Source organism: Haloarcula argentinensis DSM 12282, assembly GCA_000336895.1.
Classification (GTDB): domain Archaea; phylum Halobacteriota; class Halobacteria; order Halobacteriales; family Haloarculaceae; genus Haloarcula; species Haloarcula argentinensis.
Window position 1 is genome coordinate 334,134 of sequence record AOLX01000017.1, and the last position, 53,310, is coordinate 387,443.

Sequence of the window (53,310 nt, forward strand, 5' to 3'; positions counted from 1 at the left end):
CCATTTGAGTGTAAACGAGCCGGGCGTGGTTTCTGGTTCGAAAACGTTTATTCGCTGTCCGGTCGGACGTCTCAGCATGAAAATCCTTGTCACGGTAAAGGAGGTGGCGGCCGTCGACGACGAGTTCGAGATCGACGGACTCGCTATCGACGACCGGTACGTCACAGCCGACCTCAACGAGTGGGACGAGTACGCTGTCGAAGCGGCCGTCCAAATAAAGGAGGCTCACGACGACGTCGAGGTCGTTACCGCCACTATCGGTCCGTCCGAGACGGACGAAACGATCCGGCAAGCGCTGGCGAAGGGGGCCGACCGCGCCATCCGTGTCTGGGACGACGCACTCGACGATGCTGGCCTGCTAGACCCCGAGACGAAGGCAGAGGTACTGGCCGCCGTCGCTGCCGAGGAAGACCCCGATCTGGTGCTGACCGGCGTCCAGTCCGCCGACGATGGGTTCGGGGCGACCGGCGTCACGCTGGCCGACAAGCTCGATATGGAGTGGGGCGCTGTCGTCAACAACCTCGACCTCGATCTGGAGGCAGGTGTCGCCAGCGTCCATCGGGAACTGGAAGGCGGCGTCGAGGAACTCACCGATATCGAGATCCCTGCCGTACTGACGATACAGACCGGGATCAACGACCCCCGCTACGCGAGTCTTCGAGGCATCCGGCAGGCCCAGAGCAAGGAGCTCGCGGAGTACAGCCTAGCGGATATCGGCCTCGACGCGGCCGGGATTGAAAGCCCACTGGAACAGACTTCGCTGTACGAGCCTGAAACCGAAGGTGAGGCAACGGTGTTCGAAGGGAGTCCCGAGGAGACGACGACCGAGTTGGCTGAACTGCTCGCGGAGAAGGGGGTGACCAGCTAATGTCGGTCCTCGCTATCGCCGAGCACCGGCGCGGGGAGCTCCGACCGGTGAGCATAGAACAGCTAGCAGCCGGTCGTGATCTCGCCGACAAACTCGGTGGCGAGCTACACACCGCCGTCATCGGCGGTGATGTCGAGGCGTTCGGGGCAGACCTGAACCGAGAGGGCGTTGATACCGTTCACACCGTCGATATCGGCGAGGAATTCAACCACGACGTGTACACGCAGGTCGTCACCCAGCTGGCCACGGAGCTGGGCCCGACCGTCCTCCTGATGCCAAACAGCGTCAACGGTCTCGATTACGCGCCGGCAGTCGCCAACCGGCTGGACCGACCGCTTGTGACCGACGTGGTCGACATCGACGCCGAGGACGGACTCACCGCCACCAGAGAGCTGTACGGCTCGAAGGTCGAAACGACAATCGATGTCCACGCCGACCAAGCGGCCGTGACCATCCGCCCGGCCGAGTGGCCGACAGTCGAAGCAGACGGTGACGCCGCAATCGAGGCATTCGACGCGACCATCGACGAGAGCGCCGTCAAGTCCACCGTGAAGGGCTTCGAAGAGGTCGGCGGTGGCGACATCGACATCACTGACGCCGACGTGCTGGTGTCCGTCGGCCGCGGGATCGAGGAGGAGGAGAACCTGGATATCATCCACGACCTCGCTGATGCGCTGGACGCGACGGTGTCGGGTTCCCGACCGCTTATCGACAACGGCTGGCTTGCGAAGGACCGCCAGGTCGGCCAGAGCGGCAAGGTCGTCACACCGGACGTGTACATCGCCATCGGCATCTCCGGGGCCGTCCAGCACGTCGCCGGGATGAAGGGCTCGGACACGATTGTTGCCATCAACACCGACCCGAACGCGCCGATCTTCGATATCGCCGACTACGGCATCCAGGACGACCTGTTCGAGGTCGTCCCGGCACTCACCGAGCAGTTCCAGTAGCCACCACACACTGAATCGCGGGTGACAAGGTACTTTTTATGGTAGTCCTAAGGAAGCGGTAATGGAGTATCTCGAGCGCCGGCGCGACCGGGTCGAGGAGCGTCTGGAGGCGGTTCTCGACAGCGTGGAGCCGGAGGAACTCGCAGACGAAGTGCGTCACGTGGCGCTTTCCGGGGGGAAGCGGGTGCGGCCGACGGTGACAGTGCTGGTGTGTGAGGCGCTGGGCGGGGAGCCAGCCGATGCCGTCGATTTCGCGGTCGGCATCGAACTCGTCCACAACGCCTCGCTGGTCATCGACGATATCATCGACGAGTCAGAACTCCGGCGAGGGTCGCCGGCCGCCTGGGAGGCCTTCGGCCACGGCCCGGCAATCATCGCTTCCGACGGCCTGCTCGGCGAAGCGTTCAATCTCTTTTCGACAGACGAGCGCGCCATGCAGACCGTCTCCGAGTCGATGGTCGAACTGGGCGAGGGCGAGGCGATGGAGCTGGTCGCGGAGCCATCCAACGAGGAGGAGTACATGAAACTGGCCCGCCGGAAGACCGGGGCGCTGTTCCGGGCTGCGGCAGAACTGGGTGCGATTGCCGCCGACTCGGACCCGTATACGGTCGAGGCGGTCGGCCAGTACGCCGAACGGGTCGGCGTGGCCTTCCAGATGCGCGACGACGTACTCGATGCGACGGCCGACGCCGAAACGCTGGGCAAGCCGGCCGGGACCGACGCGGAGATGGAACGACCGTCGCTGGTGGAAGTGACGGAGCTGACGACTGAGGAGGCAAACGAGCGAGCACGGGCCGAGTCCGACGCCGCCCTCGAGTCGCTATCGACCATCGACGCCCCGGAGTCTCAGTCGATGGAGTACCTGCGGGACCTCGCGGAGTTCGTCGTCGTCCGCGAACGGTGAGGCCGAACGGGAGGGCTTTTGCCCGCTGCTCGATTACGCCCAGCAATGACAGTTATCGGTATCGTCGGGCTGCCGGGCAGCGGGAAAAGCGAGGCAGCGAACGTCGCCGCCGAGATGGACGTGCCGGTCGTGACGATGGGCGACGTCATCCGCGAGGAGTGCCGTGACCGTGGGCTTGACCCCGCATCGGACCACGGGACGGTCGCGAAGGCGCTCCGGGAAGAGAACGGTCCCGCCGCCATCGCCGAGCGCTCGCTACCGATGATCGAGGCGGAACTCGAATCGAACGACACCGTCCTCGTCGACGGTATCCGGTCGGACGTGGAAGTCGAGGCGTTCGAAACGGCGTTCGGCGACGGGTTCCTGCTCGTCGAGATAGATGCCCCGTTCGAACTGCGGGCCGACCGACTTGACCTCCGTGGGCGAGATACCTCGGCGGACGACGGTGGCGAATCGCTTGAGGACCGCGACGCTCGCGAACTCGGCTTCGGGATGGGCGAGGCCATGGACATGGCCGACCTGACTATCGAGAACACGGAGACGCTGGCCGCGTTCCAGCGGACCGTCCGTACGTTGATTCGGGACGGCCCGGAGGTACTCGACTAATGAGCGCCGTCTACTCCGTCGACATCCGAATCGAAGCTCCCGTCAACGACACTGAAGTAACCGACCGGGTCGCCGACGCCATCCAGAACCTCTTCCCGGAGGCTGACCCGACCCACCAGCAGGGCGTACTCGTTGCGGAGGTACACACGATGGACGGATTCTCCGAGCTACTCCACCGGCGGGAGATTCTGGACACAGCCCGGTCGGTCTTCTTCGACAATCTGGAGGGCGACACCTTCGCGTTCGACGTGAAGAAGCAAGCGGCGTTCGAGGGGCGGATCAACTTCGCAGTCGGTGACCCTTCGGAACTGGGCGACATCCACGTGAACGTGACCGTCACCGAACCGTCGGCCGAGGAGTACATCGACTACGTCGCACCGCCGACCGAGGACGGCCAGCCGGTCTACGACGAGGACACATGACGACGACCATCTGCTTCGACCTCGACGACACGGTCGTCCACTATCCGGAGCCGTACAAGAACATCATCCGTCGGACGGTCGAGGCCCACGGTATCGAGTACACGGACGAGGTCCGGGCCGTTAGCAAGGAGGCGTTCTACACGGCCTTCGAGGCACTGGAGCCGGAGCCGTACCGTCAATCTATGGCCGCCGTCGTCGAGGCGACCGGGGCAGACGTGGACCTCGATGCGCTGGTCGAGACGCTCAGAGAGACCGAGTACGCATCGACGACCGTTCCCGAGGCGGCCCGGGATAGCCTGACCGCACTCGCTACCGACAACCAGCTCGCGATTGTCACCAACGGCGTTCGAGACTGGCAACGTAGTAAGCTCGACCACCACGGGCTGACTGACCTGTTCGACCGCTTCGTCGCCTCCTACGAGGTCGGTGCACACAAGCCTGACAGCGCGCCGTTCGACCGAGTTCGGGAGGAGCTACCGGCCGACGAGTACGTGATGGTCGGCAACGAGTACGAAACCGACGTGGAAGGGGCCCGCAACGCCGGTTTCGTGCCGATTCACTACGAATCGGGCGACGACGGCGGGCCAGATCTCTGGGATTCTATCGATGCGCTGGTGTAGCGTGCGTAACTGCTGGCACAGAACACCACGGGGACTGGAAGCGGCTGACCGCCGGACTCAGGCCAGTACAGCCGTGAGGATGATGCCGGTGTTCCACGCGGTCACCGCAACGCCCAGTAGCGCCAGCCCGAGCGGGACACCGATGGAGTACGGCCAAGAGACGTACTTCCAGATGGCGAAAAAGCCAACGAACACGACGGCTTTCAGCCCAGTCAGAACCAACAGCGCGTGCCGTTCCAGCAGTAGTTTGACGACCGGGCTGAGTTCTGTCACGCCAGTAATGCTGTAGCCGACGAGCGTCGTGACGAGGTCGCCGACGCCGAAGAAGGCGACGGCAACCGCCCACAAGGCGACTGCAGTGTTCGACGGACCGGCGATTCGGGCGGGCTGCCGCCAGTTCATACCCCCGCTACCGTTCCACATTACTTCGTTAGTGGTAGCTTCAATGACAACTACAGCGGTAAGCTACTCTTTCGACCGCTGGACCTGTAGTACTGCACTGAGCCCTGAGCCAACGTAGAGAGACAGTACTCGGTGTTTCCCCGTCCGAAGTTGGCATATACCGCAGGTAATCACCTCTTTCCATGCGGGACTGCCCCGGAAGAACAGCGACCGCGCTGCCCCCAAGTACGCAGGCCGGATCAAAGCCCGCTCACGAATATCGCAAGCCACTCCCCGAGTTCGCGGCGCTTGCTGACCCGCACTGACTCGACCCACTTCACCCACTGAAAGCCCCGGCGGCCGGGCGCAACGAGTCGGAGCGGGTAGCCGTGGCCGTGGGCCAGGCGCTCGCCGTCGACATGGGTGGCCAGCATAGCATCGCGGGCCTCCGACAGGGGGAGACTCCACCGGTACCCGGTCACTGACCGGAACTGGACCCACGCCGCCGCGTCGTCGGGGTCGGCGGCGTCAAGCAAGTCGGCGACGCGAACGCCCTGCCACTCGTGACCGGAGTACCAGCCGCTCGTGCAGTCGAGTACCACCGATTCGGTCGCGTCCGGCGAGAGGTCGCCGGCGGCGTAGCTGGTCTCGCGGGCGACCCGGCCGGCGACCGACAGCGACCAGTCGGCCGCGTCGACCGGGTCCGGGTCGTCGGCGACCCAGCTGGTGACGGGGAAGCGGTTGCCGTCGTCGGTTCCCTGCTCTCGCGAGCCGGTGTATCGGCGGTCCGCGCCGGCCGTGTCGAGGGCGTCGTTGGCTGGCCCCTGAACTCGCCAGAGGAGCGCCCCTGCGGTCACCAGCCCAGCGTATCGGAGGACGTCTCGGCGACCGCCGCGGGTAGCCTGCGCCGGCGAGTAGAACCGGGCACGGAGATGCACCAGCAACAGCGGGGGGACCAGCAGGCCGAGCGCGACGTGCAGGTGAAACAGCCCCCACGGACCGAGGTCGAGCGTGCCGCCGAATATCCACCAGACGCCGGTGCCGAGCGCCCCCAGTGTGATGACGGCCAGACCGACCGAGAGAACGCGGACCCCGGTGAGCCGCGACGGAGTGAGGCGGTGGGCGACACGGCGGAGCTTCACCGGCAGCAGGAGCGTCAGCACCACGCCGGAGAGGGCATGAACGTCGATAATCCACGCACTGCTGGGGATGCCTGCAAAGATGGTGGCGATACCAGTGGTAAGCAGCGTCGCCACCGCCGTGAACAGCCCCCAGTCGACCGCCCGTGGTGTCGGCGTCAGCCGGCGGGTGTCCATGACAGTGGTTAGCACCGGAACGGCTTATACTGTCGTGGCAGCGCAGCGGCGTCAGTACGACTGTCGCAGGACCGTCGCACCGCTGTCGTTCCGGACAATGACGGTGTCACCGTCGTTGTTCCAGACCGCCCCATCCTGTCCCCAGTACCGTTCCGTGTCAGTGTCAGTACCGCTACCAGTGTAGAGAGTGACCGACGCGTTCGGGTCGAGAGTCAGGTTCGCGAACGTGTACTGGTGGTCAACCTCGTCGCTGACCGCCCACCCGGAGAGGTTGACCGGCTCATCGCCGGTGTTCACGAGCGTAACGTACTCGTCGTTCAGGTTCTCGTTGTCGTTGCCCGTCGCATCGGCGTGGATATTCGCAATTTCGACGCCGCTGGCGCTCTCGGACCCGCCGTCGGCGATAGCCGTGCGGGTCACTGCGTCCGAATCCGTACAGCGCCAGAGTCCGCGCCGATCGGAGCGGGCAGCGTCCTCGGCCGCGTAGAATCGGTCGGCTCGCGTGAATTCGCTGTCGTAGACGCGCGCGTGGCCAGTTTCGACGAGCCGGTAATTGAACAGCGCTTCGTCGTGAACAACGTAGGCCAGTAGTCGGTCGTAGTAGCCGCGCCGGTTCAGATTCGGATCGAAGGCGAGCCCGACGGTCTCACCGAGGAGCCGTTGCTTGACGAGCGACGACGCATTCGTGCCGGCCCCGTGGAGACAAGATGCCCCAGCGTCGGTTTCGGGGACGCCCTCGAACTCCGCGGGCTTGTTCTCGGTGTGGACTTCGGGGGTGTCGACCCCGACGAGCCGGACCGTGTCGCCGGTCCCGTTCTCGTAGGCGACCTGTATCGTGTCGCCGTCGACGACGGCTGTGACGGTCACCGTGACAGCGGACACCGGAACGTCGACTGCCGACTGGCCGTCGACGGCGGTCCCTGCCGACTGAGACGGGGAGCCGGTGAAGCCACTGCAACCGGCAGCGGCTACGAGGACGACGACGAGAGCGAACACGAGCCGAGACATTGTCGAAATATCGATAGCCGGCGACACAAGGGTGCCGGTGTCACCGGGCGGACTGTTATACGTCTGCCATGTCTGGATTCCGGTACGATGCTCGTCCCGCTACCAGTTAGAGATATCATGCGGACGCCGGTCAAAACAATCAGTCCCGATGCTCCGGTCATCGAGGCGGCTCAGCGTCTCCGCGACGAAGACATCGGCTCGCTCGTCGTCGAGGACGACGGCAGCTGCGTCGGCATCATCACGGAAGGCGATATCGTCGCCGTCACTGCAGCCGAGGGGGATACCAGAGCGCTGTCGGTCGGCGATGTAATGGCCGAGACGCTGGTGACGGTCACGCCCGACGTGGACATCGAAACAGCCGTGGATCGGTTGCGGACGAACAACATCAAGAAACTGCCCGTCGTCGAGGACGGGTCTCTCGTCGGTATCGTCACGACGACCGACCTCTCGAACTACATCCCACACCTCTCACGGGCAAGGAGAGCGTTCGATGACCAGTCCCAGCGGAAGCGGTTCACCCGGCCCGACACGCTGTACGAGAACGAGGACTGGACCTTCGAGAGCTACGGGACCGCCGACGGGATCGATGTCGGAGACCACGTCCAGTTCAGCAAGACGATATCGCAGGCCGACGTGAAGGCTTTCGCCGAGGCCAGCGGCGACACCAACAGACTCCACCTCGACGCGGCGTTCGCAGACGGGACGCGGTTCGGTCGCCGAATCGTCCACGGGACACTCGTTTCGGGTATCATCAGTGCGGCCCTGGCGAGACTCCCCGGGCTGACGATTTACCTCTCGCAGGAGCTGAGCTATCAGGGGCCCGTCGATATCGGCGAGGAGGTCACGGCCCGCTGTGAGGTCGTCGAACGCATTCAGGACAACCGATTCCGGCTGGCCACGGCCGTCGACGACTCCGAGGGGAACTGCGTCATCGAGGGTGACGCCGTCGTCATCTCCGACCCGATTCCGGACACGGCCTGACCTGCCAGTCAAGCACATCTCGTCACGTTCGGCAGGGACTGCTCGCACAGAACTCCCACCGCGTTTCATGTTTTATGTTACCAAACAACAATTGTTAATAATCTGCTAGTATATATGTCCGATATGGACGCTGTCGAACGGCCGACATTCGAGACGACCGCGGCGATGGAGGTGTACCAGTACGTCGAACGACACGGGACGGCGGCACGGCATAGGGTCCGTGAGATGGTGGACCTTTCTCCCGAAGCGTTCGAGAAGGCCCTGACGCATCTTCTATCCAAGGGATACATCGAGGACGACGGCGGGACCCTGACGCTGGCGCTCGATGTCGGTTCAGTTGAGGAACACACCACGGACGGGCTGACGTACACGATTCGGCCGGCCCACAACGACGACTTCGAGGGGCTCGTCCAGACCATTCGGAACGTCTCAAGCGACGGTACATACGTCGTCGCCGAGAGCGTCGCCGAGCAGTTGCTGTACGAGGACGCCGTCACGCGGCACAATACGGTAGAATCGAGAGTGTTCTTCGTCGCCACGGTCGATGGGGAAGTCATCGGCTGGTGTCACCTCGACATCCCGCAACTGGACAAGCTCCGCGAGACGGCCCAGCTCACCGTCGGCGTCAGGGAGGAGCAGCGTGGACAGGGCATCGGCAGCCAGCTTATGAAACGCGGGCTGGACTGGGCAAAAGCCAACGGCTACCGGAAGCTGTACAACAGCGTGCCGGCGATCACGGAGAACGCGATGGTGTTCCTCGAAGACCACGGCTGGCACACCGAAGGAATCCGCCGGAACCACTACACCGTGGACGGCGAGCAGGTCGACGAAGTGATGATGGCCTACACGTTTGACTGACGCCGGGCCACCGGCATCTCACTACAGGAGCACGACCAGCGCCAGCGCGATCCAGACGATTTTCAGGCCCGTGTTGACGACGATGACTTTCGAGCCGAACTCCCGGCCCCAGATGCCGTACTGGAACGGGATCGAGCGCTTGAACGTCGAGACGGCAAACGAGATGATCCCACCGACTAGCATCGTCGCCACGGCGGTCCGCGCGGAGAAGGTCCCGTTCCGGATGAGCGGCGCGATGACCGTCGCCCCCGAGGTCGTATCGAGGGCGTAGGCGGCGATGACGGGGATTGCCGCCCCGGGCAAGCCGAGCAGCCCGGCGAACCCGTCGGCGGCAGTCGTCACAGACGCCCCGTCGCTACCGATGAGTGTCAGCAGTTCATCGCTGTAGGCAAGCAGTAGCGAGACGACGGCGTAGATAGCCGCTAGCCGCGGCAGGATGTCGCGGACCTTCTCCCTCGTCGCGTCGAACGCTGTCCTGACGGCCGCTCGGCGGCTCTCCGGACGGTCGTCGAACACGTCACCCGCGTCGTCAGCCGTTCCGCCGTCCGGAGTCGGGCCCGCACCGGCGGTCGGCCGGCCGACGTTAGACGCGTCCAGCAGCATCGCGCCGGCGGCGATGCCGGTCAGCGTAATCGCCAGCGCGATGAGTCCCCGCGTGGCGACGTACAACACCCCGACCCGAAAGCCCAGAATCGGGATGAGAATCGGGGCGTAGAACGTGATAATGTGCTGGGCGAAACCGAAGAACGTGTTGATGGTGACGGCGATTATCGTCGCGCGGTCGGACAGCACCCCGGACTCCCGGAAATCGGCGAGCATCCCGTAGCCGGCGGTCGTCGACGCCGTCGTCGTCAGGATCGCGGTCCCGACCTCGTCCGGGAGGTTCGCCGGCGACGTGAGATACCGCGAAACCACGGCGATTTTCTCGACCAACCCGAACGCGACCGCCAGTTCTGCGAGGAACACGCCAAACGAGAGGAAGAACGTGATACGGAGAACCCGGACAGCGACCTCTCCGAGGACAGCGACCGCCGGGTGGCCAAGCACTGCGGCAACGAACGACTGCACACTGAGACATACGACGCTGGTCCGCAAATGCCCATCGATAGCGTCGGTCGCTCTCGGGGAAACGGCTGCCGGACACGGTGGCCGCGCGGGACGACGGCTACCGCAGTTCCGACACCGACCTGTCACACGAGGACGCGAACAGCACCGAACAGCACTACCACGCCCAGCACGTCACAGACGTTCGTGACGACGGGGATGACCACGTCGTCGGGGTCCAGTTCGAGCCGGTAGGCGGCGTAGGTCGTCACCGTCGTCACGACGATAGCCAACAGTGCCAGCAGGCTGCCGCTGACGAGCGCGACCAGCACGACCGTCCGGAGCGGGAGCGCAGCGCCGCCGATGACGGTCTGGAGCAGCCACGCACCGGCCCCGACGAGCGGGAACAGTGTCACCGCAAGAGCAAGCGTTGCGATAGCGTTGCCGGCCAATCGGTCGTCGGTCGCCGCAAACGACAGGAGGCCGAGGTGAAACGCCGTCGAGAACCGCGCCGCGAGAATGCTGCCGAGGTTGCCCGCCATCCCAATAGTCACCGGAACGAGCACGAGCAGTGAGGGATACTGTAACAGTGTTCCCTCGAAGGTATCGAGAACGAGGCCGCTCCCGAGTTCGATAACGGTCAGCACGATCAGGATGGGGAACATCGTCCGGACGATGCCCGAAACCGACCACTGGGAGGCGAACTCCGCCACTCAGCCACCCCCCAGCGCGAGGACGAGGCGGGTCGCGCCCAGCAGCGTCGCGATGCCGACGACGTCGCCCGTCGTCGTCACGACCGGGCCGGCCAGCGTATCCGGATTGAGTCCGTGGCGGTAGCCGACGAACACGACCGAAACGACGGCGATAGTCAACAACAGCCCTGAGACGAAGCCCGCGATGAGCGCAATGGCGACGAGGGTCGTGAGCGGGGCCGACGGTCGTCCGACCAGCGCGAGCAGGGCGACAGCCATCACCGCGGCGACCCCGCTAATGAGTACGCCGTTTGCCAGTGCCGCCGCGACGGCGGCGTTGATGCGGTCGTCGTCGAAGGAGAACCGCGGGTCGATAAGCCCCTGATGGAGTGCCGACCCCAGACGTGCGCCGAGCGAACCGTAGACGTTCCCCCGAGTGGCGAGTAATGCCGGCACGAGCACGAGCAGTCCGGCGACATCCTGTAACTCCGCGTCCATGCCGCCGAGGACGACGCCCGCGAAGAGGCCACCGACTGCACTGAGTGCCAGTACCGGGAGCGCTTCCCGGTAGGCTTCAAGTGCCACCTCGCGGACAGTCATTGCAGGGCGAAGGACGGCGAGCGAAAAAAAGCCCCCTGATGCGCTGGCCCCCACTCAGCCGGCGGTCGACCGAGCCCTGTCGTACCACGGTGGCCGTCCCACTGTCGTGTTCCCGACCGCTGTAAACCGGACCGTTCTAGTTACTGTGACTGGGTCGCCATCGTCCGTGACTCTCGTGTACTCGGTCCGGTAGTGTCGGACGAGTCCTGCTCGAGTGACGTGGGCGACGAGCGTCGCGTTCTCCCGGGACGCCCACGCTGTCGACGAGGTGTTTTCCCGCAGTCGGTCGCCCCTGATGACGTAGACGGTTCCGTCTGACTGCTGGGACTGCAGGGTCCGGGTGTGGAACGGGGCAACAGTCCGAGTGACGTCGGCAGCGGGACGACCGTTCAGCGCGGCGGCGTGGACCCAGTATCGCCACGTACCCGCATAGCTGTCCGGCGGGTCGTACTCGTTGTGGACCGTTTGATTGTCGCGCACGAGTCGGCGAAGATACGTGTCGCCGTCGGACCAGAACGACGCGGTCGCCGGCGGCCGGCCGAGGAGCACCGGGGCCGCGTGCCCGCGGACGGAAATGTTCGTGAGGTACGTCCGGTTCGCGTCCAGCACGACATGGACCCGGAGGTGGGACCGCAACGACCCGTTTGCATATCTGACGGTACGGTTCATCGTCAACGTGTAGCCGGTTCCGTTGAGACGGTCCCCGTGAGCGGACCCGAGGAGGGATGGGCTGGTGACGCCCGTCGGCCCAACACCAGCAGGATACGTGGTCTTAGAGTCGGTCGGTACCTGCGCAGGCGTCACCGGCGTCGGCGAGCCGTCACCGCCGCTGAACCCGAACCCGCCACAGCCAGCGGTAACGACGATGGTGAGGACGAGTAGCTGCCGACGCAGATTCCTCGTCATGTTCTAACAAACCAATCAGGTCGGAATAAGTCTACGGATCGCCATTTATCCGGGATATGTCGTTCTATAGATGTGAAATCGTTGATTAACCTACCGAAACTATTATGATATATACAGACACCGTATGGAACATGCCAACTAATGGCAGATCGGTCAACCGACGACAGTTGCTGAAGAGTACGGGCGTCGCAGGTGTGGCAGGGCTGACGGGACTGGCCGGTTGTTCCGGTGGCGATGGTGGCGATGGCGGCGATGGCGGCGATGGTGGTGATGGCGGTGGCGACGGCGGCGACGACTACCCGTCGCTCGGGAACTTCCCGGTCGAGGGCGACACAGTCACGTTCGGATTCAACGTTCCGCAGTCCGGTCCCTACTCGTCAGAGGGGCAGGACGAACTCCGGGCATACGAACTCGCCCAGAAACACCTCAATAACGGGGGTGGCTGGGTGAACAGCTTCGAGGCCCTCAGTGGCGACGGCGTCCTCGGGTACACGGTCGACTCGGTGAACGGTGACACCGCGACCGACGCCGACACCGCCCGACAAGCCGCTTCGCGGATGATAAACCGGGACGACGTGGTGATGATCTCGGGCGGCTCTTCCAGTGCAGTGGCTATCGCCGTCCAGGGCCTCTGTCAGTCGCAGAACGTCATGTTCATGGCCTGTCTGACTCACTCGAACGACACGACCGGGAAAGACTGCGCCCGGTACGGGTTCCGGGAGATGTTCAACGCGTACATGACCGGCCAGGCGCTCGCACCGGTGCTTGAAAGCGAGTACGGCTCGGACAACTCCTTCTACCAGCTATACGCCGACTACTCCTGGGGCCAGACCCAGCAGGACTCGATGAACCAGTTCCTCTCGGAAATCGGGTGGGAAGAAGTCGACAGCGTCCCGACGCCGCTCGGGACCAGCGACTTCTCCTCGTATCTCTCCGAGGCCGCAAACAGCGGCGCGGACGTGCTCGTCCTGAACCACTACGGGCTGGACGGCGCGAACTCCGTCTCGCAGGCCGTCGATGCCGGTATCGACGAGGACATGGAACTCGTCGTCCCGCTGTACAACCGCCCGATGGCACAGGCCGCCGGTGGCTCTATCGAAGGTATCTACGGAACGATCGCCTGGGATTCCCAGATCGACAACGAGGCGTCGAATGCGTTCACGCAGGCGTTCCAAGACGAGTACGACCGCGTCCCGTCCGGACCGGCTCAGCTCGCATACGCACAGACGCTCCAGTACGCAGCCGCCGCCGAACGAGCGGGCACGTTCTACCCGCCGGAGGTCATCCGCCAACTGGAGGACTACGAATACAGCAACATCGGCATGGGCCAAGAGACGATGCGTGCCTGTGACCACCAGGCCCAGCGGGACATTCCGGTTGCCCAAGGGCTGCCTGAGAGCGAACAGGGCGACGGGAACTTCATCGACATTGTCGAGATCACGTCCCGGGACGACGTCGGCTACGGCTGTGACTCCGGACCGGCCGCGGAGTGCGAACTCGGCGAATACGGCGACGAATAGGGCAGAATCCGGACAGGGGAGCGTACCCCTCATGATTTATAGTGCATGAGGTTGCCTTACTTGATACACAAAAACTAGCATGATTAGGAATACGCAGATAGTACGAGCAGAGTGCAGTGGGGTGACTCCGACGTGACGCTACTCGCAGATATCCTCACGATCTTACTGAATGGGTTGCAACAGGGCGCAATCTACGTCCTACTCGCGGTCGGGCTATCGATTATCCTTGGGACACTGAAGTTCGTCAACTTCGCCCACGGAGCACTGTACCTCGTCGGCGCGTATCTCGGGCTGTTTATCACGGCGCAGGTCCCGCTGAACGACGGCCAACTGGTGGAATGGGGTATCCAGTCGTACGGCATCGGACTGGGGTTCATCGCCGCACTGGTCATCGTGCCGATTGTCGTATTCATTATCGGACTGCTGATGGAGCGGTTCATCGCACAGGCGTTTTACGACCGCCCCGATACCGACCAGATTCTCGTGACGTTCGGGCTCGCAATCATCGTTCAGGAACTGCTCCGGGCGATGCTCGGCGGGAACAGCCAGCCGTTCCCACAACCCTCGTGGGCATCCGGTCCAATCGCGCTACCCGTGGTCGGAAACTTCCCGCGCTGGCGACTTGGCGTCATCGCGATTACCGCAGTCCTCGTCCTAGGCGTGTACGCACTCGTCGAGTACACTGACTTCGGCCTCATCGTCCAGGCCGGTACCCTTGACGGCGAGATGGTTCGACTGCTCGGGATCAAACTGAGCCGCCCGTACCTCGTCGTGTTCGGCATCGGTGCCGCACTCGCCGGCGTGGCCGGCGTCGTCGGTGGCCCGCTTGCGAACGTCAACCCCAACATCGGGACTGAACAGTTAGTGCCAGCGTTTCTGACCGTCGTCATCGGCGGCGTCGGGAAGATAGAAGGGGCCGTGGTAGCCGGGCTAATGCTCGGCACGCTGCAGGTATTTCTCATCCAGACCGGCTACGCCGCTTGGAGCCAGGTCGGCATCTACGCGCTCGCAGCGCTAGTCCTGCTGGTGCGTCCACAGGGGCTGCTGGGCTCGGAGGTGGATGTCTCGTGAGCGACGAACCGCGTAACGCAACTGCTACGGCAGCGACCGACGCGGATGCAGAGGTCACCGGTGGCTTCGCCGATCGCTGGGCTAGCTTCCGCGACCGGGAGATATCGACAGTCCTGCTCACCGTCGTTGGTGTGGCTGTCTTCCCATTCCTGTTCAACAATTTCCTCGATGGCTACACGCAGCTGGCGACGCTCATGCTCATCTACGGCATCTTCGCCGTCGGCTTCGACATCCTGCTTGGCTACACCGGCCTGCTGTCGTTCGGTCACGCCGTCTTCTTCGGTGGCGCAGCGTACGCCGCCGGCATCTTCAGCGCGAGTGTCAGTAGCTCGCCGCTGCTCGTGTTGTTCGCCGGCACGGCGTTTGCAGTACTGATGGCGTGGATCGTCGGCTTCCTGTCGCTACGCCGTGGCGGGATTTACTTCGCGATCCTGACGTTGACGTTCGGCCAGATGTCGTTCTACCTGGCGGCCTCGCCGCTGGCCTTCCTCACCAACGGTGAGAACGGCTTCACCTCTGTTGACATTGGCCACCTGCTGGGCGTTATCGACATCCATGGCGGGGTCCCGTTCCCGCTAACGATGCTGGTCGACAACATGCTGTACGTGTTCGTCGCCGTCGTGACGGTGCTGTCAGTCGCGATGGCGAACCGTATCCTGCACTCGCCGTACGGAACCGTGTTCCGCGCTATTCGGGAGAACGAGCGGCGTGCGGAGTTCGTCGGGCTGGACGTCTGGCGGTACAAGCTGATGGCGTTCATCATCTCGGCGGCCTTCGCTGGCATCGCCGGGAGCCTGTTCACTATCGAGGGGAACTACGTGCCTCTGCAGTCGCTGTACTGGACCGAGTCCGGTCGTATCGTCATCATGACTGTGCTCGGCGGTGTTGGCTCGCTATTCGGGCCGCTGTTCGGTGCTGGGCTGTACCTGTACATCGAGAACATCGTCAGCGGGTTCGAGACTCTCGGCCCGTTCTGGCACCTCATTCTCGGCATCGTGTTCGTCGTCGCTGTCATCCTCTTCCCCAATGGGATCTGGGGCGGCGTCGAGTACGGTCAAGACCGGACTATGGCGGCGATACGGTTTACCCGGGAAAACGGTATCAAGGCCGCACTGCGGTATGCGCTTGATCTGACCGTTCAGAAGGTCAAAGCTGTCATTCAAAAGATCAGATCCGTACCAGCCCGGCTTTTCGGAGGTGAGGGCAAATGAAGGTCCTCAAAACAGAACAGCTCACTAAGCAGTTCGGCGGTCTCACGGCCGTTGATGAGGTCGATCTGGAGATAGAACAGGGCGAAGGCGTGAGCCTCATCGGCCCCAACGGCGCGGGGAAATCGACGTTCATCAACCTCGTCACCAGGCGGCTCGAACCGAGCTACGGCGAGATCGCGTTCCAAGGGAATTCCATCATCGGGATGGACCCGCACGAGGTCGTCCAGCGAGGGATGAGCAAATCCTTCCAGACGGCCTCTATCTTCCCAGAACTAACCGTCAAGGAGAACGCGACCATCGCGGCGCTGGCAGCCGAGCACGGTTCGTTTCGGTTCAATTTCTTCCGGAATCAGAACAGCTACCCGGCGGTCGATGAACTGGCGAACGAGGTCCTCGAGTCGGTCGGTCTGTACGACGAGCGGGAGAACCAGGCCGATAGTCTCGACTACGGGAACAAGCGCCGGCTCGAACTCGGCATCGCGCTGGCCGCCGAACCGGACATGCTACTGATGGACGAGCCGACGGCGGGAATGTCACCCGACGAGACGAAATCGACCGTCGACCTCATCAAGCGGGTCAAAGAGGAACTCGACCTGACATTCCTGCTTGTCGAACACGACATGGAGATCGTCTTCGACATCTCCGACCGCATCGTCGTCCTCAACCGTGGGTCAGTTATCGCAGAGGGGACGCCGACAGAGGTACAGAACGACCCCGCTGTGCAGGAAGCGTATCTCGGAGGTGTCGAGGAATGACGCTGCTCGACGTAGACAACATCAACGGCTACTACGGCGAGAGCCACATCATTCAGGACGTGTCGATGAGCGTCGACGACGGCGAAATCACGGCCCTGCTGGGCCGTAACGGCGCGGGGAAAACATCGACACTCCGGTGTATTTCCGGGGCGACGCCGCCCGATGTCCGGAGCGGCACGATCCAGTTCGACGAGACGGACATCACCAACGACCCGCCGGAGGACATCGCTGTCCGCGGCATCTCACTGGTCCCGGAGGAACGGCGCGTGTTCACTGACCTGACCGTCGCCGAGAACCTCCACCTCGCGGACACCGTCCGCAACAAATCGAACACCTGGCGGCGGAAGCTCGATTTCCGCGACGAAGGGATGTCGACGGAAGAGATCTACGAGTACTTCCCGAGACTCGACGAACGGCGGTCACAGAAGGCCGGCACGCTCTCCGGCGGCGAACAGCAGATGCTCGCCATCGCCCGCGCACTCCACCAGAGCACCGACCTGTTGATGCTCGATGAACCGTACGAGGGGCTGGCACCACAGATCATCGAGTCCGTCGAGAACGCCATCGAACGCATCAGCGAGGACGGGACGACGATACTGCTGGTCGAGCAAAACGCCGTGGCGGCGATGAAGATCGCCGACCGGTGTTACGTGCTGGATCGCGGGCAAGTGGTCTTCGAGGGGCCCGCCGAGGAACTACAGAACGATCAAGAGACCCGCGACAAGTACCTAGGTGTCTGAATGTCGGAAACACAATCTCCTGAAGCACTGCTGGACGCACTGGAGTCAGAAGGTGTCGTCGTCATCGACGCGGAAACGGACGAGGTCAGCACGACGGAAGCTTTCGAGGCTGACCGCGAGGTGTACTACGACACCTACGTGACGATGGGCGACGCGGAGTTCCACGAGTCCGTCGCCGAGGTGTTCGGCCTCGATTCGGCCGCCGAAGCGGCCGAACGGGTCGACGAACTCGACGTATCGCGCGAGGAATTCGCCACGTTCCTGACCCTGCGGTCGAACGTCGACGGCTCCTACACAACCGTGGAGCTGACGACGATGGCACAGATGGCGACCGAACTGGGGCCGGAGACGCCAGTCCCCGACGGAGTCGAACATCTCGACGACGACAGCTACGAGGCTTTCGTCAACGCCCACGACCGGTGTGTCGTCACCGTGTGGAAACTGTTCTGTGAACCCTGCGAAGCGATGAAAGCGGAGTTAGACGACGTTCTGGCCGCGTTCCCGGACGGTGTCCCGGTCGGTGGCCTCGCCGGCGAGCGGTCCCCGGAGTTCTGTCAGTCGGTCGGGGTCAACGCGGCCCCCGCCATCGTGCTGTTCGAGGATGGCGAGCCCGTCGAGCGGATCACCGGGCGGACAGACCCGTCGCCGCTCGCGGAACGGGTCGAAGAAGTGTACGGCGTCTGACTGCGGCGTTACTCTTCTTCGCCGCTGCAGACTAGCACGGAGCGGTCGGTACCGAGAATCACACTCTGTGTAACGCTTCCGAACAGGACCTTGCCCGTCGGCGTCCGCTTGCGTCCGGCGACAACAATCATGTCGGCATCCTGCTCGTCAGCCAGCCGGAGGATTGCGTCGGCCGGTTCGCCGCTTGACTCTTCCAGCGCCACCTCGACGCCAGCGTCCTCGAGGACTTCTCGTGCCCGGCGCACGGAGGCCACCTGATCGACGGACGCGCCTTCGGGGTTTTCCTCGAAGTCGTGTAGCAGCGTGACACGGACCTGGCTGGCGTCCATCGGAACTTCGGTTATCGCTTCCGCGATGGCGGTCCCACGAGCCTCACTTTTGTCTATCCCAGCGACAATTTCGTACATGCTCGCTTCATCCGTAGGACGGGCCAACCCTTAGTTCTGGCCCGGATTTCGAATATAAATCATCAAAATCACACCGGGTATCACAGCTCGCGGATCGACACAGCGGCGTCAGTCGCCGAACGGCCCCATACCGCCGCCACCCATACCGCCCATGCCGCCACCGCCGCCACCGCCCTGCTGCATCTGTTTCATCATCCGCTCCATGTCGCCGTCGCCCATGCCCTGGAACTGCTTGAGCATCTGCTCCATCTGCTTGTGCTGCTGGAGGAGTTCACGCACCCGCTCCTCGGGCTTGCCGGACCCGCGGCAGATGCGCTTGGTGCGGGACTGGCCGACGACGCGGGGGTTCTCCAGTTCCTCCTCGGTCATCGAGTCCATGATGACATCGAAGTCCCGCATCCGCTCCTGAGTCACGTCCATCGCGTCGTCGGGGAGCTGATCCATCAGCCCGCCGCCTAGGCCGGGGATCATGTCCATCACCTGATCCAGCGGCCCCATGTTGTTCATCGTCTGCATCTGCTTGCGCATGTCCTTGAGGGTGAACTTCCCCTCCATCATGTCCTCGGGGTCCCAGTCCTCTTCGTCGCCTTCCTGCGTTTCCTCCATTGCGCGCTCGACGCGCTCGGTGAGCTGTTTGAGGTCGCCCATCCCGAGCAGGCGCGAGATGAACCCGGAGGGCTCGAACCGCTCGATGTCTTTGACCGTCTCCCCGGAGCCGAGGAAGGCGATGGTAGAGTCGGTCTCGTTGACCGCAGCGAGCGCGCCCCCACCTTTCGCCGTCCCGTCTAGCTTCGTGATGACGACACCGTCGATACCGATGGCTTCCTCGAAGTCGGCGGCCTGGCTCTTGGCGCTCTGGCCCATCGCCGCGTCCAGCACGAGCAGGTCCCGGTCGGGCTGGACCTCCTGCTCGATGCGTTCGATCTGCTCGATAAGCTCCTCGTTCAGGCCGTCACGGCCTGCCGTGTCGACGATGCGAACGTCCGCGCTCTCCGTCGCTTCCAGCCCATCGCGGGCGATCTTCACGGGGTCGTCCTCGTCGGGGTCGCCGTAGAAGTCCACCTCGGCGCGCTCGGCCATCTCCTTGGACTGGTCGTACGCACCGGGCCGGTCCGTGTCAGTCTGGATGATGGCCGGTCGGAGCCCTTTCGTCGAGAACCACCACGCCATCTTCGCGGCCGTCGTCGTCTTCCCTGATCCGTACAGGCCGGCGAGCATGATGGTCTGCTCTTCCAGCGGAAGTTCAGTCGACTCGCCGACGAGGTCGACCAGTTCCTCGTAGACGATCCGCAGGACCCAGTCCCGCGGAGTTGTCCCTGCCGGCGGCTCCTCATCCAGCGCGCGTGTTTCGATACTGTCGGAGAGGTCCTGTACGAGCCCGACATCCACGTCGGCCTGCAACAGCGACCGCTGAATCTCCTTGACGATGTCCTCGATGTCTTCCTCAGAGAGCCGGGACTTCCCCCGGAGGTCGTCGAGTGTCCCCCGGAGTGAACTCCCAAGATCGTCGAGTACCATTGTTAGCGCGAGATACGCGACGGTGCGGGTAAAGGCTTGTTGTCATGCGCCCGGCCCCCTGAACAGTCTGGAGCCGCGGGCTGACAGCAGTCAGAGAAAGTGGTTGTAGGAAGCCGCTATGCGCGACCGTTCAGCGGGCAGACGAAGAAGTCGGGTGGGCCGAAGCCGGGACGACCGAGAGTGACATTGATGTAGTCTTTGTCTAAGATATCGCTATCGCTTGTCAGCGGTGCATCGTCATTGAACGCCCCGATGTCAGTCACCGCTGCTGAGAAATGCGTCCACTGCCCACCGTTCCAGTCTCGGTCACCAGGTGCTGACTCGGAGACGAACGGTGAGAGTTGGTCGGCGCTCACCTTCTCGTTAGCCACGATCGGCCCGTTTCCGTCATGGAGGAAGTAGATTTTGTCCTCCGGGTCGGGACGCTCGTCGAGAACGTTCACAACGTTTGTCCGCCAGAGTACGTCGTTCGCATAGACACGACCGAACTCTTTCCCCGCACCGCGTTCATCGCCGTTTCCAGGGTTCGCTGCAGTTGCTCCAGTCACAGACAGCCCAGTACCTGCGACGCCGAGGGCTGCTGTTGTCCGGAGAACCTGTCGCCGTGTCGGTTGTTCGCTTCTAGTCATTGTACTTCGGAGGCCTTCGCCGCCTCCAACAGTCACCAGGGAGAGGGCTATTGAGAAGATTTTTCAGATATCCTTCAAAATCAGTCCCAATTCTCTGTGAACTCTCTCCAGATTCTCCACTGATACTGTTTCTGCCCGTGGCGAAAGGGTCAAAAAGACGAACCGATTGGGGACCAACATGGCCGTTCTCGGGCAGCTCGGATTCATGGTCGCCTTTCTCTCGGCCGGCGTCGCCGCCGGCCACTTCGGGTTGTTGACCGAGCGACGGACAGAGGTCCTCACCACACTTGTCTTTACTGTCGCGCTGCCGGCGCTCATATTCCGGTCCACGTACGACCGCCCGTTACAAGAGATCGTCTCACCGGCGCTACTCGGGGGGTTCTGGGCTGTCATCGCGCTGACGATAGCGCTGGGCTGGCTCGTCCATCGACGGCTGGATTCCGCCGACCGCCGCAGCGTCTCCGTCGTCCAGTCGTATCACAGCAACATGGGGTTTCTCGGGCTGCCGCTCGTGGCGGCGACGATGGGCAGCGAAGCGACAGCCGTCGCCAGCGTCATCCTCGGTATCGGCGCGGTGACCCACGTCCCGGTGACGGTGTTCCTGCTGGTCCGCATCAACGGGAGCGACGCCTCGCTGCTGGGTGAGTGCAAGAAGCTCGTGACAAATCCGGTACTCATCGCACTGGTGGCCGGCATCACAGCCTCAGTCCTGTCGCTGTCCGTTCCGGAGCCACTCGTCGGTGCGCTCGGCCCGCCGGCTGAACTGGCGCTGCCGGTCGCCCTGCTGTGTATCGGTGCGACGCTCGACACGGACCTCCCGGTGTCGGATCTCCAAAAGACCGTCAGCGTCGTCGGGCTGAAGGTACTGTGGATGCCGGCGCTGGCGTGGCTGGTGTACTCCTCGTTGTCGATGGACGCGACAGCGCTGGGTGCGGCAGTCGTGATGCTCGGCACACCGACAGCGGTGTCGACGTACGTCTACACGACGGAACTCGGCGGCGACGCCGCCTTTGCCTCGCTGAACGTCTTTACGTCGACAGTGGTCTCCATCGGAACGCTGTCGCTCCTCGTCTGGCTGTTCACCTGACGCCCCGCCGTGGTCACGCTTTTGCCCGCCGACGCCCCCACCGACGATATGGGCTATCACCAGATCGATCCGCAGGACCTGTCTGAAACCCAGGACTACCCCTGTGACCGGCACGGCATCTCCGACGCCGCCGAACTCCACGCGCTCCACGCGGCCACCTACGAGATGGCACCCGGCGAGGACCTCTCGCGGGCCTATCACTACCACGAGACGCGAGAGGAACTGTTCTACGTACTCGACGGCACGCTTCACGTCGAAACGCCCGACGCGGAGTACGTCGTCTCGGCCAGCGAGGCGTTCATCGCCGAACCGGAAAGCCCACACCGCGCGCACAACCCGGCTGACGCCGACGAATCAGTTACTGTGCTGGGCGTCGGCGCACCACCGACTGACATCGCGCGCCCGTACGACCCGGACGCGTAGCGTGGTCCGGCGGTTCAGACACGCTTTTCAGCCACCCCGTCACAGTTGCGCCCATGACGAGCAAACAGGCGGTACAACAGGAACTGGTCGACAGCGGAGTCACGGCAGTCCTGCGCGGAATTCCCGAGGACAAGATGGTCGACGTGGCGACAGCCGTCCACGAGGGCGGCGTCACGGCGCTGGAACTGACGGCCGACGCGAAGCGCTGCTCGGATATGATTGCCGCCGTCGACAAGGCGCTCGACGACACCGGTGCCATCATCGGGGCCGGCACGGTCATGGATGCCGCTGCCGCCCGAAACGTCATCGAGGCTGGCGCGGAGTTCGTTCTCGCACCGAACCTCAACGAAGAGGTCATTGACGTGTGCAACCGCGAGGGGGTCCTCGCAATCCCTGGCGTCATGACGCCAACGGAGGCCGCCGACGCGATGGAAGCGGGCGCGGACATCCTAAAGATGTTCCCGGCGAAAACGGTCGGCCCGGCCCACATCGGCGCGCTGCAGGGTCCGCTCGGCGACGTCCCGATTATGCCGACCGGTGGCGTCTCGACCGACAACGTCGACGAGTTCTTCGACGCCGGTGCGGTCGCCGTCGGCGCGGGCTCGGCGCTAGTCAACTACGAGGCCATCGAGAACGACGACATGGACGGCGTCCGCGAACAGGCCGCGGCGTTCGTCGACGCCGTCGAGGCCGCCCGAGAGTAACAACAAACTCACCCGGCCGGTGCGAAAAAGATCTGGTACGGCGCCAGCGACTTATGATTCGGTTTCGTTCGCGGTCGTTTCGTTGCCTGTCTCGGTCCCGGCCGTACCGGTCTCATTGCCGGGTAGTTCAGTTTCGTTGCTAGGGACTTCGGTTTCGTTACCGGACATGTCCGTTTCGTTGCCCGGAATATCTGTCTCGTTGCCAGGCGTTTCAGTTTCGTTGCCCGGTACTTCAGTCTCATTGCCTGGTAGATCTGTTTCAGTATCCGGCATCTCGGTCTTGTTCCCGGGAACATCGGTTTCGTTCTCGCCGAGTTCCGTCTCGGTATCCATTCCGGTTTCGGCCTCAGTTTCGGAGGCAGTCTCAGTCTCCATCGCCGGTTCTGTATCGTCGGCCGTCATCGCGTCAGTCTCTTCGGCCGTGGGCGTGCCCGGGGCTTCCGCACCGCCGTCGCCGTCGGTCTCCATAGTGCCGTTCCCGCCGCTACCGCCAGTGTCACTACAGCCAGCGAGCGCCACGAGTGCGCCGCCTGCGATCTTGATAACGTTTCGTCGAGATGTCAGTCGTCCCATAGCGTTTGCCCGAAGACTACCAAGGCAATTTATGAATGACCTGCTAAGTGTCTGACAGAGCGGATTAGCCACACCCGAAGGTGTGCTGATTCGCAAAACAATCGGTTTCAGACCCTGATTAGTTCGAATCCAGTATTTCGACCGGTTCACAAGTGGTTCTGCGCTTCGATCGCCCGAACTTCGACGTGCCGCGGTGTGGTTCGATACGCGGGTTATAATTATGCACACTGTTCCCGAGCGGTTATCGAGTACATAGGTATGTGCGTCCCAGGTTGCACTAGCCTGCTCTGGGCCGTGAGTCACACACCCGCACCGGTGTCAAAACCCGCTCAATCTCAGTTTAGCAACGTAATAACCCGTGAACGGTCAGTGCCTGCATCAGTCCCCATACGTTCAGGAACTCCCGCAGCCGCAACTGTCGTCACCGTCGCCTAAAACACGGGGACTCGGCTCAGCCCCGTTAGTTACGAGCCGTGGCTTGTCAACAGGGAGATGACGGTCACTCGGAAACGGCTCAATGAGTTCGGGTGCGACATCAGCCGGCGCGACTTGCCGACAGTTGCGTCCGTCAGACATCGCTGTTTCCCCCGTTTACGACATCCCCAGAAACGTCGCGTCGTTCGATTGTATACATTGGTATCACGCTACAATATTGCGTAAATCAGTGATGAGCAGCGATCGACTTCAACGCGCTCCTCTCGGCGAAAACGACCACACCTCCGCCGATGTGGTGATATTTGCTGCATCGTACGCAGTGCAGTCCCTCGAGAGCGCGCGACTACGCCGGGTTTTCCACAATAAGGGTCAGCAATAGCTGCTCATAGCCCAGGAATTGCGGCAATAATAACCTCGAAGTCCGGACCTTATTCGCCGATGAGGCTGTCGACGATTTCCTCGGGGTCGAATGGTTCGAGGTCGTCGTAGTCCTGGCCGGTCCCCAGGAAGAGAATTGGCTTCCCCGTGACGTGAGCGACGGAGATCGCCGCGCCACCCTGCGGATCGGCGTCGGCCTTCGTCAGGATCGCACCGTCTATCTCGGCGGCGTCGTTGAACTCGCGCGCCCGGTTGACGGCGTCCTGACCCGCGACCGCCTCGTCCACGAACAGCGTCATGTCCGGATCGATGTTACGGTCGATCTTCTCCAGTTGGGCCATCAAGTCATCCGAGGTGTGGAGTCGGCCGGCCGTATCGCCCAGTACCACGTCGATGTCGTTGGCCTTGGCGTACTCGACGGCGTCGTAGACGACTGCCGTCGGGTCCGATCCTTGCTCGTGGGTGATGATCTTCTTGTCGAGGTTCTCGGCGTGTTTCTCCAATTGCTCGTTCGCGCCGGCGCGGTAGGTGTCGCCGTTGGCGAGCACCGTCGAGAGTCCGCGCTCCTCGAAATACTGCGCGAGTTTCGCAATCGAGGTCGTCTTCCCGACGCCGTTGACGCCGGTGAATACGATGGTGACCGGCTTATCGGCCTGCTGGACACGCTCGTCGAAGTCGAACTGGCCGACGTTGATGACGTCGTACAGCGACTCCCGGAGCGCGTCCCGAACGAGGTTGCCGGTGCTGGAGAGCCGTCGGCGGGTCTGTCCCGTGAGGTTCTCCTTGACGCCGTCGAGAATCTCGTTGGCGACGCTCATCTCCACGTCGCTCGACAGCAGCGCCAGTTCGAGGTCGTCGAGGTGGCTCTGCAGGTCCTCCTCCTCGATGACCGTCTTCCCGGTCGCCATGAGCTTCGCCTTCGCGGCGAGGCCGCGGCCACCGTCGTCTTCGTCAGACTCCGGCTCGGCTTCGGACGCCGAGTCCGCCACGGTCTCCGCAGCATCGTCCGACTGTGAATCTGCGTCGGGGACTGCCTCCCCGTCTTCGACTGCCGCAGACGACGCTGTGGCTGACTCATCTATCGCCCCGGAGTCGGCGGCTGACGGTTCAGAGCCAGTCCCGGACTGATCGTCCGTGGCTGCTGGCGTCGCCGCCTGCGTATCGCCTTCGGACGGCTGCGCGTCCGTCGCGGGCTCGGCATCAGTCGCCTGATCGGCCGGCACTTCCCCATCTGCCTCGTCGGCGTCCGGTTCTTCCTCCGCTTCGAGTGCCTCCTCGTCGACGTCCTCCTCGACGTCGCTCGTGAACCCGCTGAGTTTGTCCTTCAGTCCGTCGAACATGCGGCCTTACTCGTCTTCCTGCTCTTGCTGTTGCATCATCTGCTGCATCTGCTGCTGTTGCATCTGCTGGGCCTGCTGTTCGAGCTCTTCCATCTCGGTCTCGACTTCGGCCTTCTCTTCCTGCAGGTCGCTGATGTGGTCGTCCAGCGTCTCCTTCTTGGTTTCCAGCGTGCTGACAGCGCCGTCCTGCTCGCGCTCTGCGGAGTAGCCGCCACCGAGGGAGACGACGACCTCGTCGATGTCCTCGATAGTCGCGCGGATGTAGGCGTCGCCGCCGAGCGGGACCTGCACCGTGGAACCGGAGTCGAGCGTCTCGATGGCCTCGATGGCCTCGTCGATATCAGTCTGCTTCTCGCGGAGGCGTTCGATCTCCTCGTCGATGGCCTCGACTTCCTGCTCCATCTGCTCGATCTCCTGTGCGACCTGCTGCATCTGACCGCCGCCGCCACCGCCGCCACCGCCCATCATGCTGCCACCTCCTCGATCGTGATCTGCGTGCGCTTGAGGTTGTGCTGGGAGCCGAAGTCGCTGTAAACGCGCTCCTCAGCGACGTTCTCGTTTGGCGCGTCGACCTCCTTCTCGAACTGTTGTGGGCCGTCTCGGGCCGGGAAACTACCGCGAACAGTGTACGTGCTCATACACGCAGGTGCGGGCAGGGCAGGGAAGTATCTTCCCCTTCCGCCTTTTTCCAGAGACACAGCGATCCACGACAGAGCCGAGCAATACTCACCGCTATTCGGACCGGTCCAGTGGCATCCGAGCCAGCCAGAAACAGATGATTCAGCACCTATTCGCCGGGTTCTGGTGCGTACACCATATCGCCGCCACACTCCGGACAGGATGGGCGGAGTACACCTGTCGAGTAGTCACACTTCCGGCAGACGAGACTGTTCTGGTCTTCCGCGGGTGGTGTTCGCTGGACCATGTATAATATTTGGGAACACACCATATTATTCTTTGACACGAGTTGTCATGGTCACTCACCCCGGCGGATTTGCCGGGGCGCCACGTACGTCGAGACATGAGCGAAACGACCTACCGGTGTGAGTGCGGTGCGACGCTGCGGTTCAGGCAGGATTTGACGCTGGAGCGCGGTGGGACCAGCCGGTCCTGGACGTGTGGAGACTGCGGACTACCCGTTCCGGGCGTGGTGGCGGAGAAGCTCAGCCACCAGCATCCGTCCTGAGCGGTGACAGAGAAATCGCGTCAGTCGATGTAGCCGAGCGCCTGATCGATACGGCCCAGTTCCGGTCCGGAGGTGTCCGAACCGCAGACGTAGCCGTGGTCGTTGGCGAGCAGCCCGGAACCGACGAGCGGACCACCGTAGTTGATGGTCCCGATGTCGGCCGGCACGTCGAGGATATCCTCAAGTGCGTCAAGCTCGCCGTCCGTGGCCTTCGGATGGCAGAGCACGCCCTTGTTGGTGGCCACGGCAGCGGTCCCGACGGTCGTGACACCGGCGATGACGCCGCGTTCGACGGGCACGTCCAGCCCGTCCCTGATTGCCTGCACGGCGTCTCTGGGGAGGTCAGGGTGGACGTATGCGCCGTAGTCGTTACAGCAGACGACGTTGCCGGCGGCGTTGATTCGGCCGGGGAGCCGCGTCACGGGCACGTCGACGACGTCCTGAATCCGTTCGATTTCGGTTTCGCGGACGCGTTCGGAGACGACCAGCCCGTTCTCGTTGCCGGTCGCGAGCGCGCCGACAGTTCCGGAACGGCCAACAGTGGTCGGCACAGCCGGAACATCGAGTTCGTCGCTCAGGTCGTCGAGCAGCGATTCGTCTAAGTCTGGGCGAACCAGCACGCAGTCGTCGGTCGCACGGGCGAACACACCCACGTACGACGACCCGGAGAAAGCCGCGCGGAGCAACGTTACTCTGCGGTCTCTGCTTCGACGATGGCTTCGCCCTCTTCCTCGAAGCGGGCGGCGCGAACACGGATCTTGCTCGGCGTGTTGGCGCGACCGCGGGCCCAGGCCGCCTCGTTGATCGAGGGGTCGAGGCGGACGGCGTCCTCGTCGACAGAGAAGTGTTTGGCGAGGTGCTCGCGGATGAGGATCATCGCCTTGTCTGCGCGCTTGTGGTTCGGTTCAGCTCGCGCGTCTCGGAGCGGGACGGTGACGACACGCTCCTCGAAGTCACTGGCGCTCATTATTCGTCAGTGTCGTTGCGCCGCCAGTGGCGTCGTTTGTGGTTGCGCTGGACTTCGCGGTCCGTCTTGAGCATGACCCAGGCCGGGACTCGACTGTTCTGGTTGTCGAGTTTGGCCAGTCGCTTCTTCGTAGCCTTCGATTTCTTACCCATGGTATGGTGATTGTTCCGCGCCGTGGTTTAAATTCCTTCCTTTTCGAGCCGGTCACGGCCCGTTATCAGCGGCTATAACTGCGGACGTAGAACTAAGTAGTCCGTGGCCCTGACTATCAATGGATGAAGCGCCGGAGATTCCTCCAGACACTGGGTGTCGGTGCAACAGCTGTCGGCTCCGGTTGCATGGGTGGGGGCGGTGAGGTCGTCGTCAGCGTGCAACAGGACGTCAGAGTCAACCCGCACGAAGCGTGGATCAAGGAGGAAATTCCAGACGTATCCGACCCCGGCGGTGAGCTACAGTATATCGTCAAAGCAGACATCCCGTTCAGCGTGTACTTTTTCACTGACCGCAAGCGGTTCGAGCAGTACGACACGTTCATCAAGGGTCGGAAGCCCGACGAGACACCGCCGGGGAACCCCGAGTTCAGCCAGACAGCGGTCCAACCAAAGGGGTCGGATATTTATCGGGCATCGACGGACGACAGCGGCGCGCGGGAGTCACTGGACGAGTCGGGGCCGTACTTCTTCGCCGTCGACCACTCGAACTACCGGATGGAGACCCGTGTTGATGACTACGGCGACCCGCTGAAGGCCTTTGTCGACCTCACCGTCATCCGGAACAAGCTCCCCTTCTAAACGAACGCCAGCGGCACCATCGCCAATACGCCGACAGCGACCCCTGCGAGTAGTTCACGTTTGCCCCCACCCGGCAAGCCGTCCCCGTACTCCAGCGCCTCGGGGACGAACTCTGTGAGTACGAGGTACACCATCGCCCCGGCGGCGAAGCCGAAGCCGAACGGGAGGAACGCCTTCGCCAGCGTGACGAAGTAATACGCGATAACGGCCCCGACCGGCTGGGGCAGCGAGGAGAACACCGCCCACCAGACCATCTTCCACTCGCTGACACCCAGCGAACGGAGTGGGATAGCGATAGCAGTGCCTTCCGGAATATTGTGGATGGAAATAGCGACCGTCATGAACACCGCAAGCAGCGGGACAGACACGCCGATGATGCCGACAGCGGAGTCGGGCGTGGCCGACTCCAACCCGAGTTCAGCGAAGGAGACGCCGACGGCGACGCCCTCCGGGAAGCTATGGACAGTCAGAATGCCCAGAATCAGCAGCAGCTTGGTGAAATCCGCCTGTTCGAACTGCTTGGGCGACTGGTCGAAATCGTCTAACAGTTCGTGTGCTACAGCGACGAGCGCGACCCCAGCCAGAATACCGGGGACCATCAGCACTGGCGATCCGTAGGCCAGCCCCTCCCGGACGAGTCCGAACAACGAGGCGGCGACCATGATCCCCGAGGCGAGTCCCCACAGCAGGACGTTCCATCGGTCGGAGAACTCGTCGATCAAAAAGAACGGAATCGCACCGAGGCCGGTGGCGAGTGCCGTGAGCAACCCCGCGACAAACACGAAAGCAACGTTCTCAACGGCGACCATATCGGTCCTACGCTGCTCGGACCGATAAAAATTGTCACTAACCTGATTTGTTTTGGTCGGCCTAAACGGACTGCCAGTACGCCGTACGGAGTTATACAGGTGCCTAATTCATGCCCTCAGTGCGAATCCCAGCCAAGACTACGACACTCCCGACACCCCCAAACAGTTTCTAACAATATTCTATCATTAAATGGCCGTCAGCACCGACGCATAGAACTCGCACCGACAGCAATCGCCTGGCTGTAACGGTACACACTCACAGCGACACCGAGTCGACGGTCCGGTATGTCGGTCCGTCGGGACCCAGTTCGCTCTCTTTCAGCCTGATTTCCGCGACCCGTAGGCGCCCCACGGCAGGATCGTCGTTCTCGACGACGTGCTGTACAGTCTCCTTGCCGCCGGCGTGGTCCATTCTGGCGATGGTCGCGTGCGGCGTGAACCTGTGGTCCTCCGGGTCGAACCCCATCGCGACGGTCCGGTCTTCGATGGCTTCGTGCAGCGCGGTCAGTTCCGCATCACCCTGGCCGTCGTGGACGCCAATCCAGACGACGCTGATGTAGGACAGCGACGGAAAGACGCCGAGCCCGCCGAACTCAGCTTCGAACGGATCGACGCCGCTGTCTTCAACCGCGGTTTCGAGGGCGGCGACGACGTCGTCGATGCGATCCGAGTCGGTGTCACCGAGGAACTTCAGCGTGACGTGGGCCTGTCCGGAGTCAGTCAGCCGAAGCCCCGAGATACCATCGAAGCGCGCCTGTACGCTGGCAACCGCGTCTTCGAGTCCGTCCAGGTCGACGCTGACGAACAGGCGTTTGGCCATAGCTAGCGGTTCCGGTCGTGTCCGCAAGAAAGCTACGACTGGGTCAGTGGCTGCTGTGGTCCGGGACTGTATACCACCGCCAGAGGCTATGTCCGAGTCCCAGAGCGACCATTGCGACCGCGACGCCGAAGAGAGCGGGGATGGCGGTGTCGGGAAGTAGGCCGAGAGAGAGCCGGGCGAGGATGGCCCCCACAATCAGGAGCCTACCCGCGCACGTTCCCGAGGCGTCTCTGCCGGACTGGACACCCGCCGCCAGAACGCCGATAGCTGCGCGTCGTAGCGTCCGACGAGAGCCGCCAGAACGAGCGTCCCAGCAACGCCCGCTCCAACGGCAAGCAGTGACAGCGGGACCTCGTTCGAGGTGATAACAGCCCAGCCAGCGACCGCAAACACACCCCCGAAAAAGACAAGCAATGCGTCTACTGCCAGTGGGTCCCGCATACCCGAGAATTCGGTCGCAGGACACCTAAATCTTCACGAGCCGGGGACGTAGCCCTTAACCGGATTGGCCGTCAATCAAGAGGCATGACAGACCACGACGACGACCATTCCTTCTCCGAAGGGCAGGGGTTCGACGACCCATACGAGGGGTTCGATCTCGAACCGCCGGAGTTCGAGGTCGACCCGGACAAGGTCGACCCCGTCGACTCCCGTGTCGTCACTGACCTACTGGACCAGCGGAACATCTCCTCTGACGCCGTCGACCCCGGGCAACTGCTCGATGTCGGGCTGGAGTATATGCACATCAACCGCCACGAACAGGCCGCCGAGACGTTCGAGCGCGTCGCCCAGTACACGGACGACGACCGACTCAAGCAGGAGGCCTGGACGAACAAGGGTGCGGCCCACGCGGAACTCGAAGAGTGGGACGCCGCTATCGGCGCGTACAAGGAAGCCCTCAATTTCGACGAGGAATCCGACCACGCCGCCACAGCGGAGACGAACCTCGCATACGCGCTGTGGAAATCCGGCCGCTCCGAACAGGCGCTCGAACACGCCGAGCGCGCCGTCGAAATCGACCCCCGCTTCGGCGAGGGCTGGTACAACCGCGGCTTCTTCCTGCTCGAACGCGGGCTAGCTGACGAAGCTATCGACGCGTTCGACAACGCCGTCCGCCTCGGCTTCCGCAACGCCGACGTGCTCGAAGAGAAGGCCCGCGCCCTCGAAGAGGTCGGCGAGTTCGACCGCGCCGAGGAGCTGGCCGAGGAAGTCGACGAGATGCGCGAGGAGGCCGAACAGCAGTTGCTTGAATGATACTCAACGAACGCGACACCGACGAGGGGTTGCTCGTCTCCGTCTGTGACCCCGACATCATGGGCGAAACGTTCGAGAACGGCCCCGTATCGCTCACCGTCAACGAGGAGTTCTACGGAGGCGAAACGGCTACCGAAGACGAAATCGTCGATAGTCTCGCCCGCTGTTCGGTCGCCAACATTGTCGGTGACGACGCTGTCAACGTTGCCGTCGAGCACGGCTTCGTCGACGAGGAGAACGTCCTCGATCTGGGTGAGACGCGCCACGCGCAACTGCTCTGGATGTAACTGCGGTCGCTACTGCAAGCCCGACCCTGACAGTCTTTGCACACGCCCGTCGAGAGTGACACATATGTATTCTCGAGACCACGCCATCGTCTCTGCAGCCGTCGGGGCCGCCGGCGTCGCCGTTCTGCCGGTCCCGCTTCCCTGGTGGGCCGCCGTCGGCTACGCGGTCGTCGTCGGCGTTGCCATCGATTTCGACCACTTCGCCGTGGCTCGACTGGAGACCGGCGACTGGGCCGCGCTCCGGCGCTGCCTCCGCAATCCGAAGATCGCGGTGCTCGACCAAGACGAAATCTTCGGCCCGCAGGACCTCTGGCCACTCCAGCGGCTCCTCAGCCATCACCTCATCGGCGGTGTGGTTGTGTTCGGCCTCTGGCACGTCTCCGAGCCGCTGGCACTGTTTACTGCCGTCGTGCTGTACGCCCACGTTCTCGGCGATCTCGTCTGGGACAACTACCTACTGGAGACCTATCGGGAGCAACACGTGATGGCTGCCAAATCCGAATCCGACTCTGGCTCCGGATAGGTTGGGTCAGCGGTCGCTACCGGACGGAAGGAGTTCTAGGTGAACCGAAGGAATGTTGCCTGTTGAGCCCCTGAACAGAACTAATGGGACACGCTGAATCTGAACTACTGGACGTGGAACGTATCCGCGAGGATTTCCCCATCCTCCAGCGCGAGTTCGGCGGCGAGCAAGTGGTGTATCTCGACAACGCGGCCACCACGCAGACGCCCGAGCCGGTCGTCGAGACCATCGCCGACTACTACCGGACGACCAACGCCAACGTCCACCGCGGCCTCCACCAACTCAGTCAGGAGGCCAGCGTCGCCTACGAGGACGCCCACGACCGCGTCGCCGAGTTCATCGGCGCATCGGGCGAACGTGAGGAGATCATCTTCACCAAGAACACCACCGAAAGCGAGAACCTCGTCGCCTACGCCTGGGGCCTGAACGAACTTGGGCCGGAGGACGAGGTCGTGCTCACGGAGATGGAACACCACGCCTCACTCGTGACGTGGCAGCAAATCGCCAAGAAGACCGGTGCGACCTGTCGCTACATCAGCGTCGACGAGGACGGCACGCTCGATATGGACCACGCCCGGGAAATCATCACCGACGACACCGCGATGGTCAGCGTCGTCCACGTCTCGAACACGCTGGGGACGGTCAACCCCGTCTCGGAACTGGCGGATATCGCCCACGACCACGATTCGTATATCTTCGTCGACGGGGCGCAGTCGGTCCCAAACCGCCCGGTCGACGTGGAAGCTATCGACGCTGACTTCCTAGCCTTCTCAGGACACAAGATGGCCGGTCCGACCGGTATCGGCGTCCTCTACGGAAAGAAACACATTCTCGAGGAGATGGAGCCGTACCTCTACGGTGGCGAGATGATCAAGAAGGTCACCTTCGAGGACGCGTCCTGGAACGACCTCCCGTGGAAGTTCGAGGCTGGCACCCCGGTCATCTGTCAGGGCATCGCGCTCGCGGAGGCCTGTGACTACCTCGACGACATCGGCATGGAACGGATCCAGCGCCACGAGGAACAACTCGCCCAGTACACACTGGAACAGCTCCGTGAAGAGGGTGACGTGGAAACGTACGGTCCGTCCGTGGGAACAGAGCGCGGTGGCCTCGTCTCGTTCAACCTCGATTCGGTCCACGCCCACGACCTCTCCTCGATCCTCAACGACTCCGCCGTCGCCATCCGCGCTGGCGACCACTGCACGCAGCCGCTCCACGACAAAATGGGCGTCCCCGCCTCTGCGCGAGCCTCGTTCTACATCTACAACACGCGTGAGGAAGTGGACAAGCTCGTGTCGGCTATCGACGACGCCCGACAGCTGTTCGCGTAATCGGGCGCTCAGTCCCTATATCGGATGTAACTGGTGGTATTTTCAGTTGTAATATAGCGCCGATGTGCACGGCAGCTATATGACACTCCGCCGATAATTTTTGACAGGACGATGACTGATACCGATGAGACGGAGTCATCACTGACGCCGGAATCACTCGATTACACGCACCTCCCCGAGCAGACGATGTACAAGGTGTCGCTCGACGACGCCAGCCACTTCGAACAGGGCAGTGGCGACATCCGGACGTATCCGGTGTGTACCACGAACGAATTCAAGCTGCTGTACTTCGAGATGGACCCTGACGCGGTCATCGACTGGCACACGCACGCGCCCAGTTTCGACGAGGTGTGTCTGTGTCTCGATGGTGCCGCCAGATACACGCTGAAACGCGAAGACGGAAGCGAGCAGGTGCTCCGGGCTGAACCACGCGAGTTCGTCTATCTACCCGGTGGGGCCCGACACAAGATCGAGGCAGTGGGTGAAACCGGTCACGAGGGACTGGTCACAATGCCGCCGGACTCTGTCGGACGCCTCGAATTGCTTGACGGCGCTGAACCGTACCAGACAGACGACTGGCCGATTGCACTGTGGGTCGACCGGATCCGTGACGAGGTCGTCAAGAAGGACGAGAACGCCGTCACAGAGTAGATCCACTGGGCATCGATCAGTGGGACGCATCTGCAGCGAGATAAATGACGGCTAACTTATACAGCGCCGGGTTCGGAGTCGCAATCGGTCGGGCTGCCCGGACAGCCGCAAGTGCGTCAGAAAGCGGCCGGGTCTCTTCGGCAGCGATAGCTGTCGCGATCAGCGTCGCACTCCGGGAGACGCCGGCTTTGCAGTGAATCAGCGCCGGGCCGTCCGCTCGGACGAAGCGCCGGGCAGTATCGACGGCCGCTTCGAACGCCGCCCATTCGTTGCCCGAGCCATCGATAAGTGGGTGGTGGGCGGTCGTGAGCGGATAAGACTCACTCGTCGCCGAAAGCACGTGTTCGAAGGACTGGTCGTGCACCCCGCGTGCCGCGTGTTTGTTGCCGAGATACAGCGTCCGGTCGCCGATCTGGCGAATCACCGGCTCATCGCTGACGAACCCCACGGGGCGAACGGCATGGTCAGTCGGAGACGGAGCAGTGTTCTCTCCCACGGCTGACAGAACGGACCTCGATTAGTAAATACTACCTACTGGCAGAAGGGAGCCTGTCGGTTCTCACAGGCCGTCAACGCGGCTCCTATCACAGGACATCGGACATGCGAATCGATACCTCGGAACGTTTTTCCGACTGACAGCCGTATCATAGTTCAATTATGGGTATCGGTGGCTCGGATATGTACCGGCAGCAGATCCTCGATCACTACAAGAACCCCCGGAACTACGGGGAGATCGAGGACCCAACGTTTACCCACATCGGTGAGAACCCGATGTGCGGCGATGAAATACGGATGGATGTCGTCCTCGACGAAGACGAGGAAACCATCGAGCAGGTCGCCTTCCAGGGCGACGGCTGTGCCATCTCACAGGCCTCTGCGTCGATGCTCTCACAGGAGCTAGCTGGGATGGCGGTCGAAGACCTGAAAGCGATGGACCGCGACGATATCACAGAGATGCTCGGCGTCGACATCTCGCCGATGCGCGTCAAGTGTGCCGTTCTTGCCGAGAAGGTGGCCCAAGACGGGGCAGACATTTTCTTCGGTGAGAAAGACATCGACCGAACGGTGACCGAAGACGACGACTAACGCGGGCGGAACCACCGTCGGTATTCTTTTGACTCTATCTCGGGATAGCACAGGCCATGCCAGGCAACGACTGGGACCCTGACGACTACGACGACCGCCACGGGTTCGTCCACGAACACGGTCAGTCGGTCGTCGACCTGCTGGACCCCCACCCCGGCGAGCGGGTACTGGATGTCGGCTGTGGCACCGGCCACCTGGCGGCGGAAATCGCAGACAGCGGTGCCGAGGTGGTCGGTATCGACGCGTCGGCGGAGATGGTCGCACAGGCCAGAGACGCTTATCCGACCCTCACGTTCGAGCAGGCGGACGTGCGGTCCTACACCGCCGACAGGCCATTCGACGCGGTATTTTCGAACGCAGCGCTACACTGGATTCCCGGTGAAGACCACGACGCGGTCCTGTCGACGGTTGCCGATACACTGACTGAGAACGGGCGGTTCGTCGCGGAGTTCGGTGGACGCGGCAACGTGGCGGCCATAACCGACGCACTCATCGCCGAACTGGATGTGCGGGGCTACGACGCCAGTCATCCGTGATACTTCCCGAGTATCGGCGAGTACGCACCGCGAGTCGAAGCGCACGGGCTCGAACTGCAGTTCTCACGGCTATTCGACCGACCGACGCCGCTCGACGGCGGTGAAGAGGGGCTCCGGAACTGGATTGAGATGTTCGGCGACGAATTCTTCGCCGGTGTCGACGACAGTGAGCAAGCGGCGGTACTGTCGGCTGTCGAGGACCGGCTCCGCCCGACGCTTTTCGACGGTGACACCTGGGTCGCAGACTACCGACGGCTACGGCTCGTCGCTGGTCGATAGCGGAGAAGTAGGCTGGCTGGTGGCCGTTCGTCAGGCCAGGAACACGTGCCGCGGTCGGTCGGCTAGCACGTCCCGGCCCCAGTCGACCGTCTCCGAGAAGTCATCGGAGCGGAAGAAGGCCATCGCGTCCTCCTGTGAGTCCCACTGACTCGCGATGAACATGTCGTTCTCGTCGTCGTGGTTGAACAGGAGCGAGGTCTCGCGGTGGCCGTCCATCTCTTCGAGCAGGCCGCCGACGGTGTCGAACTTCTCGACGAAGTCGTCGTGGTACTCGGGCTTGACCGTATAGAACATCCCCATCGTCCCGAACCCGTCGCCCTCGCCGTGGCGGCCGACAACGCCGGGGAGGTCGGTGAGGTAGTCGCTGGCGGTCTGGGCGGCGTCCTCGGTGTCCCACAGCGATGCGACGGCCGCGACATCGCCGTCGGCGTCGCCGTACACCGTGGTCTGGACGTGCGTGTCGTAGCGGTCGAACGCACTCCGGAGGTCCGCGACTTCCTCGTCAAGTGTCTCCGCGTCAGCCTCGGAGTACACCACGAGGGCGTACACGTCCTCGCCGTGCGGTTGCCCGGCATAGACGCCCGCTGATTCGAGCGTCTCGCGGATGGACTGAGACGACTCGGCGGTCTGAGCGTCGCTGTCGTCCGCAGTCTCGCCGCTCTCGGCAGCCTCACCGAGGGAGCCGCCGAGCTGTTCGTCGACACCGTCAATATCCTTCAGGAACCCGGCTGCCGTCTCAGCGGCGTCTTTCGCCGTCCAGATGCTGACGACGTAGGTCTGACCACTGTCGGCACGCACGGCCGTCCGGACGTGGCGGTCGTAGTGGTCGAAGTTGCTCTCGAGGTCGGACACGTCGTCGACGATGTCCTCCGCATCGGCCGAGGAGTGGAAAACCAGCACGTAGTCACCAGCGTCGTACGCGTCGCCTTCGTGCAGTCCAAGCCGACCGAGTCGCTGTGCGGCGTCGTCTATCTCTTCGAAGTCCGCCGAAACGTCGGGCCGGCCGCCCGAGCTACTGGCGGAATCCGAGTCGTCCTCGTCGGACGACTCCTCAGAGTGTGGATGGTCGCCTTCGCCGGCGCTCCCGGGATGGGTCCCACCGTGGCTGTCGGTGTCCCCGCCGGCGTGTGCTTCCGTCTGTGCGTCGCTCGCTGTGGGCTCTTTGGCCTGACTGTGACTCGCGCCGGCACCAGCCGGCGCGTGCTCGTGTTCCGCACCGTCCGCCGGCGTCTCCGGAACCGACTCGCCATCGGTCGGTACGCGCTGGCCAGCCAGCACGGCCGGCAACTCGGCTGGGTCGAACTTCCGGCCGACGTAGAAGGGGCCGAACTCGGCGAACTGCGAGGTCGAGGGGTCGAAACGCATCTCGGTCAGCAGTTCCTTGATGTGGCGCATGTCGTCGCTCCAGAGCGTGATACCCCACTCCCAGTCGTCGAAGCCAATGGAGCCGGCGATCATCTGGCTCACCTCGCCGCCGTACCCGCGACCGATGTCGCCGTGGCGTTTGATGTGGGCCGCCCGCTCCTCGAAGGACGTGTCGTACCAGTTCTGGTCGGGCTGGCGGCGCTTGCTCATCGGGTAGAAGCAAACGAACTCCTCGTCCGGCACGTCCGGGTGGAGACGGGCCTGAATGTACTGGGCCAGCCCGGAGTCGTCGTCGACCTCGCCCTCAAAGTACTCGCGGGACTTCTCGGTGTAGCCCGACGCCTCCGTTACGGAGACGTAGGAGAACTCTTGCTCGGTGAAGGCGGCGAACTCCGTCTGCTCGAAATGGCGTTCGGCCGCGTCGAGGTCGCCCATCGTCGGCCGCAGGTGGAGGATCATGATGTCGGCTTTGTGGCCCATAACGGTGTACACCGCCGTCTGCCCCTCCTCGGCGTCTTCGACGGCTTCGTAGGCGTCGAGGAAGCCGATCCCCTCCGAGAGCGCACGATCGCGGACTCGCTGGGGAGCGTCGCGCCAAGCGTCCCAGTCGATACTCCGACAGTCGTGCAGCGCGTACCAGCCCTCTTCCGTGGCTGGCGGCTTGCGTTGGTCCATAGATATCGATTGCAGGTCGATAGTAAGGAAACTTCTCATGTCGTTCCGGGACGGCGACTTCTGGGCCAGCAGTTCAGGGTATGCTTTTATTAGTCCAACGTGACAGCGAATCTATGTTGTCGCATGAATAACCCAATCGATAGACGGGTCGCAGTTGCCCTCCAGTCGTACACGGTACTTGCGGTTATTGCCATTCTCATTGGTGCCGCCGTCGTACCGTATGCGGCGTCGGTTGCCGAGGATGACGAACAGTACGTCGCTGTAGTGAACATCGACGAAACGATTTCCAGTTCTACCTCACAGGACACGGTACAAGAGCTCCGCGAACTCCGCAGCAACGAGTCAGTCGAAGCGGTCGTCCTCCGGATATCGAGTCCCGGGGGGAGCGCCGCCTCCAGTGAGTCGATGTATCTGGCCGTCAAGCGGCTCTCGGCGGAGAAGCCAGTGTACACGAGCGTCGACCAGTACGCCGCCTCCGGTGCGTACTACACCGCGGTCCCGAGCGACCGCATCTACGTGACGCCGGCCAGCCTCGTTGGCCACGTCGGCGTCATCGGCACCGCGCCGAGCGACGGCCTGAGTGCATCCGCAACCACTGGGCCCGACAAGGCCCATCGAGGGATGACGCGTGACCAGTACTACGCGAACCTCGAATCGATGAAGCGAGCCTTCGTCGGTGCGGTCATGACTGAACGCGGTGACAGGCTCAACGTCTCCCGTGAGACTGTCGCTGAAGCGTCGGCCTATCAGGGTGGTCGCGCGGTCCAGACCGGCTATGCGGATGAAGTCGGTGGACTCGAAGCTGCGATAGCCGGCGCGGCCGAAGAGGCCGGTCTCTCGGAGTATCAGGTCGTATACCACAACCCCGCGGACCCACAGGGGATATTCCTCCTCAGTGGCGGAAGTGGAGCCAGTGGGAACGCGACTATCGCTGCCGAAGGCGCACCGTACACGTACCAGGGCGTCGATACAGTCCACTTCCTCATGATATACGGCACGCCGGAGAACCAACAGGTCATCTACAACAGCACCGCACAGGGAGGTGCCTGAAATGTCAGCCGATAGCTCACGTTCGAGTCCAGTCATCCGAGCAGGATTTTTCGTCGGGATACTCGTCCTGTCGGTGATTGTCGGCACCGTCGCGATCGGTGGCGGCGCACAATCGGCTCCCGATGTAAATCAGGTGGACGCCCCGTCGTTCAACAGCAACGAGGGCGTCGCGACTCCAGCGGACGAGAGCGGTGACCTCTCGATGTCGGCCGACGCGTCCGGGAAGGTCGTCGTTATCGACGTCGCTCACGCTGGCGATATCGACCGCGAAGCGCTCACGCCGCTCGTCTCGACCCTGACTGAGAACGGAGCGACGGTGCGCTACCACGTCGGTGAGCGACAGAGTGGGAGCCCGCTCAACGAGTCACTGCGTTCGGCTGACGCCTTTGTCGTCCTTGGCGCGGAACAGCGCTACACCGAGAGTGAAATGAACGGTTTGACCGCGTTCAGCGACGCGGGCGGTCGCGTGCTCTTGCTAAACGAGCCGTCACAGGCGAGTCCCGCCGGACTGGGGCTTTTCGGCCCGATTCGGTCGGATAGCGTGACCATGCCGATGGCCCCACTGGCGAGCCAGTACGGCCTCTCGTACGGGAACGGCTACCTGTACAACATGCACGAGTACGACACCAACTACCAGAACGTCTACGCCACGCCAACAGGAGATACGGAACTCACAGAGGGCGTCGACCGAACAGTCTTCTACGCCGCGATCCCCGTCCAGGGCGGCGACACCGCCCTCACGACGACGGAACAGACCACGCTCTCGAAGACCCGGCGACAGGACACGTACGGCGTCGTTGCCCGCTCGGGGAACGTCGTCACTGTCGGTGACACGAACGTGTTCACGCAGGAGTTCCTCTACCGGGCCGACAACGAGCAACTGGTCGGGAACCTGCTTGACTTCCTCGTCACGGGCAAAAAATCACCCGAAGACGCACCACAAACCCAAGAATCCGGCCAGTCCGGACCTGGCGGGTCGCTCCCCGGTACCGGAGTGGGCGGTGGCGGCGCATTGCCGTCGGAACCGGATTCGACTCCGACTCCCGAACCGAATGAGACGATGATGCCCGACGAATAGGGCACCACCACGCGTTTTTGTCGGGGATACTGTCAGAACAGGAATAACGCAGCAATTGCCGAACCGCGGCGAGTACAGTCAGTCGTCGAGATCGAACACGCGGCGCAGTTCACGCTCGATCTCGTCGATGTATTCGGAGAGTACGGCGTCGAGTTTCTTGTCGTCGACGATGATCGCCGAGAGCCGATCGGTCGGGTTCTCCGGCAGTTCGACGCTGAACTCGCCGTCCTCGTAGAACGGCTCCGACTCGTTGAGGATCTGCTGGTCGATCGCGTGGACCAGTTCAGAGTCGTACGTGTCGTTCATCCGCTCGAAAGCGTTCTTGTAGGCCTTCTGCAGTTCCGGGAAGTAGTTCGCGTATTTGTCCTCGAATTTCTCGGGATCGAACTCTGTCATTGCCAGAACGGTACGGGGCTGGGGATAAAGATGACCCGATATTCAGCGTTGGATCGTGCGTACGTCCTTTTGCGGGAGATACATCGTGAGGTACGCGATGAAGCAGATACCGAAGATGCCACCCAAGACAAGAAAGACGCGGATGTCCAGCCCAGCGATAGCTGCGATAATCTCTTGTAGCGTCGTCCGTGGGTTCGCGAAGCCGAACGTCTCAGTGTAGGCTAGCAGGCCGGCGACGACGACGAGTGCAATATCGAACAGGCCCCGAGAGTCCATCGTGGGGTGTTCGGAGAAGCGGACGTATAGCTTTTATTGCTGATACTGGCGGTGGAAGTCGTACGTTGCGCCGTCGCGCGTTCCGGGTTGTCCTCGCTACGACAGTTGGTCGCTGATAATCTCGTCGGCTGCCTCGATGAACGCCGACTCCTCGCCGGCCGGGATGGTCGCACCCGCCGCGATGTCGTGCCCGCCGCCGTCGCCGCCGACGGACTGCGCGGCGTCGCGCATCACGACCGACAGGTCGACGCCCCGGCCGACTAGCGGGCCGGTCGCCCGAGAGGACACTTTCGTCTCGTCTTCGTCGGTGCTGGCAAAGGCGATGATTGGTTTGTCCGAATCGACGCCGTCGGTCCCCAGCGCCATCCCGGCGACGATGCCGACGATGGTCTCGCGGATAGCGTCGCCGGCGTCGAACCACTGGACGGTCCCAGCCTGTGTGACGCCGCGCTCCTTGACGAGCGTGAGTCCTTCCGAGAGGTTCCGGCGGTGGTTCGACAGCAGCGTCCGCGCCCGTTCAAGCGGTGCGTCGCGCTCACCGAGACAGACGGCCAATCCCACGTCCANAGCCCGCTCAGAGATGTGTATAAGAGACAGCGCTCGCGTCCCGGAGTTCCGTCCCGCGCGGTTCCGCGGTCAGCGTGTAGGTCGTGCCGATGAGCGTCTCTATCTTGTCCGCCGGGACGCCCCGCTCGACGGCGCGCTGGACCAGTCCACTAGCGACGGTCTGGCGCTCGTCGTCGGAGAGGTCCGCCCACGTGCGCCAGTCATCATCGGATTTGAGATCCAGCCCCAGACCTTCGAGGAACCGCGTCGCACCAGCCTGGTCATTCGAGATGCCCGGGATCGGCACTTCGGTCGCGTACTCAAGCAGTTTCGGCAACGGTCGGGTCTGTTTGCCGTACAGCGAGAGATCGGTCCCTTCCTCAAGCACATCTGCGGCGATTCCTTCCTCGACAAGGCCGGCATTGGCTCCGACGAGTTCGCCACCGACGGCCTGCATATCCCCGACTGCGCCGACGACTGCCAGCGCGGCGAGGTCGCGGTTATCGGTCCCTTCGGTCGAGAGCGCACGGGCGAGGACATACGCTGCGCCCGCACCCGAAAGCTCCGACGCGCCATTGATGCCTTCCAGCAGCGGATTGAGATGCGTCTCGAAGTCGGCGTAGCCGTCGGTGTCGACGACTGCGTCGGGGTGGCAGTCGTCCGGGTCCGACGGCTGGTGGTGGTCAGCGATAATTGCCTCGAAATCGCCCGCGGCGACGTGCTCGGAGATAACGTCTAGCTGGCCGGACCCGAAATCCGTGAACAGCACGGTGTCGTACTCGCGGGCCGCGATGCTCTCGATTTCGGCGGCGTCGAGTTGCTTCTTGAAGACAGTCTCGACAGGGATGCCGGCCCGCGACAGCGCCGCGGTGGCGATGGCAGCGCTGGTCAGCCCGTCGGCGTCGATGTGGGAGGCCAGCAACACGCGGTCGGCCGCCCGGAGTCGGTCGGCGCAGGCGGCCGCGCGGTCGGCGAGCGCTGGAACGGGGCCGGTCGTAGTCATCGTACCGGGGATAGGTGCGCTCCGGCATAAAAACGTTCAGACGCGCAGGCAGTCGTACCAGAGTGGCCTGTCCCGTCAGGCGACCTCCCGCTGGTCACTGAGCGTGACCGTCCGGTCGGCAGTCTCGACGGTCGTTCGAATGGTTATCCAGCCGTCCGCCTGTTCGATAGCGTATGCGTCGCTGAATGATAAGTCGACGCGTCGGGTCGTAGTGTATGACCCCTCCGCTTCAAGAGTCCCCACGTCCTCGGAGCCCTCCCAGACCACATCGCCATCGGTCGAGTCACCCGCGTAAATACGCGTGTAGACGGTGACATCCGCCGCCGTGCTGTTCTGCTGGTTTGCCAGCGTCGAGGTCACGTCTCGGCAGGTCCGGCTACACTCCTCGATGGAGTCGACGGAGAGCGTAAACGGCGGAGTGCGTGCTGCGCCGCCGTCAGAATCACCAGTGTCGGTGGTTGCAGTGTCACTCTCAGCGGTTCCGGTGGTTGCCGTCGGGAACTCCGAGCGGTCCTCGCCGCTGCTTTCCGCCTGAAACGGGCCGATACCGGCGACGAGCGCACCGCCGACACCCGCTAGCAGGAGCGCGACGACGATACCGACAGCGAGTAGCTTCCGGTCCATCAGCCTACACACCTGCCCCCATCGCCGCTCCGCGCACGGTAGGTCCCGGGCTGGCATCGCTCCCACCGGCGGAGAACTCCTGAATCAGTTCGACGGCCGCCGTCACAGAGTCAGAGACCGGATCCGGGTAGCCCCCGGGCGGGCCGACGGCGTTCCGCGGGTCGTCCCCACCCGCTGTAGGGAGGGGCGCGCTGGTGAGGAGTGCGAGCACTAGCGTACCGACCGTGCGCAGTGTGGTCCGTGTCATCAACGCCTGGAGGTTGCTTCCGGCGTCCATCAAGTAGTCAGACAGTAAAATCGAATAGCCACGGGTTTCCGTCGTTGTGACCGATTAACCCCGTATTAAATCGAGTAATACCCTGTTATTATAATGGCTACAGTCATACGAAGTGACATGAGTGTTGTCACGTCCGAGCCGCAGTCGGAATCGATTCGAGTTCCTATCCGACCGGAGCAGTCTCGATGAGTCTGTTCCGACGGTTCGCGTTCGCGATCCGCGCCAAGCTCAACACTCTTCTCAGTCGGACTTCGGACCCGGCGGCGGAGCTTGACTACTCATACGAGCAGATGCGGGACGAACTGCAGGACGTGACCCGCGGTATCGCCGACGTGACGACCCAGAAGAAACGCTTAGAGATCCACCGAACTCGGTTGCGGTCGAACGTCAAGAAACACGACACGCAGGCCCGGGCCGCCCTGCAGGAAGGACGCGATGACCTCGCGCGCTGGGCACTGGAGAAGAAGCAGGTGAACGTCAGTCAGATCACGGAGCTGACGGGGCAGATAGACGACCTACAGGACACACAGGACCGGCTGGTCGGCAAGCGGGCCGAGCTCAGCAGTCAGGTAGAGCAGTTCCGGACGAAAAAAGAAACGATGAAAGCCCGTTATCAGGCCGCCGAGGCATCGGCCCGGGTCTCGGAGGCGTTTACCGGCGCTGGCGATACGATGGCCGACGTGCACCGCTCTATCGAGCGCGCGACGGAGCGTACGGAGCAGATGGAGGCGCGCGCGGCTGCGCTGGAGGAACTCGAATCGAGCGGTCAACTCGAATCCGTACTCGACGACGGCGACTCTATCGATCAGGAACTCGACCGCCTCTCCAGCGAGCGGGCGGTCGAGAACGAGCTGGCGACGCTACGGGCAGAGATGGATGAGCGCGAGGCCGTCGAAGAAGCCGCAGAATAGCTCGGGCAGGCGTCGAAACTATACAGAGCCGTTATTCGTGGTGTGTCGGAGCGGCTGCCTCGACAGCCTCGCAGGCCAGCGCCTCGAAGTCGGCCTGATCGGGGACGATGTCGACCGAGATACCGGCGTCCTCGGCCGTCTCTCGCGTCGGCTCGCCGATCGCGCCGACAGTCGCTTCGTTCAGTCCGTCGATGGCAGCATCGCGGACCCCGCGGTCCGCAGCTGCATCGAGGAAGTGTTCGACGGTGAGCGAAGAGGTGAACAGCGCCGCGTCGAGGTCGCCGTCGGCTGCCAGTTCAGCGGACTCGCCCGATTCCGGCGGCCGGACCAGCCGATACAGCACGGTTTCATGGACGTACGCACCGGCGGCTTCCAGTCCGTCAGTCAGCACCGCGGAGCCGTGGTCCGACCGGGCGATTTCGACTCTTGTGCCGGCCACCGCTCCGGACAGCGTTTCGACGAGTCCCGTCGAAGAGTATTCCGCGGGGATGATGTCGACGCCGTAGCCGGCCTCGTGAAGCGCCTCGGCGGTCGACTGGCCGATGGCGCACACCGTCGCCTCGCCGGGGTCCCAGCCAGCTTCGGCAGCGAGTTCGACGCCAGTCTTGCTCGTCAGGACGACGTAGTCGGCGTCAGTACGGGGCGTGACTGGCCTATCGTCTCCATCGCTGTCGGCATCGTCGGCCGTCGCCGGTTCGACGGCCAGCATCGGGTCCGGAATCGGGTCGGCACCGAGCGATTCCAGCAGTTCGACCGCGTCGTCGAGACGCTCGTCGTCGGGGCGGAAGGCAGCCACGCGCAAGCGCGGTTCCTCGCGCATCAGTACCCCTCCAGGAACTCCACCACTCGCTCTCGCTCGCCGGCTACCTCGCCGATGACGGTGATAGCGGGCGGTTCGATACCGGCCTCGTCGCGGACCGAGACGATAGTGTCGAGCGTCCCGGTAGCGACCTGCTGGTCGGGCCAGGTCGCGCGTTCGACGAGCGCGACTGGCGTGTCGGGGTCCATCCCGGCCTCGCGCAGGGCCTCTGTGTACTGCGGGAGCTTGCCGACACCCATCAGGACGACGAGCGTCCCGCCGGTCGCCGCAAGAGCGTCCCAGTCCACAGCGGATTCGTCCTTCGTCGGGTCCTCGTGGCCGGTGACGAAGGAGACCGAAGACGTGTAATCGCGGTGCGTGACCGGAATCCCGGCGGCTTCGGGACCGGCGATAGCGCTCGTGATTCCCGGAACGACCTCGACCGGAATCCCGTTCTCCGCGAGATGGGCCAGTTCCTCGCCGCCGCGGCCGAACACCGTCGGGTCGCCGCCTTTCAGCCGGACGACGGTGTTACCCTCCTCGGCCAGTTCCACTAATCGGGCGTTGGTGTACTCCTGTGGCGTCCACTCGCCGCCGGCGCGTTTGCCAACGTCCTCGCGTTTCTCCTCGGGGATCATCCCGATGATTTCCGGGCCGGGGAGCTTGTCGTGTAGCACCACGTCGGCCTCCTCCAGCAGGCGCTTTGCCTTGACCGTCAGCAGGTCCGGGTCACCGGGACCGGAACCGACCAGATACACCTTGCCGGGTGCAGCGTCCGTCATTCCTCGTCTTCCTCCCGCGCCGTCGAGGCGTCGTCGTCCGCCTCCGTCGAGTCCCGTTTGGCCTCGGCGATGAGGTCGTCAGCGCCCTGTTCGGCGAGTTCCGCCGCGAGGTCCTGTGCCGCGTCGATGTGGTACTCGGCCGGGATGTCGCGGCCAACCGAGACTTCTTCCGTGCCGTCCTGTGAGAGGACGCGCACTCGCGTGTGGACGACCCCGCCTTCCAAGTGGGCGTGGACGCCGATTGGCGCGACACAACCACCGCCGAGTTCTTCGAGAATCGTCCGCTCGACGGTCGTCTCGACGCGCGTCTGTGGGTCGTCCAGCCGGTCTTTGATGTCCAGCGCGAGGTCGCCGTCGACGGCAGTCACGGCCAGCGCACCCTGCCCCGGAGCCGGGACGAACCGGTCGGGATCGAGGTCGGACATCCCGACATAGCGCGTGAGCCCGGCGCGGTGGAGCCCCGCCTTCGCCAGCACGATAGCGTCGTACTCCACGTCCGGGTCCCGCTCCATCGCCCGCCGTTCGAACTCGGTGAGGTCGTTGAACCACTCCTCAACGGTGCGGTCGTAGGGGTGCTCTTCTTCGTCAGTGTCGGACTCGTCGGTGTCGGAGTCCTCGGCATCGTCCGTCTGCGCCTGTTCGGCCTCGTGACGCTCCTGATGTTCCTGCTGAAGCGACGGGGCCAGCAGTTTCGCGAGACGCGTATCGACGTTGCCCCGGAGCGGTTCCACGGTAAGGTCGTCGCGCTCGGCGAGCAACTGCGCCTTGCGTCGCAGGCTCGACGTACCGACAGTCGCACCCTCCGGCAGTTCGTCGAGCGAGCGACCGTCGCGCGTCACCAGCACGTCCTCGGCGGCGGCCCGCTCGGGGACCGCCGCGACGACGAGGCGCTCGGGCCGTTCGGTCGGCATGTCCTTCATCGAGTGAACCGCCGCGTCGAGTTCGCCGTCGAGTACCTTCTCGTCAAGGCTGCGCACGAACGCGCCGGTTTTCCCCAGTCGATGAATGAGTTCGTCCCGTATCTGGTCGCCCGTCGTCTCCACCTCGACGAGTTCGACCGCCAGTCGGCGACTGCTCAGCGAATCCCGAACCGTCGCCGCCTGCCGCAACGCGAGGTCAGAGCCCCGCGTCGCCAGTTGCAGTGTCTCCCCGCGTGTTGTCATACCCGACACTCCTCGGTCAGCGCGTAAAAACGCACTTCTTCGCCGATTCGATGTCGCTACGCAGTCATCTCAGCGGACACAGTTCCGAGCATGCACTGTGAAACGAATCCCCCAACAAATGTCGTCACGCCGCCAGCGACGAGGGCGAAGTCGATCAGTCTGTTGAGCGTGTCGACAGGACCGACGCTGATTGTGAGGACGACGTACGCGTGCAGGAGTACGTACATGGCTGGCAGAAAGACCGCCGTACAGAGCACGCCGGCAGCCATCGCGCGTCGAATGACCGGCGGGGTACGTCTAACGACCGGGAGGGAACTGGTCAGGGCCATCGGGTACGGCTTTGTGGTGGGTACACGTAGTTCTGTGGTGCAGTCTGCGAGTCCCAGCCGCGTTACCACGGCTCGTTTTTCAGGCCGAGCAGGTAGGCGATGCCGTTGGTCACGAGATGTAGCACCGGCGTCGCGACGACAACGACGACCAGCACCGGGAGGGTGAACGTCTCGGTGAACCACGACGGCGCGGTCACGAGCACACAGAGCAACGCTCCGACGACGAAATCCAGTTGATCCAGCCCGGGGAACGCCGCCCCGCGCTCGCGGCCCGTTCGGCGTTTGAGGAAGGACGCGCCGATGTCCCCGAGCATCGCGCCGAAGGCGAGTCCGAGTCCCGCACGGAGCGGAAACGTCGGGAGATCGGCTCCCAGTGCAGCGCTCACGCTGGGTGCGGCCTGTGTCAGTCCGAGCGCAAGTAGCGTCCCGGCGGCGGTACCGATGAGCGTCCCGCGCCATGTCTTGCCGTCACCCAGCACTCGCCGCCCGCCCCACGTTCGGCCACCGTCTATCGGTCTGCCGCCGCCAGCGAGTACCGCGGCGTTGTTCGGGATGTACGCCGGCAACATCGCCCACAGCGCCCAGACGACCGTGTCGACCGTCTCCATATCCCCGCCGTCTGCCCCCGTCGTCTTAATCTGTGTGACTCACTGCTGTGCGGTTGGCGAGAGTGGCCACAGACTCCGGGACTCACACGGGCACGCCGACACCCGTTGCTAACCACGAATCTAAAAAGATCGAGAACTGGCCTCAGAACGGCGCTTCGGGGCCTTCGTCTTCGTCGCCGCCAACGTCGCCGCCGCGGGACTCACCGGGGAAGGACGGACTCATGCCGCCGCTACCGCCGGACATCCCTTCCTGCTGTTCCATTCCGGTTCGGGCGGTGACCTCGTTGATCTCCGGGATCTCCTTTGTCATGCGCGTCTTGATGGCCTGAATGGTCATCGGCGAGATGCCACAGCCGGAACAGGCGCCGCCGAGGCGGATCGTGACGCTGCCGTCCTCGCGGTCGATCTCTTCGATTGCCGCGCTCCCGCCGTGCATCTGGATCTGGGGGAAGTTGCGGCGCAGGAAGTTCGTGATTCGCTCGCGCAGGTCGTTGGCGTCCTCTGTTTCAGTGTTCATAGTGAATCATATTCCGTCCCGGGAGGGCTTAGACCTTTGGACTAACATCTATATGACGGGCGAGAAACCGCGACCCGCGAGCACCTGCCCGTAGTTACCTTGAACATACCTGAAGCTTCTACCGCCGGGGCGAGTAGCCCGTCCTATGACACCCCCCGCTGACGGACCACAGCTGTTCGAGTGTGAGACCTGCGGCGGCATCGGCATCGGCGACAATCACCCGGAGTGCTGTAGCGAGCCGATGACGGGGACCGAGATAGAGGAGACGGCGGTCAGCGAGCCGTCACTCGAAACTCTGCTCAAGACGGTCTTCGAGATGTCCGGCACCGAACTGGACGTCTGTCTCTGCGTGATGGAGGGCGGTGAGTTGACCGTTGCAGCACTGGCCGAGCAGATCGGCTACGACCGGAGCGTCGTCGCGCGCCATCTCAACCATCTCGCCGACCTCGGTGTCGTCGAGAAACGCCGGCGAATCAGGCCGGCGGGTGGGCACGTGTACGTCTACACGCCGCAGCCGCCGGAAGTAGTGCGTGAGCGGCTCCGCGAGGAGTTCCTGTCGTGGGTTCGGCTGGCGACCGCACAGTTGGATGACTTGCAGCGTGAGAAAGTCGAGGCGATAGCCGATGCCGAGACTGACGAGCGGCAGTGGACCGTGTTTCAGGAGCAGTAGCGATGAGCCGCCTCAGATGCGGTCGGCAGTCACAGCGTAGACGACCGCGAGGACAGCCCCGTAGACGACGTGCCACAGCAACGACGGCGGCGCGAAGTTCGGGAACGGCGGCGAGGCCGGCGAGCCGACCGCGCCGAGCCAGACTGGCATCAAAAGCGCGGCGAAGAGCACCCAGGTGGCGACGCCCCAGCCGACGCCGAGTCCAAGCAGTTTGCCGGACGATTCCAGACTGAGGACCCTCGCTAGCCCGGCGAACATTACACCCATCACAGCGCCGTGCGAGAGGTGGACGACGAGGCCGGCCCCCGGACTCGGCGGCGGCGCGAGCCCGTACAGAGACGGGATTGCGACGGCGAGTGTCGGGGGGTTCATCACCAGTATCAGTGCACCCATGACGGCGCTCCCGGCGATGCCGCCGAGGACGCCGGCCTTCCAGTTGCCGGTACCGAGATCGTACGTTTGCGTCGTTTCTGTCGTCGTTGACATGCATCTGACTCGTCGCGTCGTCTGACAAAAGAGCCGGCGTGGCTGTTCGACCTCGTGGCACGTCCCCGCAAGAACTATACACCGGCTCTCGCCGGCATGGGCAGGCAGGCAACCAAGTTTCAAGCCGGGGCCGGACGGACAGGTGGTATGGCAGACTCCGACACAGTGATGGCTCGGTTCGATACCCCGGACATCGACGACCTCCCCGAGGACCTGCAAGCGCGTATCGCGGAGGAAACCGACCGCGCCGGCTTCACGCCGAACATTTTCCCGGCGATGGCGTATCGCCCCTCGCATTTCCGGGCGTTCTTCGCGTACCACGACGCCTTAGTCGAGGAGACGGCGCTCGAACGAGAAGAGGTCGAGATGATTATCGTCGCCGTCAGCGGCGTCAACGACTGCCTCTACTGCATCGTCGCCCACGGCGCGCTCCTGCGTATCTACGCTGACGCGCCCAAGCTCGCCGAGCAGGTCGCCGCGAACCATCGGACGGCCGAGATTAACGAGACGCACAAGGCGATGCTTGATTTCGCGGTGAAACTGACCGAGTCGCCCGCCCGTATCGAGGACGGGGACCTCGAACGGCTGGAGGAACATGGGTATAGCCGCCGCGCTATCTGGGACATCGGCAGCGTCGCCGCCTTCTTCAACCTCTCGAACCGTCTGGCACAGCTCGCCGATATCCGCCCGAACGACGAGTTCTACGACCTGGGCCGGTGATTGGGCGGGCGGCTGGCCGCCCGGTCTCACGCCGCCTCGGCAGATCGGACCGAGCCAGCGCCACACTCCGGACAGGTCAGGTTCTCGACCGTCGCCGCGCGCTGTGCGAACTCGGTCCCGCAGTCGTCACAGCGGAACCGGTAGTGTTGTTCTCCGGAGCTAAATAGCTCCGATACCGTGTCAAGCACACCCATACTAATACACTCAACGTCGAAGCCCCAAAATCTTCCGGCTGAAGTACATTTCCGGTGTGGTTTGATACATATAGCATGCATCACAGCGCGTATCTATACACCTAGTAGTTCTGGTCTTGCCTATCAGGGGCATCCACAGATGTATGAGCGAAACACTCTATCTGATGCAGAAAGACAGCGAGACGCGGATCGAAGTCGACGCCGACGGGTACGACCGGATCATGGAGAACGGCAACGTCGTCGGCCACCACATGAGCAACCCCATCGTCAAGCTGACGTAAGCGCAACGCAGTCCCGAAGCATCGCTACTGACGCACAACATCCGGGAGTTTTTGCCGCTGGCTGTTGAACCGGTGTCCAATGAGTGACGCCGACGACGGTCCGAAGCAGGTCTCGGACCCGGCCTACCACAGCGAGAACCACACGGCCGCCCAGACCTGCGGCTGGACGAAAAACGCCCTGCGCGGGGAGGGGAAGTGCTACAAGTACATCTTCTACGGTATCGAGTCCCACCGCTGCATCCAGATGACGCCGGTCGTGAAATGCAACGAGCGGTGCGTGTTCTGTTGGCGGGACCACGCCGGCCACGCCTACGAACTCGGCGACGTGGAGTGGGACGACCCCGCGGCGGTCGCCGATGCCTCCGTGGAACTCCAGCGGAAACTCCTCTCTGGCTTCGGCGGCAACGACGAAGTTCCGCGCGAGGTGTTCGACCAGGCGATGGAACCCCGCCACGTCGCCATCTCGCTGGACGGCGAACCCACGCTCTATCCGCACCTGCCGGAACTCATCGAGGAGTTCCACGACCGCGACATCACCACGTTTCTCGTCTCCAACGGGACCAACACGGAGATGCTGGAGCGGTGTGACCCGACACAGCTGTACGTCTCCGTCGACGCCGCCGACCGCCAGACGTTCGATTCGACGGTGCAGGCCATGGAGGACGACGCCTGGGACTCGCTCATCGACACGCTGGACGTGCTGGCCGAGAAAGACGACACCCGCACCGTCATCCGGACGACGCTGGTCAAGGGCCACAACATGCACCACCCCGAGTGGTACGCGGCGATGTGTGACCGGGCCGACGCGGACTTCGTCGAGATGAAGGCGTACATGCACGTCGGCCACTCGCGTGGGCGTCTCGACCGAGACTCGATGCCCGACCACAGCGAAGTCAGAGAGTTCACACAGGAGATGGGCGAGTACCTCCCCGACCACGACGTGCTGAAGGAGGTCGAAGACTCCCGTGTGACGATGCTCGCCGAGGACGAGAACACGTGGGTCCCGAAACTGGAGAAGTCGAGCGAGTTCTGGGAACAGGACCCGCTGGTGGAGTACTGACTGCATCACAAGGCGAGGCAGCGCCATCACAACAGTGTGACGGGACTGAACGTGTTAGGCAGCGGGTTGAATTGTATCCAGCAAAGAAGAACAATCGCGCTTTTGCTACCAACCCTGTCCTAGTTTTTCTCCGTTCCAAAAGTGGAATGCATTCCACCTTCGGTATGCTTATCCGGCGGGAATCCCTACTGCAGTGCATGGCTGAATCAACGGGACAGGGCGTCGGTCGGGACGAGCTGGCGACGCTGAAACTGCTCGCCCTCGACGGTGCGCTCGACGAATCGACGAAAGTATCCTGTGCCGATCTCGCCGAACGGCTGGACGCCTCGAACCAGACCGCCTCGCGGCGGCTCCAGCGGCTCGAAGACGCCGGGCTGCTGGCCCGTGATATCGTCAGTGACGGGCAGGAGGTGGAGCTGACTGGCGACGGTGAACGACGCCTCCAGTCCGAATACGCCGACTACCGACGGATCTTCGAATCCGACGCCAGCGTCGATCTGACCGGCGTCGTCACCTCGGGGATGGGCGAGGGTCGCCACTACATTACGCTCCCGGGCTACATGGAGCAGTTCATCGAACGGCTGGGGTACGAGCCCTTTGCCGGCACGCTCAATCTCGAACTCACAGCCGAGAGCGTCCGCAAGCGAGCGCGGATGAGCGCTATCGAGCCGGTCACCATTGAGGGCTGGGAGGACGACGAGCGGACGTACGGCCCCGCGTACTGCTACCCCGCCTCGATAGAGGGGAGCGACGGCGAGTACGAGCCGGCCCACGTTATCGCGCCTGAACGGACCCACCACGGCGAGGAACAGCTCGAAGTAATCGCGCCCGAGAAACTCCGTGGCGTGCTGGAACTGGCCGACGGTGACGAGGTGATCGTGCATGTCTCGGAGTGAGGAAACCGCTGCCGACGCCGACAGTGTGGCCGACGCCGTCGCCGCCTTCGCCCGTGGCGAGCCGGTGCTGATCCACGACGCCGCCGACCGCGAGGGCGAGACCGATCTCGTCTATCCGGCCGGTGCCGTCACGCCCGAAGCCGTCGCTCGGATGCGAAACGACGCCGGGGGCCTCGTCTGCGTCGCGCTCTCGGACCACGTTGCCGAGGCGCTGGAACTCCCCTTCATGCAGGAGGTCCTCGACCATCCGACAGCGGCCGACCACGACCTCGCGTACGACGAGCGCTCCTCGTTCTCGCTGACGGTGAACCATCGCGATACCTTTACCGGCATCACCGACGAGGACCGCTCGCTGACCATCCGGGAACTGGCTGCCGTCGCGGCGGACCCGGACCCGGACGTGTTCAGCGATGCCTTCCGGTCACCGGGCCATGTCCACCTCCTCCGCGCGGC

67 protein-coding genes and 2 pseudogenes (1 of these 69 cut by a window edge) are annotated in these 53,310 nt (G+C 63.4%); 34 read left to right on the forward strand and 35 right to left on the reverse strand.

The genetic code is table 11. The features are described 5' to 3' along the window. Nucleotides 1-76 precede the first annotated feature (76 nt). From C443_RS10635 to C443_RS10660, 6 genes are all read left to right on the forward strand, one after another. On the forward strand, nt 77-868 hold the full coding sequence (locus C443_RS10635) for an electron transfer flavoprotein subunit beta/FixA family protein (protein WP_005536229.1): 792 nt from the start codon (nt 77-79) through the stop codon (nt 866-868). Next, entirely contained in the window at nt 868-1,818 is a 951-nt protein-coding gene (locus C443_RS10640) for an electron transfer flavoprotein subunit alpha/FixB family protein (protein WP_005536230.1), read from the forward strand. The genes C443_RS10635 and C443_RS10640 overlap by 1 nt, the downstream gene beginning before the upstream one ends. A gap of 61 nt (nt 1,819-1,879) precedes the next feature. After that, nucleotides 1,880-2,722 carry a polyprenyl synthetase family protein gene (locus tag C443_RS10645; protein ID WP_005536231.1) on the forward strand — a complete coding sequence of 281 codons (843 nt, stop codon included), beginning with the start codon at nt 1,880-1,882 and terminating at the stop codon, nt 2,720-2,722. A 45-nt stretch (nt 2,723-2,767) separates the two neighbouring features. Then, entirely contained in the window at nt 2,768-3,328 is a 561-nt protein-coding gene (locus C443_RS10650; protein WP_005536232.1) for an AAA family ATPase, read from the forward strand. Beyond that, complete coding sequence (locus C443_RS10655) at nt 3,328-3,750, forward strand: RNA-binding domain-containing protein (protein ID WP_005536233.1); 423 nt, start codon at nt 3,328-3,330, stop codon at nt 3,748-3,750. The genes C443_RS10650 and C443_RS10655 overlap by 1 nt, the downstream gene beginning before the upstream one ends. Then, the gene (locus C443_RS10660; protein ID WP_005536234.1) at nt 3,747-4,370 is read left to right on the forward strand and encodes an HAD family hydrolase; all 624 of its coding nucleotides are present in this window, start codon (nt 3,747-3,749) and stop codon (nt 4,368-4,370) included. The genes C443_RS10655 and C443_RS10660 overlap by 4 nt, the downstream gene beginning before the upstream one ends. 57 nt (nt 4,371-4,427) lie before the next feature. On the opposite strand, the gene C443_RS10665 is transcribed toward C443_RS10660, so the two are convergent. The 3 genes from C443_RS10665 to C443_RS10675 all read right to left on the reverse strand — a co-directional run bounded on the left by C443_RS10665 (nt 4,428) and on the right by C443_RS10675 (nt 7,075). Then, a complete protein-coding gene (locus C443_RS10665) occupies nt 4,428-4,772 on the reverse strand; it encodes a hypothetical protein (protein ID WP_049944018.1) in 345 nt (114 codons plus the stop codon). Between the two features lie 239 nt (nt 4,773-5,011). Continuing rightward, nucleotides 5,012-6,067, reverse strand: coding sequence for a molybdopterin-dependent oxidoreductase (locus tag C443_RS10670; protein WP_005536237.1), 1,056 nt, complete (start codon nt 6,065-6,067; stop codon nt 5,012-5,014). Nucleotides 6,068-6,118: 51 nt separating this feature from the next. Continuing rightward, nucleotides 6,119-7,075 carry a lamin tail domain-containing protein gene (locus C443_RS10675; RefSeq protein WP_049944019.1) on the reverse strand — a complete coding sequence of 319 codons (957 nt, stop codon included), beginning with the start codon at nt 7,073-7,075 and terminating at the stop codon, nt 6,119-6,121. 87 nt (nt 7,076-7,162) lie between these two features. Here C443_RS10675 and C443_RS10680 point away from each other — a divergent pair, with 87 nt between their 5' ends. Together C443_RS10680 and C443_RS10685 are read left to right on the forward strand one after the other, a co-directional pair. Next, a complete protein-coding gene (locus tag C443_RS10680; protein ID WP_049944006.1) occupies nt 7,163-8,056 on the forward strand; it encodes a CBS domain-containing protein in 894 nt (297 codons plus the stop codon). Nucleotides 8,057-8,179: 123 nt separating this feature from the next. Beyond that, nucleotides 8,180-8,914, forward strand: coding sequence for a GNAT family N-acetyltransferase (locus C443_RS10685; RefSeq protein ID WP_005536242.1), 735 nt, complete (start codon nt 8,180-8,182; stop codon nt 8,912-8,914). Between the two features lie 21 nt (nt 8,915-8,935). Here the strand turns inward: C443_RS10685 and C443_RS10690 are convergent, their stop codons facing one another. The 4 genes from C443_RS10690 to C443_RS10705 all read right to left on the reverse strand — a co-directional run bounded on the left by C443_RS10690 (nt 8,936) and on the right by C443_RS10705 (nt 12,156). Further along, a complete protein-coding gene (locus tag C443_RS10690) occupies nt 8,936-9,982 on the reverse strand; it encodes a hypothetical protein (RefSeq protein ID WP_005536246.1) in 1,047 nt (348 codons plus the stop codon). 122 nt (nt 9,983-10,104) lie between these two features. Beyond that, nucleotides 10,105-10,671 (reverse strand): magnesium transporter, encoded by a 567-nt coding sequence (locus tag C443_RS10695; protein WP_005536248.1) that lies wholly within the window; start codon nt 10,669-10,671, stop codon nt 10,105-10,107. Then, on the reverse strand, nt 10,672-11,250 hold the full coding sequence (locus C443_RS10700) for a magnesium transporter (protein ID WP_005536250.1): 579 nt from the start codon (nt 11,248-11,250) through the stop codon (nt 10,672-10,674). Between the two features lie 54 nt (nt 11,251-11,304). Beyond that, the gene (locus C443_RS10705; protein ID WP_005536251.1) at nt 11,305-12,156 is read right to left on the reverse strand and encodes a DUF7537 family lipoprotein; all 852 of its coding nucleotides are present in this window, start codon (nt 12,154-12,156) and stop codon (nt 11,305-11,307) included. A 131-nt stretch (nt 12,157-12,287) separates the two neighbouring features. On the opposite strand from C443_RS10705, the gene C443_RS10710 reads away from it, so the two are divergent. The 6 genes from C443_RS10710 to C443_RS10735 all read left to right on the forward strand — a co-directional run bounded on the left by C443_RS10710 (nt 12,288) and on the right by C443_RS10735 (nt 18,137). Then, nucleotides 12,288-13,676 carry a substrate-binding protein gene (locus C443_RS10710; protein ID WP_005536252.1) on the forward strand — a complete coding sequence of 463 codons (1,389 nt, stop codon included), beginning with the start codon at nt 12,288-12,290 and terminating at the stop codon, nt 13,674-13,676. 132 nt (nt 13,677-13,808) lie between these two features. Then, on the forward strand, nt 13,809-14,747 hold the full coding sequence (locus C443_RS10715) for an ABC transporter permease subunit (protein ID WP_049944021.1): 939 nt from the start codon (nt 13,809-13,811) through the stop codon (nt 14,745-14,747). Further along, nucleotides 14,744-15,958: a branched-chain amino acid ABC transporter permease gene (locus tag C443_RS10720; protein WP_005536254.1), complete on the forward strand. Its 1,215-nt coding sequence runs from the start codon at nt 14,744-14,746 to the stop codon at nt 15,956-15,958. The genes C443_RS10715 and C443_RS10720 overlap by 4 nt, the downstream gene beginning before the upstream one ends. After that, complete coding sequence (locus C443_RS10725; protein WP_005536255.1) at nt 15,955-16,713, forward strand: ABC transporter ATP-binding protein; 759 nt, start codon at nt 15,955-15,957, stop codon at nt 16,711-16,713. Before C443_RS10720 ends, C443_RS10725 begins: the two co-directional genes overlap by 4 nt. Next, entirely contained in the window at nt 16,710-17,453 is a 744-nt protein-coding gene (locus tag C443_RS10730; RefSeq protein WP_005536256.1) for an ABC transporter ATP-binding protein, read from the forward strand. The genes C443_RS10725 and C443_RS10730 overlap by 4 nt, the downstream gene beginning before the upstream one ends. Beyond that, nucleotides 17,454-18,137 (forward strand): thioredoxin family protein, encoded by a 684-nt coding sequence (locus C443_RS10735; protein ID WP_005536257.1) that lies wholly within the window; start codon nt 17,454-17,456, stop codon nt 18,135-18,137. A gap of 8 nt (nt 18,138-18,145) precedes the next feature. Here the strand turns inward: C443_RS10735 and C443_RS10740 are convergent, their stop codons facing one another. The 3 genes from C443_RS10740 to C443_RS10750 form a co-directional block, all read right to left on the reverse strand. Continuing rightward, entirely contained in the window at nt 18,146-18,544 is a 399-nt protein-coding gene (locus tag C443_RS10740; protein ID WP_004594022.1) for a universal stress protein, read from the reverse strand. 108 nt (nt 18,545-18,652) lie between these two features. Then, on the reverse strand, nt 18,653-20,062 hold the full coding sequence (locus C443_RS10745) for a signal recognition particle protein Srp54 (RefSeq protein WP_005536260.1): 1,410 nt from the start codon (nt 20,060-20,062) through the stop codon (nt 18,653-18,655). A gap of 116 nt (nt 20,063-20,178) precedes the next feature. Beyond that, entirely contained in the window at nt 20,179-20,691 is a 513-nt protein-coding gene (locus tag C443_RS10750) for a hypothetical protein (RefSeq protein WP_005536263.1), read from the reverse strand. A gap of 178 nt (nt 20,692-20,869) precedes the next feature. On the opposite strand from C443_RS10750, the gene C443_RS10755 reads away from it, so the two are divergent. Genes C443_RS10755 through C443_RS10765 form a run of 3 tightly spaced genes read left to right on the forward strand, consistent with a single transcriptional unit; the run spans nt 20,870 to nt 22,905 of the window. Beyond that, on the forward strand, nt 20,870-21,778 hold the full coding sequence (locus C443_RS10755; protein WP_005536265.1) for an AEC family transporter: 909 nt from the start codon (nt 20,870-20,872) through the stop codon (nt 21,776-21,778). Nucleotides 21,779-21,826: 48 nt separating this feature from the next. After that, entirely contained in the window at nt 21,827-22,201 is a 375-nt protein-coding gene (locus C443_RS10760; protein ID WP_049944007.1) for a cupin domain-containing protein, read from the forward strand. A gap of 53 nt (nt 22,202-22,254) precedes the next feature. Further along, nucleotides 22,255-22,905: a bifunctional 4-hydroxy-2-oxoglutarate aldolase/2-dehydro-3-deoxy-phosphogluconate aldolase gene (locus C443_RS10765; RefSeq protein ID WP_005536270.1), complete on the forward strand. Its 651-nt coding sequence runs from the start codon at nt 22,255-22,257 to the stop codon at nt 22,903-22,905. A 51-nt stretch (nt 22,906-22,956) separates the two neighbouring features. Here C443_RS10765 and C443_RS10770 read toward each other — a convergent pair whose 3' ends face one another. The 7 genes from C443_RS10770 to C443_RS10800 form a co-directional block, all read right to left on the reverse strand. Then, nucleotides 22,957-23,478 carry a hypothetical protein gene (locus C443_RS10770; RefSeq protein ID WP_005536272.1) on the reverse strand — a complete coding sequence of 174 codons (522 nt, stop codon included), beginning with the start codon at nt 23,476-23,478 and terminating at the stop codon, nt 22,957-22,959. 863 nt (nt 23,479-24,341) lie between these two features. Continuing rightward, on the reverse strand, nt 24,342-25,631 hold the full coding sequence (gene ftsY / locus C443_RS10775) for a signal recognition particle-docking protein FtsY (protein WP_005536273.1): 1,290 nt from the start codon (nt 25,629-25,631) through the stop codon (nt 24,342-24,344). Nucleotides 25,632-25,637: 6 nt separating this feature from the next. After that, on the reverse strand, nt 25,638-26,099 hold the full coding sequence (gene pfdA, locus C443_RS10780) for a prefoldin subunit alpha (RefSeq protein WP_188852004.1): 462 nt from the start codon (nt 26,097-26,099) through the stop codon (nt 25,638-25,640). After that, nucleotides 26,096-26,269, reverse strand: coding sequence for a 50S ribosomal protein L18Ae (rpl18a, locus tag C443_RS10785; protein ID WP_004594032.1), 174 nt, complete (start codon nt 26,267-26,269; stop codon nt 26,096-26,098). Before rpl18a ends, pfdA begins: the two co-directional genes overlap by 4 nt. Before the next feature lie 568 nt (nt 26,270-26,837). Then, nucleotides 26,838-27,503: a translation initiation factor IF-6 gene (locus C443_RS10790; RefSeq protein WP_005536280.1), complete on the reverse strand. Its 666-nt coding sequence runs from the start codon at nt 27,501-27,503 to the stop codon at nt 26,838-26,840. Between the two features lie 2 nt (nt 27,504-27,505). Next, on the reverse strand, nt 27,506-27,784 hold the full coding sequence (locus tag C443_RS10795; protein ID WP_004518347.1) for a 50S ribosomal protein L31e: 279 nt from the start codon (nt 27,782-27,784) through the stop codon (nt 27,506-27,508). After that, nucleotides 27,784-27,936: a 50S ribosomal protein L39e gene (locus tag C443_RS10800; RefSeq protein WP_004518346.1), complete on the reverse strand. Its 153-nt coding sequence runs from the start codon at nt 27,934-27,936 to the stop codon at nt 27,784-27,786. Before C443_RS10800 ends, C443_RS10795 begins: the two co-directional genes overlap by 1 nt. Nucleotides 27,937-28,122: 186 nt before the next feature. On the opposite strand from C443_RS10800, the gene C443_RS10805 reads away from it, so the two are divergent. Continuing rightward, nucleotides 28,123-28,575: a hypothetical protein gene (locus C443_RS10805; RefSeq protein ID WP_005536286.1), complete on the forward strand. Its 453-nt coding sequence runs from the start codon at nt 28,123-28,125 to the stop codon at nt 28,573-28,575. Here the strand turns inward: C443_RS10805 and C443_RS10810 are convergent. The 3 genes from C443_RS10810 to C443_RS22135 form a co-directional block, all read right to left on the reverse strand. Beyond that, a complete protein-coding gene (locus C443_RS10810; RefSeq protein WP_005536287.1) occupies nt 28,572-29,384 on the reverse strand; it encodes a ZIP family metal transporter in 813 nt (270 codons plus the stop codon). The genes C443_RS10805 and C443_RS10810 overlap by 4 nt on opposite strands. Nucleotides 29,385-29,640: 256 nt before the next feature. Further along, nucleotides 29,641-30,204 (reverse strand): RNA 2',3'-cyclic phosphodiesterase, encoded by a 564-nt coding sequence (thpR, locus tag C443_RS10815; protein ID WP_005536288.1) that lies wholly within the window; start codon nt 30,202-30,204, stop codon nt 29,641-29,643. A gap of 195 nt (nt 30,205-30,399) precedes the next feature. Beyond that, nucleotides 30,400-30,645: a hypothetical protein gene (locus C443_RS22135; protein ID WP_005536289.1), complete on the reverse strand. Its 246-nt coding sequence runs from the start codon at nt 30,643-30,645 to the stop codon at nt 30,400-30,402. Between the two features lie 84 nt (nt 30,646-30,729). Between C443_RS22135 and C443_RS10825 the strand changes: the two genes are divergently transcribed. The 5 genes from C443_RS10825 (at nt 30,730) to C443_RS10845 (ending at nt 34,250) form a co-directional block, all read left to right on the forward strand. Continuing rightward, nucleotides 30,730-31,458, forward strand: coding sequence for a tetratricopeptide repeat protein (locus tag C443_RS10825; protein ID WP_005536290.1), 729 nt, complete (start codon nt 30,730-30,732; stop codon nt 31,456-31,458). Continuing rightward, on the forward strand, nt 31,455-31,745 hold the full coding sequence (locus C443_RS10830; RefSeq protein ID WP_004594041.1) for a DUF424 domain-containing protein: 291 nt from the start codon (nt 31,455-31,457) through the stop codon (nt 31,743-31,745). Before C443_RS10825 ends, C443_RS10830 begins: the two co-directional genes overlap by 4 nt. A 64-nt stretch (nt 31,746-31,809) precedes the next feature. Then, the gene (locus tag C443_RS10835; protein ID WP_005536292.1) at nt 31,810-32,268 is read left to right on the forward strand and encodes a hypothetical protein; all 459 of its coding nucleotides are present in this window, start codon (nt 31,810-31,812) and stop codon (nt 32,266-32,268) included. An 83-nt stretch (nt 32,269-32,351) separates the two neighbouring features. After that, entirely contained in the window at nt 32,352-33,599 is a 1,248-nt protein-coding gene (locus tag C443_RS10840; RefSeq protein WP_005536294.1) for an aminotransferase class V-fold PLP-dependent enzyme, read from the forward strand. 111 nt (nt 33,600-33,710) lie between these two features. Continuing rightward, on the forward strand, nt 33,711-34,250 hold the full coding sequence (locus tag C443_RS10845; protein ID WP_005536296.1) for a cupin domain-containing protein: 540 nt from the start codon (nt 33,711-33,713) through the stop codon (nt 34,248-34,250). A gap of 16 nt (nt 34,251-34,266) precedes the next feature. Here the strand turns inward: C443_RS10845 and C443_RS10850 are convergent, their stop codons facing one another. Next, nucleotides 34,267-34,746: a protein-tyrosine phosphatase family protein gene (locus tag C443_RS10850; protein WP_049944008.1), complete on the reverse strand. Its 480-nt coding sequence runs from the start codon at nt 34,744-34,746 to the stop codon at nt 34,267-34,269. A gap of 161 nt (nt 34,747-34,907) precedes the next feature. Between C443_RS10850 and sufU the strand changes: the two genes are divergently transcribed. Together sufU and C443_RS10860 are read left to right on the forward strand one after the other, a co-directional pair. Further along, complete coding sequence (gene sufU / locus C443_RS10855) at nt 34,908-35,336, forward strand: Fe-S cluster assembly sulfur transfer protein SufU (protein ID WP_004964685.1); 429 nt, start codon at nt 34,908-34,910, stop codon at nt 35,334-35,336. Nucleotides 35,337-35,392: 56 nt separating this feature from the next. Beyond that, nucleotides 35,393-36,151 (forward strand): annotated as a pseudogene (locus tag C443_RS10860) (class I SAM-dependent methyltransferase). Nucleotides 36,152-36,181: 30 nt separating this feature from the next. Here C443_RS10860 and C443_RS10865 read toward each other — a convergent pair. After that, nucleotides 36,182-38,191: a heme-binding protein gene (locus tag C443_RS10865; RefSeq protein ID WP_005536301.1), complete on the reverse strand. Its 2,010-nt coding sequence runs from the start codon at nt 38,189-38,191 to the stop codon at nt 36,182-36,184. Between the two features lie 123 nt (nt 38,192-38,314). On the opposite strand from C443_RS10865, the gene C443_RS10870 reads away from it, so the two are divergent. Beyond that, nucleotides 38,315-39,241: a S49 family peptidase gene (locus C443_RS10870; RefSeq protein ID WP_005536302.1), complete on the forward strand. Its 927-nt coding sequence runs from the start codon at nt 38,315-38,317 to the stop codon at nt 39,239-39,241. A 1-nt stretch (nt 39,242) separates the two neighbouring features. Further along, nucleotides 39,243-40,319, forward strand: coding sequence for a DUF4350 domain-containing protein (locus tag C443_RS10875; protein WP_005536304.1), 1,077 nt, complete (start codon nt 39,243-39,245; stop codon nt 40,317-40,319). 78 nt (nt 40,320-40,397) lie between these two features. Here the strand turns inward: C443_RS10875 and C443_RS10880 are convergent, their stop codons facing one another. The 5 genes and pseudogenes from C443_RS10880 to C443_RS10900 form a co-directional block, all read right to left on the reverse strand. Beyond that, nucleotides 40,398-40,715, reverse strand: coding sequence for a DUF5783 family protein (locus C443_RS10880; protein ID WP_005536305.1), 318 nt, complete (start codon nt 40,713-40,715; stop codon nt 40,398-40,400). Nucleotides 40,716-40,757: 42 nt separating this feature from the next. After that, entirely contained in the window at nt 40,758-40,991 is a 234-nt protein-coding gene (locus C443_RS10885; protein ID WP_005536306.1) for a hypothetical protein, read from the reverse strand. A 96-nt stretch (nt 40,992-41,087) separates the two neighbouring features. Then, nucleotides 41,088-42,540 (reverse strand): annotated as a pseudogene (locus tag C443_RS10890) (DHHA1 domain-containing protein). Between the two features lie 75 nt (nt 42,541-42,615). Beyond that, nucleotides 42,616-43,164, reverse strand: coding sequence for a hypothetical protein (locus C443_RS10895; RefSeq protein WP_005536307.1), 549 nt, complete (start codon nt 43,162-43,164; stop codon nt 42,616-42,618). 4 nt (nt 43,165-43,168) lie between these two features. Further along, nucleotides 43,169-43,441 (reverse strand): hypothetical protein, encoded by a 273-nt coding sequence (locus tag C443_RS10900; protein WP_005536308.1) that lies wholly within the window; start codon nt 43,439-43,441, stop codon nt 43,169-43,171. 185 nt (nt 43,442-43,626) lie between these two features. On the opposite strand from C443_RS10900, the gene C443_RS10905 reads away from it, so the two are divergent. After that, nucleotides 43,627-44,352, forward strand: coding sequence for a PspA/IM30 family protein (locus tag C443_RS10905; RefSeq protein WP_005536309.1), 726 nt, complete (start codon nt 43,627-43,629; stop codon nt 44,350-44,352). 31 nt (nt 44,353-44,383) lie between these two features. Here C443_RS10905 and C443_RS10910 read toward each other — a convergent pair whose 3' ends face one another. From C443_RS10910 to C443_RS10935, 6 genes are all read right to left on the reverse strand, one after another. Further along, complete coding sequence (locus C443_RS10910; protein WP_005536310.1) at nt 44,384-45,172, reverse strand: uroporphyrinogen-III synthase; 789 nt, start codon at nt 45,170-45,172, stop codon at nt 44,384-44,386. Further along, nucleotides 45,172-45,933 (reverse strand): uroporphyrinogen-III C-methyltransferase, encoded by a 762-nt coding sequence (cobA, locus tag C443_RS10915; protein ID WP_005536312.1) that lies wholly within the window; start codon nt 45,931-45,933, stop codon nt 45,172-45,174. Before cobA ends, C443_RS10910 begins: the two co-directional genes overlap by 1 nt. Further along, nucleotides 45,930-47,096, reverse strand: a complete 1,167-nt coding sequence (gene hemC / locus C443_RS10920; RefSeq protein ID WP_005536314.1) for a hydroxymethylbilane synthase — start codon at nt 47,094-47,096, stop codon at nt 45,930-45,932. The genes cobA and hemC overlap by 4 nt, the downstream gene beginning before the upstream one ends. Nucleotides 47,097-47,152: 56 nt before the next feature. Then, the gene (locus C443_RS10925; RefSeq protein ID WP_049944009.1) at nt 47,153-47,425 is read right to left on the reverse strand and encodes a hypothetical protein; all 273 of its coding nucleotides are present in this window, start codon (nt 47,423-47,425) and stop codon (nt 47,153-47,155) included. A gap of 62 nt (nt 47,426-47,487) precedes the next feature. Further along, nucleotides 47,488-48,033, reverse strand: coding sequence for a CDP-2,3-bis-(O-geranylgeranyl)-sn-glycerol synthase (locus C443_RS10930; protein ID WP_005536319.1), 546 nt, complete (start codon nt 48,031-48,033; stop codon nt 47,488-47,490). A 142-nt stretch (nt 48,034-48,175) separates the two neighbouring features. Further along, the gene (locus C443_RS10935; protein WP_005536321.1) at nt 48,176-48,550 is read right to left on the reverse strand and encodes a NifU family protein; all 375 of its coding nucleotides are present in this window, start codon (nt 48,548-48,550) and stop codon (nt 48,176-48,178) included. 145 nt (nt 48,551-48,695) lie between these two features. Here C443_RS10935 and C443_RS10940 point away from each other — a divergent pair, with 145 nt between their 5' ends. Next, nucleotides 48,696-49,220: a helix-turn-helix domain-containing protein gene (locus C443_RS10940; protein WP_005536322.1), complete on the forward strand. Its 525-nt coding sequence runs from the start codon at nt 48,696-48,698 to the stop codon at nt 49,218-49,220. Nucleotides 49,221-49,232: 12 nt separating this feature from the next. Here C443_RS10940 and C443_RS10945 read toward each other — a convergent pair whose 3' ends face one another. Next, nucleotides 49,233-49,706, reverse strand: coding sequence for a DUF6789 family protein (locus tag C443_RS10945; RefSeq protein WP_005536324.1), 474 nt, complete (start codon nt 49,704-49,706; stop codon nt 49,233-49,235). Between the two features lie 147 nt (nt 49,707-49,853). Between C443_RS10945 and C443_RS10950 the strand changes: the two genes are divergently transcribed. Next, on the forward strand, nt 49,854-50,426 hold the full coding sequence (locus C443_RS10950) for a peroxidase-related enzyme (protein ID WP_005536326.1): 573 nt from the start codon (nt 49,854-49,856) through the stop codon (nt 50,424-50,426). A gap of 26 nt (nt 50,427-50,452) precedes the next feature. Here the strand turns inward: C443_RS10950 and C443_RS10955 are convergent, their stop codons facing one another. After that, entirely contained in the window at nt 50,453-50,620 is a 168-nt protein-coding gene (locus C443_RS10955) for an FmdB family zinc ribbon protein (protein WP_005536328.1), read from the reverse strand. Nucleotides 50,621-50,763: 143 nt separating this feature from the next. Between C443_RS10955 and C443_RS21700 the strand changes: the two genes are divergently transcribed. The 4 genes from C443_RS21700 to ribB form a co-directional block, all read left to right on the forward strand. Further along, on the forward strand, nt 50,764-50,901 hold the full coding sequence (locus C443_RS21700; RefSeq protein WP_004518317.1) for a hypothetical protein: 138 nt from the start codon (nt 50,764-50,766) through the stop codon (nt 50,899-50,901). A 79-nt stretch (nt 50,902-50,980) separates the two neighbouring features. After that, nucleotides 50,981-51,961, forward strand: a complete 981-nt coding sequence (gene twy1 / locus C443_RS10960; protein ID WP_005536330.1) for a 4-demethylwyosine synthase TYW1 — start codon at nt 50,981-50,983, stop codon at nt 51,959-51,961. A gap of 197 nt (nt 51,962-52,158) precedes the next feature. Further along, nucleotides 52,159-52,857 (forward strand): DUF120 domain-containing protein, encoded by a 699-nt coding sequence (locus C443_RS10965; RefSeq protein WP_004594072.1) that lies wholly within the window; start codon nt 52,159-52,161, stop codon nt 52,855-52,857. Beyond that, nucleotides 52,844-53,310, forward strand: the 5' portion of a protein-coding gene (gene ribB / locus C443_RS10970) for a 3,4-dihydroxy-2-butanone-4-phosphate synthase (RefSeq protein ID WP_005536333.1). Its footprint extends 208 nt past the window's final position; the window shows 467 of its 675 coding nt (coding positions 1-467); its start codon is at nt 52,844-52,846; the stop codon falls past the right edge of the window. Before C443_RS10965 ends, ribB begins: the two co-directional genes overlap by 14 nt.

Excerpts from the sequence above, each read along its gene's own strand:
- C443_RS10635 (WP_005536229.1), top strand. The coding sequence starts at position 77 with ATGAAAATCCTTGTCACGGTAAAGGAGGTGGCGGCCGTCGACGACGAG.
- C443_RS10640 (WP_005536230.1), top strand. The coding sequence starts at position 868 with ATGTCGGTCCTCGCTATCGCCGAGCACCGGCGCGGGGAGCTCCGACCG.
- C443_RS10645 (WP_005536231.1), top strand. The coding sequence starts at position 1,880 with ATGGAGTATCTCGAGCGCCGGCGCGACCGGGTCGAGGAGCGTCTGGAG.
- C443_RS10650 (WP_005536232.1), top strand. The coding sequence starts at position 2,768 with ATGACAGTTATCGGTATCGTCGGGCTGCCGGGCAGCGGGAAAAGCGAG.
- C443_RS10655 (WP_005536233.1), top strand. The coding sequence starts at position 3,328 with ATGAGCGCCGTCTACTCCGTCGACATCCGAATCGAAGCTCCCGTCAAC.
- C443_RS10660 (WP_005536234.1), top strand. The coding sequence starts at position 3,747 with ATGACGACGACCATCTGCTTCGACCTCGACGACACGGTCGTCCACTAT.
- C443_RS10665 (WP_049944018.1), bottom strand. The coding sequence starts at position 4,772 with ATGAACTGGCGGCAGCCCGCCCGAATCGCCGGTCCGTCGAACACTGCA.
- C443_RS10670 (WP_005536237.1), bottom strand. The coding sequence starts at position 6,067 with ATGGACACCCGCCGGCTGACGCCGACACCACGGGCGGTCGACTGGGGG.
- C443_RS10675 (WP_049944019.1), bottom strand. The coding sequence starts at position 7,075 with ATGTCTCGGCTCGTGTTCGCTCTCGTCGTCGTCCTCGTAGCCGCTGCC.
- C443_RS10680 (WP_049944006.1), top strand. The coding sequence starts at position 7,163 with ATGCTCGTCCCGCTACCAGTTAGAGATATCATGCGGACGCCGGTCAAA.
- C443_RS10685 (WP_005536242.1), top strand. The coding sequence starts at position 8,180 with ATGGACGCTGTCGAACGGCCGACATTCGAGACGACCGCGGCGATGGAG.
- C443_RS10700 (WP_005536250.1), bottom strand. The coding sequence starts at position 11,250 with ATGACTGTCCGCGAGGTGGCACTTGAAGCCTACCGGGAAGCGCTCCCG.
- C443_RS10705 (WP_005536251.1), bottom strand. The coding sequence starts at position 12,156 with ATGACGAGGAATCTGCGTCGGCAGCTACTCGTCCTCACCATCGTCGTT.
- C443_RS10710 (WP_005536252.1), top strand. The coding sequence starts at position 12,288 with ATGCCAACTAATGGCAGATCGGTCAACCGACGACAGTTGCTGAAGAGT.
- C443_RS10725 (WP_005536255.1), top strand. The coding sequence starts at position 15,955 with ATGAAGGTCCTCAAAACAGAACAGCTCACTAAGCAGTTCGGCGGTCTC.
- C443_RS10730 (WP_005536256.1), top strand. The coding sequence starts at position 16,710 with ATGACGCTGCTCGACGTAGACAACATCAACGGCTACTACGGCGAGAGC.
- C443_RS10735 (WP_005536257.1), top strand. The coding sequence starts at position 17,454 with ATGTCGGAAACACAATCTCCTGAAGCACTGCTGGACGCACTGGAGTCA.
- C443_RS10740 (WP_004594022.1), bottom strand. The coding sequence starts at position 18,544 with ATGTACGAAATTGTCGCTGGGATAGACAAAAGTGAGGCTCGTGGGACC.
- C443_RS10745 (WP_005536260.1), bottom strand. The coding sequence starts at position 20,062 with ATGGTACTCGACGATCTTGGGAGTTCACTCCGGGGGACACTCGACGAC.
- C443_RS10750 (WP_005536263.1), bottom strand. The coding sequence starts at position 20,691 with ATGACTAGAAGCGAACAACCGACACGGCGACAGGTTCTCCGGACAACA.
- C443_RS10755 (WP_005536265.1), top strand. The coding sequence starts at position 20,870 with ATGGCCGTTCTCGGGCAGCTCGGATTCATGGTCGCCTTTCTCTCGGCC.
- C443_RS10760 (WP_049944007.1), top strand. The coding sequence starts at position 21,827 with ATGGGCTATCACCAGATCGATCCGCAGGACCTGTCTGAAACCCAGGAC.
- C443_RS10765 (WP_005536270.1), top strand. The coding sequence starts at position 22,255 with ATGACGAGCAAACAGGCGGTACAACAGGAACTGGTCGACAGCGGAGTC.
- C443_RS10770 (WP_005536272.1), bottom strand. The coding sequence starts at position 23,478 with ATGGGACGACTGACATCTCGACGAAACGTTATCAAGATCGCAGGCGGC.
- ftsY (WP_005536273.1), bottom strand. The coding sequence starts at position 25,631 with ATGTTCGACGGACTGAAGGACAAACTCAGCGGGTTCACGAGCGACGTC.
- pfdA (WP_188852004.1), bottom strand. The coding sequence starts at position 26,099 with ATGATGGGCGGTGGCGGCGGTGGCGGCGGCGGTCAGATGCAGCAGGTC.
- rpl18a (WP_004594032.1), bottom strand. The coding sequence starts at position 26,269 with ATGAGCACGTACACTGTTCGCGGTAGTTTCCCGGCCCGAGACGGCCCA.
- C443_RS10795 (WP_004518347.1), bottom strand. The coding sequence starts at position 27,784 with ATGAGCGCCAGTGACTTCGAGGAGCGTGTCGTCACCGTCCCGCTCCGA.
- C443_RS10800 (WP_004518346.1), bottom strand. The coding sequence starts at position 27,936 with ATGGGTAAGAAATCGAAGGCTACGAAGAAGCGACTGGCCAAACTCGAC.
- C443_RS10805 (WP_005536286.1), top strand. The coding sequence starts at position 28,123 with ATGGGTGGGGGCGGTGAGGTCGTCGTCAGCGTGCAACAGGACGTCAGA.
- C443_RS10810 (WP_005536287.1), bottom strand. The coding sequence starts at position 29,384 with ATGGTCGCCGTTGAGAACGTTGCTTTCGTGTTTGTCGCGGGGTTGCTC.
- thpR (WP_005536288.1), bottom strand. The coding sequence starts at position 30,204 with ATGGCCAAACGCCTGTTCGTCAGCGTCGACCTGGACGGACTCGAAGAC.
- C443_RS22135 (WP_005536289.1), bottom strand. The coding sequence starts at position 30,645 with ATGCGGGACCCACTGGCAGTAGACGCATTGCTTGTCTTTTTCGGGGGT.
- C443_RS10825 (WP_005536290.1), top strand. The coding sequence starts at position 30,730 with ATGACAGACCACGACGACGACCATTCCTTCTCCGAAGGGCAGGGGTTC.
- C443_RS10830 (WP_004594041.1), top strand. The coding sequence starts at position 31,455 with ATGATACTCAACGAACGCGACACCGACGAGGGGTTGCTCGTCTCCGTC.
- C443_RS10835 (WP_005536292.1), top strand. The coding sequence starts at position 31,810 with ATGTATTCTCGAGACCACGCCATCGTCTCTGCAGCCGTCGGGGCCGCC.
- C443_RS10840 (WP_005536294.1), top strand. The coding sequence starts at position 32,352 with ATGGGACACGCTGAATCTGAACTACTGGACGTGGAACGTATCCGCGAG.
- C443_RS10845 (WP_005536296.1), top strand. The coding sequence starts at position 33,711 with ATGACTGATACCGATGAGACGGAGTCATCACTGACGCCGGAATCACTC.
- sufU (WP_004964685.1), top strand. The coding sequence starts at position 34,908 with ATGGGTATCGGTGGCTCGGATATGTACCGGCAGCAGATCCTCGATCAC.
- C443_RS10865 (WP_005536301.1), bottom strand. The coding sequence starts at position 38,191 with ATGGACCAACGCAAGCCGCCAGCCACGGAAGAGGGCTGGTACGCGCTG.
- C443_RS10870 (WP_005536302.1), top strand. The coding sequence starts at position 38,315 with ATGAATAACCCAATCGATAGACGGGTCGCAGTTGCCCTCCAGTCGTAC.
- C443_RS10875 (WP_005536304.1), top strand. The coding sequence starts at position 39,243 with ATGTCAGCCGATAGCTCACGTTCGAGTCCAGTCATCCGAGCAGGATTT.
- C443_RS10880 (WP_005536305.1), bottom strand. The coding sequence starts at position 40,715 with ATGACAGAGTTCGATCCCGAGAAATTCGAGGACAAATACGCGAACTAC.
- C443_RS10885 (WP_005536306.1), bottom strand. The coding sequence starts at position 40,991 with ATGGACTCTCGGGGCCTGTTCGATATTGCACTCGTCGTCGTCGCCGGC.
- C443_RS10895 (WP_005536307.1), bottom strand. The coding sequence starts at position 43,164 with ATGGACCGGAAGCTACTCGCTGTCGGTATCGTCGTCGCGCTCCTGCTA.
- C443_RS10900 (WP_005536308.1), bottom strand. The coding sequence starts at position 43,441 with ATGGACGCCGGAAGCAACCTCCAGGCGTTGATGACACGGACCACACTG.
- C443_RS10905 (WP_005536309.1), top strand. The coding sequence starts at position 43,627 with ATGAGTCTGTTCCGACGGTTCGCGTTCGCGATCCGCGCCAAGCTCAAC.
- C443_RS10910 (WP_005536310.1), bottom strand. The coding sequence starts at position 45,172 with ATGCGCGAGGAACCGCGCTTGCGCGTGGCTGCCTTCCGCCCCGACGAC.
- cobA (WP_005536312.1), bottom strand. The coding sequence starts at position 45,933 with ATGACGGACGCTGCACCCGGCAAGGTGTATCTGGTCGGTTCCGGTCCC.
- hemC (WP_005536314.1), bottom strand. The coding sequence starts at position 47,096 with ATGACAACACGCGGGGAGACACTGCAACTGGCGACGCGGGGCTCTGAC.
- C443_RS10925 (WP_049944009.1), bottom strand. The coding sequence starts at position 47,425 with ATGGCCCTGACCAGTTCCCTCCCGGTCGTTAGACGTACCCCGCCGGTC.
- C443_RS10930 (WP_005536319.1), bottom strand. The coding sequence starts at position 48,033 with ATGGAGACGGTCGACACGGTCGTCTGGGCGCTGTGGGCGATGTTGCCG.
- C443_RS10935 (WP_005536321.1), bottom strand. The coding sequence starts at position 48,550 with ATGAACACTGAAACAGAGGACGCCAACGACCTGCGCGAGCGAATCACG.
- C443_RS10940 (WP_005536322.1), top strand. The coding sequence starts at position 48,696 with ATGACACCCCCCGCTGACGGACCACAGCTGTTCGAGTGTGAGACCTGC.
- C443_RS10945 (WP_005536324.1), bottom strand. The coding sequence starts at position 49,706 with ATGTCAACGACGACAGAAACGACGCAAACGTACGATCTCGGTACCGGC.
- C443_RS10950 (WP_005536326.1), top strand. The coding sequence starts at position 49,854 with ATGGCAGACTCCGACACAGTGATGGCTCGGTTCGATACCCCGGACATC.
- C443_RS10955 (WP_005536328.1), bottom strand. The coding sequence starts at position 50,620 with ATGGGTGTGCTTGACACGGTATCGGAGCTATTTAGCTCCGGAGAACAA.
- C443_RS21700 (WP_004518317.1), top strand. The coding sequence starts at position 50,764 with ATGAGCGAAACACTCTATCTGATGCAGAAAGACAGCGAGACGCGGATC.
- twy1 (WP_005536330.1), top strand. The coding sequence starts at position 50,981 with ATGAGTGACGCCGACGACGGTCCGAAGCAGGTCTCGGACCCGGCCTAC.
- C443_RS10965 (WP_004594072.1), top strand. The coding sequence starts at position 52,159 with ATGGCTGAATCAACGGGACAGGGCGTCGGTCGGGACGAGCTGGCGACG.